The 43581-nt window shown below is 60.5% G+C and carries 41 protein-coding genes and 4 pseudogenes; 32 read left to right on the forward strand and 13 right to left on the reverse strand.

Annotation, left to right across the window (positions count from 1 at the left end; translation table 11 throughout):
• The 9 genes from NKI97_RS30020 to NKI97_RS30060 form a co-directional block, all read left to right on the forward strand.
• Window positions 1-473 (forward strand): ABC transporter substrate-binding protein (locus NKI97_RS30020; RefSeq protein WP_352837998.1); only part of this gene is annotated, 473 nt, incomplete at its 5' end.
• Window positions 474-520: 47 nt separating this feature from the next.
• Complete coding sequence (locus NKI97_RS30025) at window positions 521-1531, forward strand: ABC transporter substrate-binding protein (RefSeq protein ID WP_352838000.1); 1011 nt, start codon at window positions 521-523, stop codon at window positions 1529-1531.
• Between the two features lie 45 nt (window positions 1532-1576).
• Window positions 1577-2584, forward strand: coding sequence for an ABC transporter substrate-binding protein (locus NKI97_RS30030; RefSeq protein WP_352449182.1), 1008 nt, complete (start codon window positions 1577-1579; stop codon window positions 2582-2584).
• Between the two features lie 30 nt (window positions 2585-2614).
• Window positions 2615-3634, forward strand: a complete 1020-nt coding sequence (locus NKI97_RS30035) for an ABC transporter substrate-binding protein (RefSeq protein ID WP_352449183.1) — start codon at window positions 2615-2617, stop codon at window positions 3632-3634.
• A 38-nt stretch (window positions 3635-3672) separates the two neighbouring features.
• Complete coding sequence (locus tag NKI97_RS30040; RefSeq protein ID WP_352449184.1) at window positions 3673-4671, forward strand: ABC transporter substrate-binding protein; 999 nt, start codon at window positions 3673-3675, stop codon at window positions 4669-4671.
• Entirely contained in the window at window positions 4668-5273 is a 606-nt protein-coding gene (locus tag NKI97_RS30045; RefSeq protein ID WP_352449185.1) for an SCO family protein, read from the forward strand. Before NKI97_RS30040 ends, NKI97_RS30045 begins: the two co-directional genes overlap by 4 nt.
• Entirely contained in the window at window positions 5239-7893 is a 2655-nt protein-coding gene (locus tag NKI97_RS30050; RefSeq protein WP_352750644.1) for a GAF domain-containing protein, read from the forward strand. Before NKI97_RS30045 ends, NKI97_RS30050 begins: the two co-directional genes overlap by 35 nt.
• Complete coding sequence (locus tag NKI97_RS30055) at window positions 7890-8255, forward strand: response regulator (RefSeq protein WP_352838002.1); 366 nt, start codon at window positions 7890-7892, stop codon at window positions 8253-8255. The genes NKI97_RS30050 and NKI97_RS30055 overlap by 4 nt, the downstream gene beginning before the upstream one ends.
• A 13-nt stretch (window positions 8256-8268) precedes the next feature.
• Window positions 8269-9417: an adenylate/guanylate cyclase domain-containing protein gene (locus NKI97_RS30060; protein ID WP_352449188.1), complete on the forward strand. Its 1149-nt coding sequence runs from the start codon at window positions 8269-8271 to the stop codon at window positions 9415-9417.
• A 282-nt stretch (window positions 9418-9699) separates the two neighbouring features.
• On the opposite strand, the gene NKI97_RS30065 is transcribed toward NKI97_RS30060, so the two are convergent.
• Together NKI97_RS30065 and NKI97_RS30070 are read right to left on the reverse strand one after the other, a co-directional pair.
• Entirely contained in the window at window positions 9700-10212 is a 513-nt protein-coding gene (locus NKI97_RS30065; RefSeq protein ID WP_352449189.1) for an OmpA family protein, read from the reverse strand.
• Between the two features lie 10 nt (window positions 10213-10222).
• Window positions 10223-10882 carry a L,D-transpeptidase gene (locus tag NKI97_RS30070; RefSeq protein WP_352449190.1) on the reverse strand — a complete coding sequence of 220 codons (660 nt, stop codon included), beginning with the start codon at window positions 10880-10882 and terminating at the stop codon, window positions 10223-10225.
• Window positions 10883-11149: 267 nt separating this feature from the next.
• Between NKI97_RS30070 and NKI97_RS30075 the strand changes: the two genes are divergently transcribed.
• Window positions 11150-12283: an aminopeptidase gene (locus tag NKI97_RS30075; protein WP_352838004.1), complete on the forward strand. Its 1134-nt coding sequence runs from the start codon at window positions 11150-11152 to the stop codon at window positions 12281-12283.
• A gap of 159 nt (window positions 12284-12442) precedes the next feature.
• On the opposite strand, the gene NKI97_RS30080 is transcribed toward NKI97_RS30075, so the two are convergent.
• Window positions 12443-12676, reverse strand: a complete 234-nt coding sequence (locus tag NKI97_RS30080) for a hypothetical protein (RefSeq protein WP_023679240.1) — start codon at window positions 12674-12676, stop codon at window positions 12443-12445.
• Window positions 12677-12996: 320 nt separating this feature from the next.
• On the opposite strand from NKI97_RS30080, the pseudogene NKI97_RS30085 reads away from it, so the two are divergent.
• Window positions 12997-13603, forward strand: a pseudogene (locus NKI97_RS30085) (enolase C-terminal domain-like protein); the annotation flags it as partial.
• 141 nt (window positions 13604-13744) lie between these two features.
• Window positions 13745-13993: pseudogene (locus NKI97_RS30090) on the forward strand (glutathione S-transferase family protein); the annotation flags it as partial.
• Window positions 13994-14155: 162 nt separating this feature from the next.
• On the opposite strand, the gene NKI97_RS30095 reads toward NKI97_RS30090, so the two are convergent.
• A complete protein-coding gene (locus NKI97_RS30095; protein WP_352838006.1) occupies window positions 14156-15706 on the reverse strand; it encodes an FAD-dependent oxidoreductase in 1551 nt (516 codons plus the stop codon).
• A gap of 162 nt (window positions 15707-15868) precedes the next feature.
• Between NKI97_RS30095 and NKI97_RS30100 the strand changes: the two are divergent.
• The 5 genes and pseudogenes from NKI97_RS30100 to NKI97_RS30120 form a co-directional block, all read left to right on the forward strand.
• Window positions 15869-16114, forward strand: a pseudogene (locus tag NKI97_RS30100) (SAM-dependent methyltransferase); the annotation flags it as partial.
• A 74-nt stretch (window positions 16115-16188) separates the two neighbouring features.
• Complete coding sequence (locus NKI97_RS30105) at window positions 16189-16485, forward strand: DUF718 domain-containing protein (RefSeq protein WP_352838008.1); 297 nt, start codon at window positions 16189-16191, stop codon at window positions 16483-16485.
• Between the two features lie 814 nt (window positions 16486-17299).
• Window positions 17300-18655 carry a selenium-binding family protein gene (locus NKI97_RS30110; protein ID WP_352838009.1) on the forward strand — a complete coding sequence of 452 codons (1356 nt, stop codon included), beginning with the start codon at window positions 17300-17302 and terminating at the stop codon, window positions 18653-18655.
• Entirely contained in the window at window positions 18652-19023 is a 372-nt protein-coding gene (locus tag NKI97_RS30115) for a 2Fe-2S iron-sulfur cluster-binding protein (protein ID WP_352449195.1), read from the forward strand. The genes NKI97_RS30110 and NKI97_RS30115 overlap by 4 nt, the downstream gene beginning before the upstream one ends.
• A gap of 5 nt (window positions 19024-19028) precedes the next feature.
• A complete protein-coding gene (locus tag NKI97_RS30120; RefSeq protein WP_031212498.1) occupies window positions 19029-19478 on the forward strand; it encodes a CoA-binding protein in 450 nt (149 codons plus the stop codon).
• A gap of 88 nt (window positions 19479-19566) precedes the next feature.
• On the opposite strand, the gene NKI97_RS30125 is transcribed toward NKI97_RS30120, so the two are convergent.
• Both NKI97_RS30125 and NKI97_RS30130 read right to left on the reverse strand, forming a co-directional pair.
• A complete protein-coding gene (locus NKI97_RS30125) occupies window positions 19567-20781 on the reverse strand; it encodes an NAD(P)-binding domain-containing protein (RefSeq protein ID WP_352838011.1) in 1215 nt (404 codons plus the stop codon).
• Between the two features lie 59 nt (window positions 20782-20840).
• Entirely contained in the window at window positions 20841-21398 is a 558-nt protein-coding gene (locus NKI97_RS30130; protein WP_023679231.1) for an OsmC family protein, read from the reverse strand.
• A 1336-nt stretch (window positions 21399-22734) separates the two neighbouring features.
• Between NKI97_RS30130 and NKI97_RS30135 the strand changes: the two genes are divergently transcribed.
• The 8 genes from NKI97_RS30135 (at window position 22735) to NKI97_RS30170 (ending at window position 29904) form a co-directional block, all read left to right on the forward strand.
• Window positions 22735-23346, forward strand: a complete 612-nt coding sequence (locus NKI97_RS30135; RefSeq protein ID WP_352838012.1) for a cupin domain-containing protein — start codon at window positions 22735-22737, stop codon at window positions 23344-23346.
• A 116-nt stretch (window positions 23347-23462) separates the two neighbouring features.
• Window positions 23463-24401, forward strand: a complete 939-nt coding sequence (locus NKI97_RS30140) for an ABC transporter substrate-binding protein (RefSeq protein WP_352449198.1) — start codon at window positions 23463-23465, stop codon at window positions 24399-24401.
• Between the two features lie 74 nt (window positions 24402-24475).
• Window positions 24476-25273 carry an ATP-binding cassette domain-containing protein gene (locus NKI97_RS30145; RefSeq protein ID WP_352542621.1) on the forward strand — a complete coding sequence of 266 codons (798 nt, stop codon included), beginning with the start codon at window positions 24476-24478 and terminating at the stop codon, window positions 25271-25273.
• Complete coding sequence (locus NKI97_RS30150) at window positions 25270-26274, forward strand: ABC transporter permease (RefSeq protein ID WP_352838014.1); 1005 nt, start codon at window positions 25270-25272, stop codon at window positions 26272-26274. The genes NKI97_RS30145 and NKI97_RS30150 overlap by 4 nt, the downstream gene beginning before the upstream one ends.
• Window positions 26275-26278: 4 nt before the next feature.
• The gene (locus tag NKI97_RS30155) at window positions 26279-27367 is read left to right on the forward strand and encodes a phosphotriesterase family protein (RefSeq protein ID WP_023679226.1); all 1089 of its coding nucleotides are present in this window, start codon (window positions 26279-26281) and stop codon (window positions 27365-27367) included.
• A gap of 27 nt (window positions 27368-27394) precedes the next feature.
• Window positions 27395-28165, forward strand: coding sequence for a glutamine amidotransferase (locus tag NKI97_RS30160; RefSeq protein ID WP_352838015.1), 771 nt, complete (start codon window positions 27395-27397; stop codon window positions 28163-28165).
• Between the two features lie 3 nt (window positions 28166-28168).
• Window positions 28169-29077 (forward strand): ribokinase, encoded by a 909-nt coding sequence (locus NKI97_RS30165; protein ID WP_352838017.1) that lies wholly within the window; start codon window positions 28169-28171, stop codon window positions 29075-29077.
• The gene (locus tag NKI97_RS30170; RefSeq protein WP_352838018.1) at window positions 29074-29904 is read left to right on the forward strand and encodes a BtpA/SgcQ family protein; all 831 of its coding nucleotides are present in this window, start codon (window positions 29074-29076) and stop codon (window positions 29902-29904) included. The genes NKI97_RS30165 and NKI97_RS30170 overlap by 4 nt, the downstream gene beginning before the upstream one ends.
• Window positions 29905-30120: 216 nt before the next feature.
• Here the strand turns inward: NKI97_RS30170 and NKI97_RS30175 are convergent, their stop codons facing one another.
• Window positions 30121-30321, reverse strand: a complete 201-nt coding sequence (locus NKI97_RS30175; protein WP_352838020.1) for a PIN domain-containing protein — start codon at window positions 30319-30321, stop codon at window positions 30121-30123.
• Window positions 30318-30563, reverse strand: a complete 246-nt coding sequence (locus NKI97_RS30180; RefSeq protein ID WP_352838022.1) for a type II toxin-antitoxin system Phd/YefM family antitoxin — start codon at window positions 30561-30563, stop codon at window positions 30318-30320. Before NKI97_RS30180 ends, NKI97_RS30175 begins: the two co-directional genes overlap by 4 nt.
• Before the next feature lie 115 nt (window positions 30564-30678).
• On the opposite strand from NKI97_RS30180, the gene NKI97_RS30185 reads away from it, so the two are divergent.
• Window positions 30679-30990 carry a hypothetical protein gene (locus tag NKI97_RS30185; RefSeq protein WP_352838024.1) on the forward strand — a complete coding sequence of 104 codons (312 nt, stop codon included), beginning with the start codon at window positions 30679-30681 and terminating at the stop codon, window positions 30988-30990.
• A gap of 608 nt (window positions 30991-31598) precedes the next feature.
• Here the strand turns inward: NKI97_RS30185 and NKI97_RS30190 are convergent.
• The gene (locus NKI97_RS30190; protein ID WP_352838025.1) at window positions 31599-31895 is read right to left on the reverse strand and encodes a hypothetical protein; all 297 of its coding nucleotides are present in this window, start codon (window positions 31893-31895) and stop codon (window positions 31599-31601) included.
• A gap of 399 nt (window positions 31896-32294) precedes the next feature.
• Between NKI97_RS30190 and NKI97_RS30195 the strand changes: the two genes are divergently transcribed.
• The gene (locus NKI97_RS30195) at window positions 32295-32687 is read left to right on the forward strand and encodes a hypothetical protein (protein ID WP_031212493.1); all 393 of its coding nucleotides are present in this window, start codon (window positions 32295-32297) and stop codon (window positions 32685-32687) included.
• A gap of 57 nt (window positions 32688-32744) precedes the next feature.
• On the opposite strand, the gene NKI97_RS30200 is transcribed toward NKI97_RS30195, so the two are convergent.
• Window positions 32745-34286: a caspase family protein gene (locus tag NKI97_RS30200; RefSeq protein ID WP_051406215.1), complete on the reverse strand. Its 1542-nt coding sequence runs from the start codon at window positions 34284-34286 to the stop codon at window positions 32745-32747.
• Window positions 34287-34495: 209 nt separating this feature from the next.
• On the opposite strand from NKI97_RS30200, the gene NKI97_RS30205 reads away from it, so the two are divergent.
• From NKI97_RS30205 to NKI97_RS30215, 3 genes are all read left to right on the forward strand, one after another.
• Window positions 34496-36445 (forward strand): adenylate/guanylate cyclase domain-containing protein, encoded by a 1950-nt coding sequence (locus tag NKI97_RS30205; RefSeq protein WP_156937424.1) that lies wholly within the window; start codon window positions 34496-34498, stop codon window positions 36443-36445.
• Window positions 36446-36471: 26 nt separating this feature from the next.
• Window positions 36472-37230, forward strand: a complete 759-nt coding sequence (locus NKI97_RS30210) for a hypothetical protein (RefSeq protein ID WP_352838027.1) — start codon at window positions 36472-36474, stop codon at window positions 37228-37230.
• A 457-nt stretch (window positions 37231-37687) separates the two neighbouring features.
• Window positions 37688-38149, forward strand: a complete 462-nt coding sequence (locus tag NKI97_RS30215; protein WP_352616184.1) for a phasin — start codon at window positions 37688-37690, stop codon at window positions 38147-38149.
• Here the strand turns inward: NKI97_RS30215 and NKI97_RS30220 are convergent.
• A complete protein-coding gene (locus tag NKI97_RS30220; protein WP_023679214.1) occupies window positions 38146-38463 on the reverse strand; it encodes a hypothetical protein in 318 nt (105 codons plus the stop codon). The two genes, NKI97_RS30215 and NKI97_RS30220, sit on opposite strands and share 4 nt — an antisense overlap.
• A gap of 366 nt (window positions 38464-38829) precedes the next feature.
• On the opposite strand from NKI97_RS30220, the gene NKI97_RS30225 reads away from it, so the two are divergent.
• On the forward strand, window positions 38830-39969 hold the full coding sequence (locus tag NKI97_RS30225) for an FIST N-terminal domain-containing protein (protein WP_352838029.1): 1140 nt from the start codon (window positions 38830-38832) through the stop codon (window positions 39967-39969).
• 10 nt (window positions 39970-39979) lie between these two features.
• A complete protein-coding gene (locus tag NKI97_RS30230; protein ID WP_352838031.1) occupies window positions 39980-41320 on the forward strand; it encodes an ATP-binding response regulator in 1341 nt (446 codons plus the stop codon).
• Window positions 41321-42032: 712 nt separating this feature from the next.
• On the opposite strand, the gene NKI97_RS30235 is transcribed toward NKI97_RS30230, so the two are convergent.
• On the reverse strand, window positions 42033-42716 hold the full coding sequence (locus tag NKI97_RS30235) for a response regulator (RefSeq protein ID WP_023679211.1): 684 nt from the start codon (window positions 42714-42716) through the stop codon (window positions 42033-42035).
• A 719-nt stretch (window positions 42717-43435) separates the two neighbouring features.
• Window positions 43436-43581: pseudogene (locus tag NKI97_RS30240) on the reverse strand (S-(hydroxymethyl)glutathione synthase); the annotation flags it as partial.

The raw sequence follows: 43581 nt of genomic DNA on the forward strand, positions 1-43581 counted from the left end.
TCTTCATCCAAGGGAAGATCGACGCATTCCTTGGGACGCCGCCCCAGCCGCAGGAGCTGCGCGCCAAGAAGATCGGCCACACGATCCTCAACAATGCCGTCGACCGCCCATGGTCACAGTATTTCTGCTGCATGATCTCCGCCACCACGGACTACGTGAACAGGTACCCGGTGGCGACCAAGCGGGTCTTGCGATCCATCCTCAAGGCCGCCGACCTCTGCGTGTCGGATCCGCAGTGGGTGGCCCGGCAGATGGTCGATCGCGATTTCGTCCCGTCGCATGACTACGCGCTCCAAACGCTCAAGGATATCCGCTACGACCGCTGGCGGGAATTCGATCCTGAAGACTCCCTGCGGTTCTACACACTGCGCATGCAGGAGACGGGCATGATCAAATCGAGCCCGCAACAGATCATCGCCAACGGAACGGACTGGCACTTCCTCGACGAGTTGAAGCGTGAGCTGAAAACCTGAGCAGCTGGCTGACTCGTTGTGCCTTTTTCCTTGGGAAGGAGAAGCCCATGCAGATCATCCAGAACCGCCGTCATTTCCTAGCCGGCGCTGCGGCCGTCGGCGCCGCAGGAATTATCGGCACCGCAACACAAGCCCGGGCCGAGCCGCCGCTGGAGACCACTTCCGTCCGCCTGCCGCGGTACATCGGCGGCGCCTATTGCTGGGCGGGCCTGTACATTGCCGGAGAAATGCTGCGCGCCGAGGGGTTCACCGATGTCCGGTATGTGCAAGGCGACAAGAAGGTTGATCATTCGGCGTGGATCGCAAACGGCGAGACGGATTTCAGTGTGAACTACGTGCCGATTCATCTGGCGTCGATCGATGCAGGAGTGCCGATCAGGGTACTAAGCGGACTGCACTCCGGGTGCCTCGAACTGATCGCCAACGACAGCGTCAAAGGCATCTCGGACCTGCGGAGAAAGCGGGTTGGGGTCTTTACGCTTGATTCGCCGCAATACGTGTTGGTTTCTCTGATGGCCGCCTATGTTGGGCTCGATCCCGTCAACGACATCGAATGGGTCATCGAAGAACACAATTTTGCGGAAGGCTTCGTCGAAGGAAAATACGATGCAGTCCTCGGCCAACCGCCCCGCACGCAGGAACTTCGCTCCAGGAAAGTAGGCCATACGATCCTCAACTCGACCACCGACCTGCCCTGGTCGCAGCATTTCTGCTGCATGATTTCCGCGACTGCGGATTATGTCGACAGGCATCCGGTGGCGACAAAGCGCGTGCTCAGGGCCATCCTCAAGGGCGCCGACCTCTGCGCGTCGGATCCGCCATTGGTAGCGCAGCAGATGGTCGATCGAGGGTTCGTGCCCAGCTACGACTACGCGCTGCAAACGCTGCACGACATCCGGTACGACAGGTGGCGGGATTACGATGCCGAATCCTCGATGCGCTTCTACGCGCTGCGCATGCACGAAACGGGCATGATCAAGTCGAGCCCGCAAACGATCATCGCCACCGGCACTGACTGGCGTTTCCTTGACGAGTTGAAGCGCGAGTTGAAGACGTGAGGGGCAGCCAGCCTCGTGCCATTTTTCAATGGGAGGGAGAACCCCATGCAGATCATCCAGAACCGCCGCCGCTTCCTGGCCGGTGCTGCGGCAGCAGGCGCTGCAGGTCTCATCGGCGCAACGACTGACGCTTGGGCCGAGGCACCCCCTGAAACGACCTCCGTCCGCTTGCCGCGGTGGATCGATGGTGCCTACTGCTGGGCGGGGATGTACCTGGCCGGAGAGCTCCTCAAAGCGGAGGGCTTCACCGACGTCCGTTACGTGCAGGGCGACGAGAAAGTCGATCAGGCGGTGTGGATTGCACGCGGCGACACGGATTTCAGCATGAACTACGCGCCGGTCCATGTCGCGTCGATCGACGCCGGCGTGCCAATCAGGGTGCTTGGCGGTCTGCACTCCGGGTGCCTCGAGCTGATCGCCAACGACAGCATCCAAGGCATCCCGGACCTCAAGGGCAAGCGGGTGGGCATGCACGACATCGATGCGCCGTCGCGCGTGCTGGTCGCCCTGATGGCCGCCTATATCGGACTGGACCCCGTCAACGACATCGAATGGGTCCAGGAAAGCAAGCCGGTGGAAGCCTTCGCCGACGGGAAGTTCGATGCATATCTCTTCACGCCGCCGGAGACGCAGCAACTGCGCGCCAAGAAAATCGGCCACACGATCCTCAACACGACCCTCGACCGCCCTTGGTCGCAGTACTTCTGCTGCATGACTTCGGCCGCTGCGGACTACGTGAACAGATATCCGGTGGCGACCAAGCGCGTGCTAAGAGCCATCGTCAAGGGCGCCGACCTATGCATTTCGGATCCCGCATGGAGTGCAGCGCAGATGGTCGATCGAGGTTTCGTCCCCAGCTACGAAATCGCGCTGCAAACGCTGAGCGACACGCGGTACGACGTCTGGCGGGACTACGATGCCGAAGCCTCGATGCGCTTCTATGCGCTGCGCATGCACGAAACGGGCATGATCAAGTCGAGCCCACAGCAGATCATCGCCGATGGAACGGACTGGCGCTTCATCGAGGAGCTGAAGCGTGAGTTGAAAACCTGAGCCTGCTTTGTCCCAGGGAGGAAGCGTGACATGCGGATCATTCAGAATCGACGCCGTTTCATGGCCGGCCTGGCAGCCGGCACCGTGGGAATTGTCGCAACCCCGAGATTGGCGTTTGCCGAGCCGGAGCCCGAGACGACCAGTGTCCGGCTGGGCCGGTGGGTCGGAGGCGCCTACTGCTGGGAGTCGCTCTACCTCGCTGGCGAACTGCTCCGCGCCGGCGGTATGACCGATGTCCAGTACGTGCAAGGTAATCAAAAGTACTTCGACAGCAGCGAATGGATTGCAGCGGGTGAGACGGACTTCGACTTCAACATGCCGCCGATGCACATCCGCAGCGTCGAGGCCGGGGTGCCCGTCAAGATCCTGGCCGGCGTGCATTCCGGCTGCTGGGAGTTGCGAGCGAACGATCGCGTCAACAGCGTTGCCGACCTAAAGGGCAAGCGGGTGGGGGTCTGGGCGATGAACGACCACCCGCAGGTGTTTCTCCAACTGCTGATCAACTATGTCGGGCTCGATCCCAACCACGATGTTGAGTGGGTCGTAGGCGTCCAGGAGAACGGCTCGCTCATGCAGAACTTCATCGACGGCAAGGTCGATGCCTTCCTGGTAGACACCAGCCAATACTCCGAGGTTCGGAACAAGAAGGTAGGTCACACGGTCTTCAGCAATCTTATCGACCGTCCTTGGTCGCAGTATTTTTGTTGCATGCTCGCCGGCCGGACCGACTATGTCGATAAGTATCCGGTCGCCACCAAGCGCGTGCTGCGGGCCATCCTCCAGGCTGTCGAATTCTGCGTGTCGAACCCGAAATCGGCCGCCCGCGCGGTGGTTGATCGAGGCTTTCTGCCGAGCTACGACGTTGCGCTGACCACTCTGCAGAACACCGGGCACGACAGGTGGCGGGAATACGATGCTGAAGACTCGGTGCGCTTCTACGCGCTGCGCCTCCTGGAGACGGGCATGATCAAGTCGAGCCCGCAGGAGATCATCGTCAAAGGGACGGATTTCCACTTCTTCGAAGAGATCAAGCGCGAACTGAAGACGTGAAAGGCGCAGCGCGAAGGACCGCTGAAGAGGAGAACGTCATGCACATCATCCAGAACCGACGCCGCTTCATGGCCGGCATCGCGGCGGGTGCCGCGGGATTAGTCGCAGCCCCGAGGCTGGCGCTCACCGAGCCGGCGCCAGAGACGACGAAAGTCCGGTTGCCGGTGTTCGCCAAGGTCTCGGACTGCCAATCGCCGATGTATGCGGCCACCGAGCTTCTGCATGCCGAAGGCTTGGCCGACGTTGAGTTCGTGTCTTCGGGCACCGGCCCGGATTCGTCGGACTGGATCGGCCACGGCGAGATCGACTTCGACTGGAACTACCCGCTCGCGCATGTGCTTAACATCGCAAAAGGCGCGCCGATAAAAGTCTTGACCGGCTTGCATGTCGGCTGCCTTGAGCTGATCGCAAACGATCGGGTCGTTGGCATCCCTGATCTGAAGGGTAAGACGGTCGGAGTGGATGGCAGCACCATCCAGTATCTGTTGCTGAATGTGATGTCTTCCTATGTTGGCCTTGATCCGGCAAAGGATTTCGAAACTCTCGTAACCCCCGATGCGGTTCAAAGCCTCGCGGAGGGTAAGATCGATGCGTTCCTCGGCGGACCGCCCACGCCCCAGCAGGCGCGCGAGCGAAAGCTCGGCCATGTACTTGTCAGCACGGCGATCGACAAACCATGGTCGCAGTATTTTTGTTGCATGCTCGCGAGCACCGCAGATTACGCAGGACGTTACCCGATGGCGACTAAACGAGTCATGCGCTCCCTACTCAAGGCCGTGGACCTCTGCATAACCAATCCGGAAGCGGTTGCGAAAAGTGCGGTCGATATAGGCTACGCCACCGACTACACGCTTCAGGCTATCCGTTCCGACATACGCTACGACAAATGGCGCGAATATGACCCCGAGGATTCCCTGCGTTTCTATGCGCTGCGTATGCAGGAGACAAATGCGGTCACGATGAGGCCACAGGAGGTTCTGGACCGCGGCACCGACTGGCGTTTCCTTAAGGAGCTCAAGCGCGAGATGAAGACGTGAGCCGCTGGCCGACGCGCGCGTTGCTGCTCCTCGCCCTCGTCGCTGAGCCTGCGCACACCTCTGCGCACGAAGCGTCAGCGCACGCTGGGAACAGCGAGCGCCTGCCGATGATGGGCGCTGCACCGGATTTCACGCTGATATCGCAGGACCACAAGCCGGTGTCGCTGCGCGACTTCCGCGGCAAGGTGGTCGCCATCGCCTTCATCTATACGTACTGTACCGACGTCTGCCCCATGCTGACCGCCCATATGGCCAGCGTGCAGGAAAAGTTGGGTAGTGCGTTCGGACCCCAAATCGCCTTTGTTTCGATCACCGTCGACCCGGAGCGCGACACGCCCGATGTTTTGAAGGAATATGCGCAGAATTTTGGCGCCGATCTGAAGGGCTGGTCGTTTCTTACCGGCGATCCGGCGGTCGTCCATGAGGTGGGACGGAAATACGGGGTCATCGCGAAGAAGGCGGCGAACGGAGATGTCGACCATACCTTGTTGACGTCGCTCGTAGACCCCAATGGCATCTTGCGAGTACAGTATCTTGGCGTCCGGTTCGACTTGGAGGAGTTCCGGGATGACCTTGTCAGCCTCTTGGACGAATCCAAATAGCATAACGAACCGGCTCGTTGGCTGGGTTGCCCGGCTGCCGGCGCGCGTCCAGACCAAGCTCTTGATCGCGTTCCTGTCGATCGTCGGCCTGCTGATCGTGCTCGGGGCCGTCGGGTTGCAGGTGCTGAGTGGGGTCAACGATCAGACCAACGAGCTGATCAAGCTGCAGCGCAGGATCGCGGCCTACCGCCAGGTACAGCACGATACGACCAGCCAGCTCTACGGCATCTCCACCGCCCTGTTGCTTCAGGACGACCGGATGCTGGATGCGGCGCTGCGCCAGCTCAATCAGTTCGGCTACGACCTCGACCGCATGGAGTTCGTCGCCAAAGCCGAGGTGGAAGTGCTTGGCCAGGTCAGGCAAGAGTACGAACGGCTGACGGCCGGCGTGACGCACGTGGCAGAACTCGTCCGCGCCGGCCGTACTGAGGAGGCGCGCAAGGTTCAGCTTGATGAAATCATACCGTCGGCTGATCGCCTCGAGCGGCTGACAAACCAGCTGGTCAACATGGCCGAAGCCGACATGGTGGCGGCCATCGAAACGACCGAGGGTGCGTACGGCACGTCCAGACTGATCGTGGTCTCGTTTGCGGTGGGCAGTATCCTGCTGGCGTTGGGGCTCGGCTACATCATCTCCTGGTCGTTGATCGAACCGGTCAAGAAGATCGAGACGCGTCTCAGCCAGATAGCGGCCGGCGACTTCGCCCAACAGGTTGCCGTCGCCAATCGCGACGAACTTGGAGTGCTCGCCGCTAACGTCAACCGGACCTCCGACCAGCTGGGGCGCCTGTATCAGGAGATTGAGACGCGCACCCAGCAGCTCGACGAAGCCCTTCAGCAGCAGACAGCCACTGCAGACGTTCTGAAGGTCATCAGCCGCTCTACCTTCGATCTGCAGGTCGTGCTCGATACGTTGGTGGAATCGGCTGTCAGACTCTGCCGTGCCGACAAGGGTGGTATCGTGCAGTTGCTTGATGGCGTATTCCGCTATGTGTCGACGCATGGCTACCCGCCCAGCTTCCGTGCTTATGTCGACGCCAATCCACTTCCAGAGCTTGCCGCAGGCCGAGGCTCCGCCGTAGGGCGCGTAATCGAAGAACGGCGGATCGTGCAAATCGAAGACGTGACCGCTGATCCGGACTACCGCGTTGTCTTGATCGCTGAGGCAGGCGGATTCCGCACCGTCCTCGCTGCCCCGCTGTTGCGGGAAGGTGATCTCGTTGGCGTATTCGTCATGACGAGGGTTGAGCCGCAACCTTTCAATCCCAAGGAGATCGCGCTCGTCGAGACATTCGCCGACCAGGCCGTGATCGCCATCGAGAATGCGCGGCTCTTCGAGGCGGTGCAGTCACGGACGCGCGAGCTTGCCGCGTCTGTTGGTGAGCTCGAGGCGCTTGGTGAGGTGAGCAAGGCGGTCAATTCGACGCTGGATCTCGACACCGTGCTGAAAACGATCGTCGCCAAGGCGGTCCAGTTGTCGGAGACGGATGCTGGCACCATCTACGTGTTCAGCAGCACGCGGCAGCAATTCCGTCCGCGCGCAAACTTCGGTATGAGCGATGAGCTTATCGCCGCAGTCTCGCACCAGACGATCGGGCTGGCCGACATGGGGATCGGCGACGCGCCCGGGCGCTGCATGCCGGTGCAGTTTCCCGACCTCAGCGAGGAGACCTCATCCTTCCTTGTAAGAAAGACGATCGTCGACGCCGGATATCGCGGTATCCTGATCGTTCCGCTGCTGAGGCCCAACAAGATCGTCGGTGCACTGGTCGTCAGGCGCCACAAGCCAGGTGCCTTCCATGAGCAAGTTGTCCACCTGCTGGAGACCTTCGCTGCCCAATCGGTGCTCGCGATCCAGAATGCCAAGCTGTTCAGCGAGATCGAGGAGAAAGGCCGGGAGCTGGAGGCAGCTAGCCGCCACAAGTCCCAGTTCCTCGCGAATATGAGCCACGAGCTCAGGACACCGCTCAATTCGGTCTTGGGCTTCACAGAACTGCTGGTCGACGGCATCTACGGCGAACTCCCGGACAAGGCAAAGACGACCGTCGCGCGCGTGCAGGCGAACGGCCGTCACCTCCTCGGGCTCATCAATGACGTACTCGACCTTTCCAAGATCGAAGCCGGCCAGCTCACGCTGGCGATCGAGGACTACTCCATCGCGCAGATTGTTCGATCGACCGTTACGGCTGTCGAACCGCTGGCACGAGCGAAGGGTCTTGAGCTTTCAACGACTGTTGCCGAGAACCTTCCATTCGGCCGCGGGGACGAGCGCCGTTTGACGCAGGTCCTGCTCAATCTTGTAGGCAATGCCGTCAAGTTCACCGAAACGGGTGCGGTCGACATTCTTGCCGATGCGGTCGACGGGCACTTCGAGATCACCGTCCGAGACACCGGTCCCGGCATCGCGTCCAAGGACCAGGCTCTCATCTTCGAAGAATTCCAGCAGGTCGACAACAGCAGCACCAGGCAGAAGGGTGGCACAGGTCTTGGCCTGGCGATCTCGAAGCGCATCGTCGAAATGCATGGCGGAACCATAGACGTCGAGTCCGTGATCGGGTCAGGGTCGACATTCCGTCTCAAGGTACCAATCTGGGTGAATGAGGACGTGAGGGCCGCATGACCAAACGAATCCTTATGGTGGAAGACACCGAGGACAACCGCCAGATCATCCGCGATCTCATTGCCACCACCGAATACGAACTGATCGAGGCGGCGGACGGCGCCGCCGGCATCGCTGCAGCGGGAGCGCACAGGCCAGACCTGATCCTTATGGACATTCAGCTCCCGGTGATCGACGGGTATGAAGCGACCCGCCGCATCAAGGCCGACCCGGCGCTGCGGCACATTCCGATTATCGCGGTCACCTCCTACGCGCTGTCGGGCGACGAGGCGAAAGCCCTTGCTGCTGGGTGCGATGGTTACATTGCCAAGCCATTCAGTCCGCGCCAGCTGCTTTCCGAGATTCGCGGGTTCCTTTCTTGAGGGAGGCAGCGCCTTGCACGATCCGCCTCGCATTCTCGCAGTCGACGATACTCCGGAGAACCTCGAGATCCTGCGCATGCGCCTCGAGGCGAATGGCTACGAAGTGGCGACCGCCGCCGATGGTGAAGAGGGGTTTGCAAAAGCTCGCGAACTCACGCCGGATCTGATCCTGCTCGACATCATGATGCCGAAGCTGGACGGTATCAGCGTGGTTCGCCTGCTCAAGCAGGACATCTCCCTGCAGGCGATTCCGGTCATCCTCGTCACCGCGAAGGCCGATACGCGTGATGTTGTCGAGGGGCTGGACGCCGGGGGTGACGACTACCTGACAAAGCCCTTCGAGCACAGGGCGCTGTTGGCGCGGGTGCGCTCGATGCTGCGCCAGAAGGCGCTTCACGACACCGTCGCAAGCCAGGCCCAACAGCTTCAGGATCAGGCCGCGCAGCTTTCCGATTGGAACCGCTCGCTCGAGCAGACCGTGGCGGAGCAGGTGACCGAGATCGAGCGAATGGGCCGGCTCCGACGGTTTCTGCCCGCGCAGGTCGCCGACCTCATCGTTGCGGCGGGAAATGGCGATGCGCTTCTGCAAAGTCACCGTCGCGAGGTGACCGTTGTCTTTTGCGATTTGCGCGGCTTTACGGCCTTCGCAGAGACCGCCGAACCCGAAGAAGTCATGACAGTTCTTGCCGAGTATCATTCCTGTCTTGGTGAACAAATTGTCCGCCACGAGGGGACTCTCGAGCGGTTCGTGGGCGACGGTATCGTCGTGGTTTTCAACGATCCACTGCCGTGCGCCGACCATACCGAGAGGGCCGTGTCTATGGCCGCGGCGATGCGCGATGCGATTGACGGGCATTCAGAGCAATGGCGCAAGCGGGATTACTTGCTCGGCTTCGGAATCGGCATCGCTCGGGGCCATGCAACCATCGGGCGGATCGGTTTCGATCAGCGCGCCGACTATGCGGTAATCGGCACTGTGTCGAACCATGCGGCTCGATTGTGCGAAGAGGCGAAGGCTCGACAGATTCTCGTCAGCCAACGGGTGTTCGGCGCTGTCGAGTCGCTGGTCGAATCCGTTCTTGTTGGCGAACTTACGCTGAAGGGCTTTCGCCGCCCGATGCCTGCCTATGAAATCGTGCGGTGGATCGGTCGGCCAAGCTAGCGTTAGACGCATTCCGGCTTCTTTCGGACGATGCGGCGCGTCGAACCGCCGGCACAAAGCAGCCCCAGCCATCGACCGATCTCCAGTTCGCCGCAACGGGGGAAAGCGGTCGCTCCGCGAGTAACAACCCAATGGCAGCCTACGCAAATAAAGCCTGTTCACTCGGATGTCTGCTTTTGGGATGCGGCTATGGCGTGCTCGATGACCGACATTAGGCGCAAAGCAGCCATGCCGCCGTCGCGTGTGAGACTCTGCTTCGGGCCACAAGCAGAACAGCAGCCCCTACGGCTCGTCCCTCTCATCGCGCAAATTAGACACAACGCGGCGGTTCTGCGACCTGCAGGCGGTGTCGGGGCACTCGCGGACGAGCCTGTCCTTGCCGTAGCCCTTGGCCCACATGCGGTTGCGGTCTATGCCGCCGGCGGCGAGGTAGTCCATCACCGCATCGGCGCGCTGCTGCGACAGCGCCATTTCACTTGCGCCGGGATCGTCTGCGAAACCCTGCAGCTTGAGCAGCCAGCGCGGATGCTTTGCTAGCCAGGCGATCTGGGTGTCGAGGGTGGCCTTGGCGACAGAATCGAGCGCGGCCGAACCTTGCGTGAAATAGGTGCGGCGGCCGACATTGAGGATAAAATCCTCCTCGCTGCCCGGCTGCACATTCTGGAAACCGGCAACCTCGGTGTTGGTGACGTCGGGCGTGGAAGGGGCCAGCGTGTTGCTGGTCGAGCAGGATGCGGTCAGCAGCAGCAGGCCGGCGGCGAGCAGCCGGCGCGTGTTTTCAATGATGCGGTTCATGAGGCGCCAATCATTCGACAGTGGTGGAAGCGGGCGCCTGGTCGGCGATGTGCGGCAGGACCTGCACCCCGGTGCCGATCGGGCAGCGCTGGTAGAGGTCGATGATGTCTTCCGGAAACATGCGGATGCAGCCGCTGGAAGCGTCGGTGCCGATGCTCCATGGCTCCAGCGTGCCATGCAGGCGATAGCCGGTGTCGGCGCCGTCGCGGTGCAGATAGAGCGCGCGCGGCCCGAGCGGATTGTTGGACGCGCCGCCTGCGATCATGGGGGGTAGCTCCGGCCTGCGCTTGCGCATTTCGGGGGGCGGGACCCATTGCGGCCACAGCGCGCGGCGGTCGATCGTCGCGCGGCCGTACCATTTGAAGCCGTCCTTGCCGACGCCGACGCCGTAGCGGATGGCGGTCTTGTTTTCCATGATGACGTAGAGGAAGTGGTGGCGGGTATCGACCACGACGGTGCCGACAGGCTCGCTGCTGAAATACTTGACGATCTGGCGATGCCATCTCTTGTCGATCTTGGCGAAGTTGGTCTTGCGATAGACAAAATTGTTGTCGCTGGCGGTACCGGCGAAAAAGGATTTTGCCGCCGCGGCTTGAGCAATATTGCTGGTTGCACCCACCGCGACCAGCGCCAGGCCGCCGAGCACGACACCCCTGCGTGATAAAACCATCGGCAATATTCCCCCTCATGCCAAAAGCCTGGCGGACCATAGTTGAGAATTACTTCGCCTCAAAGTGGAAAATGCTGCGTTGCTTCAGTCCGCCGTGTCCGGACATTCGGCAATTTGGCGGCGTGTGACCGAATTGTGACAATCTTGCCGAGGACGAACGTCTAGCCTAAACCCCATCCAGGATCTTAACCAAATTGGCGCGACGGTTTCGGACCGGGCGTAGTTGCGACATTTGCCCTATCCGGACGTGTGAGCGATGCTGTGGGCATGATGCATGCTTTTTTTCGTTCGGTTGCTGCGATGATCGTGATGTCCGGCGTGGCAGGTTGCACCAGCATTTCCTACTACGCACAATCCCTGAAGGGTCACCTGGAGATCATGGCGGCGCGGCAGGATGTAGGAAAGCTGATCGACAATCCTTCGACCCCTGGGACATTGCGCGCTCGAATGGCATCGGCGAGCGCCATCCGACAGTTTGCGATAGATGAACTAGCGCTGCCGGACAACAATAGCTACCGCAGCTATGTTGACGTTGGTCGGGACGCGGTGACATGGGCCATCTTCGCAGCCCCGGAATTCTCGCTGACGCCACGAACATGGTGCTTTCCAGTGTTTGGATGCGTTCCGTACCGAGGATACTTCTCCAAAAGGTCTGCGATTGAAACCGCTGTCGAACTTCAGAGACAGGGCCTGGACGTCTATGTGACGGGCATCACTGCATATTCCACACTCGGCTGGTCAAGTGACCCGCTGCTAAGCACCATGCTCAGCCAAGATGAAGCGGGTCTTGCAGGGCTGGTGTTCCATGAGCTGGCCCACCAGCGCGTCTACGTACAGGACGATTCCGGGTTCAACGAGGCGTTCGCTACCGCTGTCGAAACAACCGGTGTAAGAAAATGGCTGCGCGCGAATGGGGATACTGCCGGTTTGCGCCGTTACGAAGCCGACCGGAGGCGCAGAGCTCAATTTCTTGCGCTGGTGTCGCAGACCCGAGACGAGCTAAGGCACGTCTATGACGACAGCGCTACCTCTGAGCAAAAGCGGGCCGCAAAGATAGCCGCGATCGAACGGCTGCGGATGCGCTACCGAGAGATGCGCGACAGTCGCTGGCATGGATACCGGAGGTACGATGTCTGGTTCGATTCTCCGATCAACAACGCGAAGCTCGCCGCGACTTCCGTCTACGGCGATCGGGTGGCGACGTTTCTCCGCTTGTTCGATTTGTGTTCGGGCGACTATCCACGATTTTTCGCGTCGGTTCGATGGATAGGAGCGTTAGACAAATCTGACCGCGCCGAAGCGCTCAAGGCGGCAGATTCATGCGATGGATCCGGTCAAATCCGCAAGCCAGAAGCGGCGAATCGGTCGCTGATGTACTCGGCAGCCGGAGCAGGTGATTGAATTGACCATTTGTCGGCCGATTTCCTAAGTGCTTTGACGTCGGCGGGGCCGGAAGCCGCATGCCGGCCTACAGAAGCCAAAAGCGGACTTGCCTGAACTCCCCGCGGGATCTTGGACCACAATGATTGCCGGCGGGCCGTGGCGCCTTAGCGTGCGCCCCTACGAGGCCGAAAACCTCACGCTCACGCCGCGCTGCCGAAAATAAGCCTGCATTAGCTTGCGGCCCGAACGGTTGTTCTGCGCCAGCCTGGTCGGATCGAACACCGCTTGTTCTATCCCCTCTCGCGCCAGCGCTGCTTTGAGCGCCGCGATATGTGCGTCGATGTCGGCATTGTTCACCCGGAGCGATGCATAGATGCTGTCGGTCGCCTCGGCCACGGTCGGCTCGCTCACGGGTGTACTCCTTTGGCTATTCGGGCGGCGGCTTAGCACAGATCAGCGGCTTCGCCGATACCGATAAGACGGCTAGATCGGCGGCAACAGTGTTCCTTGGGGTCGGCTGTGAATCATGGGTTCCGCCTGAGTCGGAGATCGCAAGCCATGTCGACACGAACGAGTCAGGAGGATTGGACGCACACGTTCGAGTATCCGAGCTTGCCTGCCGCGACGCGGGCGGGGGATGGCTCCGCCCGGGCGTGGCCTGAGGAAGTTCACCTCAAATTGCTCTTCGGAAACAGCACGCGATCGGGTTTTGCATTCATTCGCGCCAGCATTGCCTGGGCGACAGGGTCGGCCTGGCGCTAGACTGCGGCCCGGGCTGGATGCTGCCCGATGCGATCAAGTTCGCTCGCGCGGTCGAGAAGTACAATTTGATGTGGCTCGAGGACATGCTGACCGGCGACTATGTGCCGTGGGTCAATCCGCAGGCCTATCGGGAACTGACCACCTCAACCTCGACGCCAATCCACACCGGCGAGCATATCTACCTGCGGCACAATTTCAAGGAGCTGATCGAAACGCAGGCGGGTGCGCGTCATCGGCCCCGATCCGGCCGATATTGGCGGCATTGCCGAGCTCAAATGGGTCGCCGAGCACGCCTGTATGCACTCGATCCTGATGGCACCGCAGGGCACCGCGAACGGCCTTCTCGGCCTCGGCGCGCTGATCAATGTCTGCGCCACCCTGCCCGCCAACTTCATTGCCTTCGAATACCCGAGCGCCTCCGACCCCTGGTGGGAGGACCTCGTAATCGGCCTGCCGTCGCAGATCGTGAAGGACAGCATGGTGGACTTGCTGCAAGCGCCGGGGCTGGGCCTCGACATCGACGTCGAAGCAGCCAGGAAGTATCTCCGGGAAGAGAATGCGGGCTTCTTCGACTGAACCATCCTTCTTGCGCCACCGTGCACCGCGCGAACCGCTTCACGCAACCTGTCATCCGGAATGACCGTTTCGGGGCCGGAAGCAGACGGTCCGGTTCTCGAACGACCTAGTCAGAAAACTGCCCTTCCGCTGACGACCCGCGACGAGACCTGGCATAAGCAGCGCCTGCCCATGGTCGAGGATCGCATCCGTGGCCGGCTGGGCGAACTTTCCGATCGCCTGGGCAATGCCGACTGCCTCGATGGTGCGTTCAGCGCCGGTGACCTTCTGATGGTGGCGGTGCTGCGCAGGTTGAACGGATCGGCTATACTGGACGAACATCCGAACCTCTCCGCTTATGTAGCCCGCGGCGAAGTGCGGCCAGCCTTCGAGCGTGCTTTCGATGCTTAATTGGCGGTTTTCACGCCGCATCGACCGGCTGATGACATTCTGGTTACTTGACCCTCTAGCTTTGGTTGCGGTCTACTTTCTCTTCATTGGCCAGATACTGGTGGACGAAGGCGATGGCCATGCTGCCCTCGCCGACCGCGGAGGCAACGCGTTTGACCGGGCTCAGGCGTACGTCGCCGCAGGCGCGCTGGTCTCGAGGAGGTAGGGGTCGCGGCCATGCGACCAGAGCCCGGCCTTCTTCACGTCGTCGCCGGTCAGCACATAACCGCGTGCATCGCGCGCTACGTCGGCCGGCAGCCACTCGGTCTCGGCGTTGGCGCCGATGAACACGAACAGCCCGCCGCATTCGTGCCGGCTCACCTCGTTGCCGGTCTTGTCGAGAATGTCGATCGCCGTCAGGTGCGTCTCGCCGTGCACGGCCTGGACTTCGGAGCGAAGCTGGACCTTTACGTTGGATTTCGCCCTGAGCTGCTCGATCAGATAGTGGGACATGCTGTCGGCAAGCGAGGGGCCGCGCACCAGCAGCGTCACGCTGCGCGCATGGCCGGAAAAATGCATCGCCGCCTGGCCGGCCGAATTGCCGGCGCCGATCAGGTAGACATCCTGCCCATGCGTGCTGCTCGCCTCGCTGCGCGCGGCGCCATAATAAACGCCTTTGCCGATCAACCGGTCGAACCCGTCGATGGCAAGACGGCGCCAGGCGACGCCGGTTGCCAGGATGAGGCTGCGGGCGCGCACGACATCGGTGCCGTCGAGCACCACCTCGTGCGTCGTCGGGTCGATGCCGGCGACCGAACGGGTGACCAGGATTTCGGCGCCGAGCCGCTTTGCCTGCTGCAGCGCGCGGCTGGCAAGCTCGTCGCCGGAAATGCCGCTTGGAAAGCCGAGATAGTTCTCGATGCGCGAGGATGTTCCCGCCTGCCCGCCGGGCGCCTCGCGTTCGACGACGATGGTGCGCAGCCCCTCGGAGGCGCCATAGACCGCAGCCGCAAGACCGGCCGGTCCGCCGCCGATGATCGCGACGTCGTACTCGGCGCCGCGCGGGCGCGTCTGCAGCCCGAGGCGAATGGCAAGATCGCGCACGGCGGGTGCTTCGATAATCTCCCCGTCCGCCAGCCGGGCAACGGGACCATCGAGAGCCGGCCTGCCGAGGGCAGACCAGAAAGCCTCGGCATCCGACGTGTCGGGCAAAAGCCAGGTGAACGAAATCTGGTTGCGGGCCAGAAACCGGCGCAGTTCGCCGCACGCCGTGTCCCAGCGATGGCCGACCAATGTGACGCGCGGCCTATGCGGCTCGGCAGTGACGCTTTGCAGCCCGCCCATCCGCTCGCGGGCAAGCGCGCTGACCTTTTGGGCCACGTCCTTTGAAACCGCGGCGATGGAATAATACTGCTGAACCTCGATGCGCATGACGCGGGAAGATTCGGCGGCGCGATAGCCACCGGGAAATCCCGAGCCAAGCGCAATCGGCACCTCGCCGAAGATCGTTCCCGGCAGACGCCAACCCAGCGTTCGCTCGATGCCGTCGAAGGTCTTTAGGACTTCGATCTTGCCGGCGAGAACCGCAAACAGCGCGGCCTCTCCACCCTCGTGAATCGCGAACTCTCCGGGGCTGAGGTGAAGATCGGCCGCTGTCCGCGCCAGCCGCTCCAGCTCTGCCGCCGGCAAACCCGAAAACAACGGGATCGCTCCCACTTCATCACTTGTCAGCATGGCCCCTCCGCGGGAGCCAGTTAGCGTTGTTTTTTTGTCGTGATCAATAAAAAAGCGAGGCGGAGCCGCGTTTTGGCAGAGAGCGCAACCTCCCCGTTGTCGTACCGTTGTTGTGGGGGAGATCGGCAGCCTCGACGCCATGCCACGCATGCTCGTAGCTCGCTCAAGCCGGACGGCACGTGGATGATCGTCGAGCCGTTCGCGCACGATCATCTGGCTGTTAACCCGGTCGGGCGCGCCTATTATGCCGCCTCCGCCTTTGTGTGCACGCCCGCGTCGCTGACGCAGGATGTCGGGCTCCGGGGCTGGCGCCCAGGCCGGAGAGGCAAGGCTGAGGGAGGTCGTCACCAGCGGTGGCTTCACCGCTTCCGCCGCACCGCAGAGACGCCGTCCAACATGGTGCTGGAGGCCCCCCGTAGTAGGATTGCCGCAGGAAGATTGCTGCTCAAAAAAGTTGCTGCTCCAATCGATCGCAGGAAGCTATGACCGCCTACAATGTAGTCCGCTTTCGCACAAAGCCAAGCATAGAAAAGGCCTTCGTCGAAGCGCACAAGACTATCGCGCTCAACGCGACAGGCTTTCGCAAGGGCGCCCTGATCAAGACTGGCGAGCCCACATTCTGCTTTGTCGGCGAGTGGCAGGACATGGACAGCCTCGCCGCCGCGCGGCCGTCGATGATCGGCATTCTCGACACGTTCCGCGATATGCTCGAAGACCTCGGCGGCGACCTCGGCCTTACCGACCCGGTCTCGGGGGCAGTCGTTGCTGAGGTAAGCTGAGGCAGGCTCGAGTTAGCGAAGGCCGGCCGAACTCCCAGCCGATCAACCAAAAAGGCAGAGCAGGTTTTGGCGGATGTAGCCAAGCGACAGAGGTTCGTGCCGGAATTGGTCGGGCGTCTGACGGGCTGTAGCGGCTGAGCCGGAGGCTTGGGTGGCCTCAGCCCGCTGCGTGAGGATTCACCGCGCGCTACGGTTTTTCTCTGCTTCGGATGATCCAAGCGGACAACGGTCCGACGAAGACACTGTCGGCGAGTGCTCGTTCCTCCGCACTCAAAGAACCAGGCATCGTGCACGCAGTGCTGGGTTCGCTCAGCAGCGTCGAGGTAGCGATTGCAAGGAGACTTGCTCTCATTTTGCACACCCGCTCAGACCCCACACGCATTGCGCCGATGGTAGCTCAACCTGATAGGATGACCATGCGCGATTGCGATTGAGGATCAGGTAATGGCCGGAAGCGGTCCGATCGATTGCGGTAAGAACGCGCGAGAATGCAGACATCCAATCCGGGGTTCGAAGTCTCGAACTGACCCAACCCAGACGTTCCCGACCGCTGGAATACTGTCTTGAAACCGTGGAAAGAAGCCGGAGGCTTTCACTTGGGCTTGGTCCAGGCACTGCTCTCCGATCACTCCGCCAACGTTCCCTCGGGATAAGAAGCTGGCGTTGGGTGGTCCCACAGGGCTCTGTCGCCAAGTTGTACGTCACGTGCGCACTTCACAAGCCACCCCGGCCATAGCGCCAATGCCAAGCATGCACTAACATTCCAGCTTGCCCCTTTGGGGCTGGCCAGTGATCTGTTCAAAGGGAAGTACCCATGACCAATCATTGCTGTGGACCGGGCTATGCTTCTCCAGCCGAGGCGATGACGGCACCTCGCGAAAAGCTGCTCTATACGATTGCCATCTACACCGGCACGGGCATTCAGAAGCCGGACTATCTGTGCACCATTGATGTCGACCCGGAGAGTTCGACCTACAGCCAGGTGATTTCGCGTTTGCAAATGCCGGGTATTGGCGATGAGCTTCATCACTCGGGCTGGAACGCCTGTTCGTCGTGCCACGGCGATGCGAGCAAGGAGCGAAAATATCTGATCGTGCCGGGTGTGCGCTCGTCAAATCTGCATATTGTCGATTGCGGTACCGATCCGCGCAGCCCGACACTGTTCAAGGTGATAGACGGCGCTGAAATCAAAGCCAGGACTAACCTGTCGGCGCCACACACGGTGCATTGCCTCGGCTCGGACATCATCGTTTCCATGCTTGGTGACGCCCAGGGCAATGCCCCCGGCGGCTATTTGCAACTCAGCAAGGAGTTCGAGATTGTCGGCCGCTGGGAAAACTCCATGGGCAGGATCAAGTTTGGTTATGATTTCTGGTACCAGCCGCGACACAACGTAATGGTCAGCTCGGAATGGGCCGCGCCCAATACCTTCATGCCTGGCTTTGACCTGGAAGAGGTTGGTCATCTGAAATATGGCCGAGAGATCCATTTCTGGGATTTTGAAAAGAAGGAGCCAAAGCAAACATTCTATCTCGGTGAAGATGGCTTGATCCCACTGGAAGTGCGATTCCATCATAACCCCGACAGCAGTCACGGCTTTGTTGGCGCGGCCCTTTCTGCAAATATCATCCATTGTTGGAAGGACGCGGCGGGTGACTGGCAATGGGAAAAAATTGTCGATGTCGGCAATGAGCCGCATCCCGAATGGCCGATACCAATACCGGGCGTGATCTCGGTCATTCTGCTCAGCATGGACGATCGATACCTCTATATGTGCAACTGGTTGCATGGCGACATTCGTCAGTACGACATCTCGGACCCTCACAACGCCAAGCTTACCGGACAAGTGTGGATGGGCGGACTTCTCGGCCGTGCGCCTGAGGTCAATGGCGTGAAAGTGACTGGCGGGCCTCAGATGATACAGCTCAGCCTCGACGGCAAGCGCCTTTATGTGACGACCTCACTCTTCTCGACGTGGGATAATCAGTTCTATCCCGAAATCCGCACCAATGGCGGATGCATGCTGATGGTCAATTGCGATACGGAAAACGGCGGCATGGAAATCGATCCGCTATTCGTTGTTGATTTTGGTAAGGAACCAAATGGACCAAGCCGCTGCCACGAAACCCGTTATCCCGGGGGTGATTGCACGAGTGACATCTGGGTATGACCTGCTTCACCATCATTCTCGCCAATCAAGGCGGTGCGGCCTTTGACGTCGATCACCGCAAGCCCCTCTTGCAAAGCTTGCGCGAGCAGGGCGTGGATCTGCCGTATGGGTGCAAGTATGGCGGCTGCATAACCTGTGCGGCCAAAATAATCAGCGGCAAAGTCGATCAAAAAGCGCAGCGGGCGCTGAACAACCGCCAGATCAACAATGGCTATATAATCCTCTGCGTCGCCCGCCCTATGAGCGACTGCACGCTGGAGGTCGGCGTTGAGAGCCACGACAAGCTCTATCGCAACCCCTTCCTTGACCCGCTGGCCGCTCATGAATTGAAAGCCGATATTGCGACCCCGTTGGAAGCAAAGAAATGACCCATATGAATCATGATGAGCCCTATTCGGAGGCTTACCTGCAAGACATTCTGAAATCGGTCAAAACCATCGCGATGGTTGGGGCCAGCCCCGATAAAACTAAATTTTCCTATGGGGTACTCAGGGTGCTGCACGAAATCGGCTACGACATGATCCCGGTCAACCCCAGTCCCGGTCTGGATGAGATTCGAGGGCTTAAGGTGTACGCGTCACTAGCGGCCATCGACCGGCCTGTGGATATGGTTGAGGTTTTTCGCCGCTCCGAAGATCTGTTGGAAGTTGCACAGGAGGCCATCGCAATCAATGCCAAGGTTCTGTGGGGTCAGATTGGGGTGCGCGATGACGCTGCCGCCCAGTTGGCGGAGGAAGCCGGCTTGAAAGTGGTGATGAACCGCTGTCCCAAGATTGAGTTGTTCCGCCCCTTCTGGAAGCCAAAGCTGCATTTGGGAATATGACTGCAGGGGCGCAGAATTCGGGGTTGTCGCGGCAACCAACCTGTTCCCTCTGGAGTCTCAGACGTTGATTCTGCTAGCAGATTGAATTTTACCCGAGGTACGATGCCAGATGATCGCTGAGATCACGCGCGTCGTCGCCAGCGCCGTCGATCAGAGCAGACTTGCGGCGGCGCAGAAACTGCGTCCCCATCAGGTACAGGCCCGGATGTTCCGCTACACCGCCGTCGTGACGGACGTGGCCCTTGCGGTCGAGGACCGGCAGTTCCAGCCAGGAGTAGTCCGGCCGGTAGCCGGTGGCCCAGATGATCGTCCTGATCGCGCCTCCGGCAAGATCGAGGCCGAGCGGCGGGTTGTCCTCGACACGGGTCGGCGGCGGGCGATCCGGCGGCCCGACCGTAGCGTCCAGGCCGTTGGCGCGCGCCCATTCGTCGATGACGTCGAGCAGCCGTGCCATCTTGAGATCGGAAAGCGCGCACATGTTGCGCAACGACCCCGCAAACTGGGCCTTGCCGTCTTCGGTGATGCCGGCAAGACGACCGATGAGCCGGACGCCGAGGTCGTCGAGCGCATTGAGGTCGAGGGTGATGCGGTCGGGCGTGCCGGCAAGCTGTAGCGAAGGAACCCGTCGCGCCCGCCTGATGTCGTCCACCTCGTCGTAACGCTCGTCGAGCACGCCGGCGGCGTCCATCCACCATTCCAGGTCCTTGCCGCGATAGACGCGGGGCGCCCGGATGTGCTCGCCCACCGACAGGGTCACTTGACGCCCCGAACGCTGCAGCTCCTGTGCGATCTGGGTGCCGCTCGACGACGCGCCCACCACCATCACGCCACCGTCGGCGACCTGACCCGGATTGCGGTAGGACTGTGCCGTCAGCATGGCGACCGACGGCGGCACGCGGCTGGCGACGTCGGGCAGGCGCGCGATGTTGCACGCGCCCGACGCCAGCACGACGGTCCGACACCGCCACTCGCCGCGGTCCGTGCGCACAAGATATCCCGCCCCGTCGCTGCGAACCGAGGTAACGGTCGAGTGGGTTCTGACCGGAGCCGAGATCGCCTTGGCATAGTTCCCGAGGAAGTCGATCACCTCAGGCATCGTCCGGTAGCCGTCGGGATCGTCGCCGTCATAGCGGAAGCCCGGCAGCCGGCTCTGCCAGTTCGGGGTGAGCAGCCGCAGTGAATCCCATCGCTCGGTGCGCCAGGTATGGGCGATCTCGCCGCGCTCCAGCAGCACATGGTCGATAGAGCGCTCCGCGAGGCAGCGGCTCATCGCGAGCCCCGCGTGCCCCGCGCCGACGATCACTGTGGTGACGGAACTAATCGCACCCTCTCATCAGGAGAGTCTACGGTTCGAAGCGCCTTTCAATTCACCACGACCGTGACGTTCGTCGGATTGGTGACAATGTCATAGACCGCCGACCGCTTCTGCGACTGAGCGACGATAGCCTCGATGTCCTCGCGCTTGGCGTCGGCGTCGATGTTGTATTTCACCGTGATGCCGCTGAAGCCGTTGCGCACGTCGCTGTCGATGCCGAGTATTCCGGCGAGATCCATGTCGCCTTCGATGGTCGCCTTCACCGACTTCAACTGGATGTTGCGGTTCTGGGCAACCGCGGCGATGCCGGCGGTCAGGCAACTCGCCAGTCCGACCAGCACGTATTCGACGGGCGTGGCGCCCTTGTCCTGGGAAGCGAAGACCTCCGGATGGTCTGCGTCGAATGTGAAGGTGGTCTTGCGATGCTGATCCTCGCCGAGACCGTAGAAGCTCTCGACCGACGAGTGGCTGTGGGTGCCATCCTTCCATTCGCAGGCCGCGCGCCACTTGAACTGCGCTGCCTCCGGGGCGTTGGTAAGCGCTTCGCGTGCGCCGAGCAGCGCCTCTACGTTAACGCCGTTGTTTGCCTGTACTTCGGAAGCCATAATTATTATCCTCCCTACCTTGCACTGGCTCAAAAACCCGACCGATCTCACTGACCTCTCGATCAGATTTCACCATGGCGCGGCATGCTATGGGCCGCGAAGCGTTTCTTCAAGTTGTTTCCGCAGCGGAATGTTCGCCCTCGTGTGCCGAGTTGTGCCTTTGCAGGCTCTGGCGCGACCACGACCTTCAGCGTGGTCAATTGCAGTGTCTGCTTCCGGGCGGAGGCAAAGTTCGCCTCTATGGCCGACATCAGGCGCAGAGCAGACGGTCGGGTTTCCAACCCGGAGCGACAAGAGCTGACCTTTGGTCGGCGCAAGTGTCGTCCTGACGTGACCCAATGCGGTCTTCCGTTGCGAGCGTTGCTGAAGCTGCGTTAAGTCCGTCGGAGGCCAATGGTATTTTCAATGGAACGCTAATATACATGGAAACCCCAACGAGCAGCGCCTGCCAGATACTTGAGGAATGCCATGCGAAGGCTCATCTTCACGGCGATGTGTATCGCCGCCGCAACAGCCGCTAACGCCCATGATTGGTACGAAGATAAGATTGACCCACAGACCAAATTCAAGTGCTGCGGCGGTTCAGATTGCCGCGCCATACCTCGGTCTTCGGTGCGGTCCAGGGTAGACGGCGGGTACACTTATTTGCCGCATAATTTCACCATCCCACGGGACCGTGTACAGGAATCCCCGGACGGGCAATACCATATCTGCGAAAATAAATATGTTGTAACCAACCAGCTGTATTGGCGTTGCTTCTTCGCACCTCGTGTCGATGTGTCTATACTTCTAAAGCATTAACCGCGCGTCGCTTCCGCAACTTACATCAGCAAGGTACTATTCCATTTAATTCTGTTGGACTTTTTTTGAAATTGTCGAAGCTCAAGCGGCTGCGCGACTGCCCCAAGGATTTCATTGGATACGTCGCGGCTATCGAGAGCCTGTGCGCCTTGGGCGTAACTCCATGGGGCGCTGCCGCGGGTGACTTCTGGGCGCGCTCCGCAAATTCGGGGACAGTCCAGATTTTATCGTGTCGGCGCGGCCGTGGTTGTGTAGATTGGCTGCGTGGCCCGCCTTGCCCGCATTGTCGTTACAAGTCCACTCGCAACGTGACGCAAACGCGGTAACGGCTGGCGATTTCGACCACGATGGACAGCCAAGCGATAGGGATAACTGGCGCGGGATCATTCAGCAGGTTCATGCGGGAGCGGCATTCGCCGGATGAGGTAGCTGCGGCTGCAGTCTCGAATTTGACGCATCAGCACTTGCAAATCGTCAGCCGAGGTCTTTTGCTCGCGCGATAGTTGCCCTTGACCGTTGAATGGTTGGCGAACAGATGAACAAAATCGATCGACGGCGGCCAGAATCAGAAACGGACGCCACCATAAATGCCGCAAGACTTGGAACTCGGCTGCGCCTCGCCCGCCAGACACGCGGCATGACGCTGAAGACGCTGGCCGCGGCTGCGAATTGCTCGGAAAGCCTGCTGTCCAAGATCGAGAACGGCAAGGCTTCGCCGTCCCTGTCCATGCTTCACCGTCTGGTCGAGGTTCTCGACACCAATATCGGCTGGATGTTCGAGCAAGTCGACGACGACGAGGCGATCGTATTCCGGGCGGGCGCAAGGCCTTTGATCGCGCTCGACGCGCTACGGCGTGGCGAAGGAATTTCGCTCGAACGCATCATCCCGTATTCGCCTGGCCACCTCTTACAATGCAACATCCATCACATCGAGGCAGAGGGCTCGAGCGAAGGTCCGATCCAGCATGCCGGCGAGGAAGTCGGCTACGTGCTCGCCGGGCGGATCGAACTGATCGTCGACGGCAAGAGCCATGCTCTCGCCACCGGTGATGCCTTCGTGTTCAGGTCGGAGCTGCCGCATCATTACCGCAACATCGGCGAGGAACGCGCTAGCATTTTCTGGGTCAACACGCCGGCGACTTTCTGAGCAACGCTCTGCGTTCATTTGGATTGACAAATATTCAAGTCTCTTGAATGCTTGCCTCGTGCCTGTAGCACCAACGGGACCAGCCGAGGTCTGGTCCGCAAGCAAGGGGAACCGAAATGCGTCTGTTCAAACTTCTCGCCGGCTGTGCCGCCGCCATTGCCATGGGCTCGGCAGCCATGGGATCGGCGCTTGCCGATACGTTCGCTCTCGTCAACATCAACCAGCAGGCCCTGTTCTTCAACCAGATCAACGAGGGCGCGCAAAAGGCAGCCGACGCCGCTGGCGCCAAGCTGGTCATTTTCAACGCCAACAATGTGCCGAGCGCGCAGAACGACGCGATCGAGAACTACATCACGCAGAAAGTCGACGGCATCATTCTGGTCGCCATCGACGTCAACGGCGTCAAGCCTGCGATCACTGCAGCCAAGGCGGCCGGCATTCCCGTCATAGCCATCGACGCGCAGATCCCCGACGGCGACAATATTTCGTTCATCGGCGTCGACAACACCAAGGCCGGCGAGGACATCGGCAAATTCTACGCCGACTATGTGAAGACCGATATGGCCGGCAAGGCCAAGATCGGTATCGTCGGCGCACTCAATTCATTCATCCAGAACCAGCGCCTCGACGGCTTCAAGAAGGCGGTGACCGAAAGCGGCCAGGCCGTCACCTTCCTCGACACGGTCGACGGCCAGAATGTTCAGGAGACCGCCTTGAGCGCTTCGGAAAACCTGATGACCGCCAATCCGGACATGAACTCGCTCTATGCGACCGGAGAGCCGGCCTTGCTCGGCGCCGTTTCGGCGGTGACCAGCCAAGGCCGCACCGGCGACGTCAAGGTGTTCGGCTGGGATCTGACCAAGCAGGCCGTTCAGGGCATCGACGACGGCTGGGTGGTGGCGGTCGTGCAGCAGGATCCGGCCGGCGAAGGCAAGGCCGCGGTCGAAGCGCTGGGCAAGATCAAGAAGGGCGAGAAAATCGACCCGATCATCAATATCCCGGTGACGATCGTGACCAAGAAGAATGTCGACCAATATCGCGCGATGTTCAAGTAAACTGCGTCGGCGACCGAGCCGCGGCGCCGCCCGAGGCTGCGCCGCGGATCCCTTGCAATCGCGTGGAATTCCAGATGAGCAGTGGCCAGACCTATCGGGTGCGGATGAGCGGCATCTCAAAGCGCTACAACGCCATCCAGACGCTCGATGACGTGTCGCTGACGCTGAAGCCGGGCGAGGTGCTGGGGCTGGTCGGCGACAATGGCGCCGGCAAGTCGACATTGAGCAAGGTGCTGTCGGGGGCAGTGGTTCCCGACGCCGGCACCATCGAGATCGACGGCAAGCCGGTGATCTTCAGCTCGCCGGCGGACGCTCGTGCGGCGCGCGTCGAGATGGTCTACCAGGACCTGTCGCTCTGCGACACGGTCGATGTCGCCGGCAATCTGTTTCTCGGCCGCGAGCCGCGCCGCCGCATTGCAGGCATTTCCTTTCTCGACAAGAAGCGCATGCATGACGAGACGCGCCAGATGCTCGATCGGCTCGGCATCGTCATTGCCGATACGCGGCTCAAGGTTGAAAACCTCTCAGGCGGGCAGCGCCAGTCGATCGCGATCGGCCGCGCCGCCTCGTTCGAGCCGGCCGTGCTGATCATGGACGAGCCGACGGCAGCGCTTGCCGTGGCCGAAGTCGAGGCGGTGCTCGAACTGATCCGCGCGGTCAGTGCGCGCGGTGTCAGCGTCATTCTGATCACCCACCGGCTGCAGGATCTCTTCCTCGTCTGCGATCGCATTCAGGTCATGTATGAAGGGCGCAATGTCGCCGAGCGGCTGATCGGCGACACTAATATCGAAGACGTGGTCAATCTGATCGTCGGCCGCAAGTTCAGTGCGCGTTCCGCCACCAATGGCTATCGCGGTGGAGCGCCGGCATGAGTGACGCGATCCACACCGCCCAGCCCTCACGAATACGCAGGGGCACCTGGCGCGATGCGCTGCTCGCCAATGGCAGCGTCGTCTCGATCGCGCTGTTCTTTCTGGTCGTCTGCATCATCTTCTCGGTTGCGACCGACGCGTTTCTGACATCGCCCAATCTGTTGAACATCCTGCGGCAGTCGGCGCCGCTGCTGATCGTCGCCGCGGCAATGACTTTCGTCATCACCACTGGCGGCATCGATCTTTCGGTCGGCTCCGTGCTGGCGCTGGTGGCGACGCTGTCGGCGACGCTTTTGCAGTTTGGCCTGCCGTGGCCAGTCGTTATCCTCGCCATGTTGGCGCTCGGCGCCCTGCTTGGGGCGGTACAGGGCTATTTCATTGCCTATGAGGGCATCCCGTCCTTCATCGTCACGCTTGCCGGGCTTTCGGTGATCCGTGGCGTGGCGCTCCTGATCACCGGCGGCTATTCCATCCCGATCGAGCCCGGAAGCGCTTTCACCGTCCTGGGCCGCGCCTGGTTTCTTGGCATGCCGGTGCCGGCGCTGATCGCGCTGGCGATCCTGGCCATCGCCTATCTCGCCTTCAACGAGACGCCATTCGGCCGCTATGTCACCGGCATTGGCGCCAACGCCGAGGCGGTGCGGCGCGCCGGCGTCAACACGCGGCAGACGACGCTCTTCGTCTATGTGATTTCCGCCACCGCGGCAGCCCTTGCCGGGATCATCATTGCCGCCCGGCTTGGATCGGGATCTTCGAATGCCGGCCAGGGTTTCGAGCTGGAAGTCATTGCCGCCGTCGTGCTCGGCGGCACCAGCCTGTTCGGCGGCCGCGGAACGATCATCGGCACGGTGCTCGGCGCGCTGACCGTGGCCGTCATCGGCAACGGCCTGATCCTGGCGCATCTGTCGCCTTTCCTGACGCCGATAGTCACCGGAACGATCATCCTGATCGCCATCTGGCTGAACTTCCGCCTGTTTCGCGGCGCGGTGCGGAGCCGTTGAGCCGATGAGCGATCTGTTCGATGACGCGGTGCCCAGGCGACGGCTGCCAATCGGCGTCGAAACCGGCCATGTGATGACCGTGCTCGGCCCGGTTCCGGTCGAGGAGATGGGCATTACGCTGATGCACGAGCACATCTTGCTCGATGGTGCGCGCAGCTGGAAATGCCCCTGCCATCCCGACGACATGGCGATCGCCGAGCAGCCGGTGAACATCGAGATCATCGGCGAGTTGCGGATGAACCCATACGTCAACCGCGACAACGTCTCGCTCGACGACGCCGACCTGGCGCTGTCTGAGCTGCAGCGCTATCGCGCGCTGGGCGGCCACACCGTCGTCGATGCCACCAATATCGGCATCGGCCGCGCCCCCGAAAAGCTCGCTCGCATCAGCCGCATGTCCGGCCTGAAGATCGTCATGGGCACCGGCTTCTATCTCGAGCACACCCATCCCGAATGGCTGAAGGCAATGGATGTGGACGCCGTGACCGAGTTCATCGTCAACGATGTCGGCGGCGGCGAGACGCAGCCGCCGATCATGGCCGGGCTGATCGGCGAGGTCGGCGTCAGCAAGGATTTCACCGCCGAGGAACGCAAGTCGCTGCGGGCTTCGGCGCGCGCCTCGCGCATAACCGGCGTGCCGCTGTCGATCCATCTGCCTGGCTGGGAGCGGCTGGCGCACGAGGTGCTCGATATCGTCGAGGCCGAAGGCGCCGATCTTCGCCACACCGTGCTCTGCCACATGAACCCGAGCCACGACGATCCCGACTACCAGAAAAGCCTCGCCCGGCGCGGCGCGTTCCTCGAATACGACATGATCGGCATGGACTATTATTATGCCGACCAGGACGCGCAATCGCCCTCCGACGAAGAGAACGCACGCGCCATCGCCGCCCTTGTCGAGGCGGGCTTCGGCGACCGCCTGCTGTTGTCGCAGGATGTGTTCCTCAAGATCATGCTGACGCGCTTCGGCGGCTTCGGCTATGGCTATATCCTGAAGCATTTCATACCGCGCCTGAAACGCCACGGCGTCGAGCAGCCGGCCATCGACCGCATGTTGATCGCCAATCCGAAAAGCGTATTCGCGCGGCTCTAGGCGGCCTGGAATTACACTGGAGTTCAAATGTCCAAGAAGAAGATCCTGCTTGCCGGCGAATCCTGGGTGTCGACCGCGACCCATATCAAGGGTTTCGACCAGTTTCCGACCGTTACCTACCACACGGGCGCAGACGAGTTGCTGGACGCGCTGAAGGCGACCGACTTCGACGTCACGTTCATGCCGGCGCATGAGGCGCAGCGCGGCTTTCCACAGACGATGGAGGCGCTGTCGGCCTATGACGCGGTCGTGCTCTCCGACATCGGCGCCAACACGCTGCTGCTGCATCCCGACACCTGGGTCCACTCCAAGCCGACGCCGAACCGCCTGCGCCTGCTCCGCGATTACGTCAGCCGCGGCGGCGGTCTATTGATGTTCGGCGGTTACTACAGCTTCCAGGGCATCAATGGCGGCGCGCGCTACCGCAAGACGCCGGTCGAGGACGTGCTGCCGGTGAACTGCCTGGCCTACGACGACCGCGTCGAGGTTCCCGAAGGTTTTGCGCCGGTGCCGAAACCAGGGTCGAGGCATCCCATCCTCAGGGGCCTCGGCTCGGACTGGCCGATCCTGCTCGGTTTTAACGAGGTGACGCTGAAGGATGGGGCCGAGGTCCTGGCCAGCGTGTCGTCGGACTATGGCTCGCTGCCGCTGCTTGTCACCGGCCATTACGGCAAGGGCCGCACCGTGGCCTGGACATCCGATGTCGGGCCACATTGGCTGCCGCCGCAATTCATCGCCTGGCCAGGCTACAAGACCCTGTTCGAACAGATGCTGGGCTGGGCGACAGGTGAGAGCTGAGCCATGCATGTCCACGTCGTCGGCAATGCCTGCGTCGATACCGTGTTTCGCGTCGGCCGCTTCCCTGACGTGGGCGAGACTTTGAATGCCGTGAGCTATGCCGACGGGCTCGGCGGCAAGGGCGCCAACCAGGCGGTCGCAGCAGCACGGACTGGTGCAGAGGTGACGTTCTGGACGGCGCTCGGCAAGGACCCCGCTGGCGCGTGGATCAGGAGCCGCCTCGACAGCGAGCTGTCAGACCTTGAGGTGAGCGAATTCGAGCTGCCGAGCGACCGCTCGACCATCGTCGTCGATAAAGGCGGAGAGAATTTCATTGTCAGCGGCGTCGCCTGCAGCGAGGCATTCGATCCGGTGACGCAGACAGCACTTGTCCGCTGGATCGCCCCCGGTGACATCCTCGTCTGCCAGGGAAATTTGCGGACTGCCGTGACCAATGCCTGCCTCAGAGCAGCAAAGGAAAACGGTGCGCGCACCGTTCTCAACGCCAGCCCGATCGACACGGCCTCGCTACCCGATCTCGGCCTGGCGGAGGTTCTGGTGGTCAACCAATCCGAAGCGCAAATCTTGACCGGCCGGGATGACATAACAGCAGCCGCTGGCGCGCTGGTGGCCAAAGGCGCAGGCACCGTCGTCATCACCCTCGGTGCCGCAGGCTGTATCGTGCTTGGCACGGACCGGACGGAACCGCTTCGCTTGCTGGTGCCGCGAGTCGAAGCGCTCGACACCAGCGGCGCGGGCGATGTGTTCTGCGGCTGTCTGGCCGGTGGGCTTGCCCGGGGCATGCCGGTCATCTCGGCGCTGAAGCTGGCGCTCGCCGCCGCCGCAATCGCCGTGACACGGCCGGGCACGCTGGCATCCTGTCCTTCCGCCTCCGAGATGGCGGCGCTCATCGATCAAATGGAGCTCTCATGACCCAGCTCGGCCAATCTGGCGGCGACGCGCTCGTGGACCTTTTCGGCCGCACAAAGGTGGTGATCGGCGTCGTTCATCTGGCGCCGCTGCCCGGCGCGCCGCGCTATGACGGCGAGGCTATCGAGGCGATCTACCAGCGCGGGCTCGACGACGCCAAGGCCTATCTCGACGGCGGCTGCGACGGCGTCATCGTCGAGAACCATGGCGACATCCCCTTCGCCAAGCCTAACGATATCGGCCCGGAGACGGCGGCCTATATGGCGGTCGTTTCCGACCGCATCCGCCGCGAACTCGGCAGGCCGATCGGCATCAATGTGCTGGCCAATGCCGCGATCCCGGCCTTGGCGATCGCCAGCGCAGCCGGCGCCGGCTTCGTCCGCGTCAACCAATGGGCGAACGCCTACGTCGCCAATGAGGGCTTTGTCGAAGGCGAATCGGGCCGCGCGGCACGCTACCGCGCCAGGCTGCGCGCCAACGGCATCCGCATTTTCGCCGATGCCCATGTCAAGCACGGCGCACACGCCATCGTCGCCGACCGCCCGGTGGAGGAACTGGTCAAGGACCTGGTCTTCTTCGACGCCGACGCCATCATCGCCACTGGCCAGCGCACCGGCCACGCCGCGGATTTGGGTTACATAAGTATGATCAAGCAGGCCGCCGGCCTGCCGACGCTGGTCGGCAGCGGTGTCACGCCGGATAACGCCAATGATATCCTTGCCATTGTCGACGGGGTCATCATCGCCAGCGCGCTGAAGCACGACGGCGTCTGGTGGAACCAAGTCGACTCTGCTCGAGTAAAGGCTTTCATGGGTGGTCTGAAGCGATAGCTGACTACCCTACCAAGGGGCTTGCGGTCCAGCTGATCAGAGACGACGGACGGGCGCAGGATACCGCGCGACCCGATCGTCGACGGTCAGCAAAGTAATGCCTTCCACAATTGATTGAGCAATCAGGATCCGATCGAAGGGGGTCCTTGTGGATGGGTGGAAGCCCCTCCACCGCAATGGCGTGCTCGCCGGTGATTGGCTGCTCATGATTGTCGATCAGACCCCGACGGAAAGACGCGCATCGACCTTCAAGTCAAGGCGGCCCAGACCGCGTTTAATGGCAATCTCCCAGGGAGTTGCGGCGCTGAACGTCAAGTGGTTATCGGCATTCTCGATCTCAGCGAGGGCTGCGGGCGGGAGCTTTTCGGGCTCGCCCGCCGCCCAGAGCAGAAGGTGGGTATCGAGAAGAAGTTTCATGCATCGCCGCCAAACAGCTTCTCGATTTCGTCATCGGCCATGCGATCAAAATCGTCCGGAACTGCAAACCGCCCGGCCATAAACCCCACCCGACGCATTTCGCCGGCCGCAGGTGCGTCTATGGCAACGACCTTGACCATCGGCTTGCCGGATTTGGCGATAATGAAGGATTCGCCTTTGGCCGCCCTGTCGACAAGACGAGACAGATGCGTCTTGGCCTCGTGGATATTGACGGTGCGCATTGCGGGCGTCTGACTTAGTCCATGCAACTTAGTCTACACGGCCCGATTTTCGAGCGTGTTTCAGTCAGTGAAGGTGAAGGATGCCGGATGCGGCTGATCCTTTCGGATCGGCCGCATGGCACGACTTCAACAAAGACGCGTAATCGATTGTCTGAACTGCATGTTTGTTGGAACTGCGTCTCACCTGATGTTGGCCGAACCTGTTGGTCCGCCATGCGATGTCGAGTTCACAGGAGCGATTTTTGCCGAGCAAATGCTCTACATTGCGCTAGGGGCCGAAAGTGAAACGTCCGCTTTTAGGGCGCTGCACCACGGCGGCGACGAGCCCGACACTGTACCGAAGGCGATCGACGCGACGAGCGCCAAGGGCCTTACCGGACTCTATGTTCCCTTCACGATTCTCGGTTTAGTCGGTCGGCGGGATTGAGCCGCGCTCTCGAGGGCCAGGGCCAACCGCTTCTCGTCTTCGATGGCGCGATCGACTGCCTCAATTTCCTCTTGGAGCACCTTCAGCTCGGCTCCGTAGCTGGAGCCGTCGCTGTCCCCGATCTGAAAGCCACTTGCCCGCATTGCGTCGCGAGTATGGTGCACGTTACGGACTCCTTCGCGCCGCGTCGCGACCAAGATTTCCCTAAACTCTCCAAGACGTTCAACGTGATTGCGAGCCATTGCGTTCTCCTATTTCGTCTTCATCGTCGCCGACGGCGATTCAGAACGGCTAAAACCTACGGAGATACTCTCGACAAAGCATGAGTGCGGAAGCTCAAATTTGAATGTCTTGCAATAGCGTGAAGCGCGGCAGGCAGAAATTGGCTTCGACCCGATCGATCTCAGACCAAATGCCAGACACTTTCGGCCAAGCGCGTCTGCGGCTCCCCCAACGGGGGGCCATCCGCTCATGTAATCAGTAAAAAGTCGAGTGCGAGAATGGCCCGGGCCATGGACGTCCCGCCATTCTGGAAAGCGCGTTGAGTAATGCTCCTCGACAAACAATCATGCTGGCACACTGGCGTCGAAGGTCCGAGGCGAGGCCGGCTAATTCGTGCCGTGTTCGCTGGAGGTATCACTCCTCTCTGAATCCTGCAGTGAGGCGTGGCGAAATCCGAACTCGCCCCGTAGATGCTTGACGTGGGCTTTCACCCCGGCCTGACCCATGGTCGCCGGCCGCTTTATGCCCTTCGGCGGTGGCCCGGCGTGCTCTTGGACACGCTTCCACAGCCGTTCGCGCATCTCCTGGTTCAAGGTGATGAAGGCCGAACCGGCATATTTTCCGGTACCGGGCTTCGCCAGCAAGGCGAATGCCGCCTTGCTCGGCTCGCGCTCGACGCCCAATAGTTCGTATTCCTGTGAAGCTCTTCGTCTTCAGCCAATTCGTCGTCGGGCCGCTTCGATACGGGCTGTCGGCGCGCTTCGAGACGATGCCCTCAAGGCCCGCTTGGTCGGCAAGATAGGCGGCGGTAAGTGCAATGAGGCTCGCAATCCAAACACCGCGCATCACACGCTCGGGCGGCCTGCGCATTGTAAACACTGAGAACGCGTTGGCTTAAGCGCAAATCCTAGGGAACATGCCAGAATGTGCGGCTTCGCTCAACTTGAGCAAATGTCCCCAACGACATCTAGGACGCGCTGATTTCCGCTTCTTGAAAGCTTGTTATCATGATAATTTTCAGTCTCCTCGCTTAAGAATATATAGACATGTCAGTCAAACCGGCGGGGGATGGGGAGGATAGGATGAAACTGTTATCGCTTGTTGTCGCAGCTACGTTTTCACTTGCTATGTCCGCTTGGGCCGAGGATCTACCAAGTAGCGCGAAAAAAGCATCGATGGAAGAATTTAAGACTTTTGCTAATGGGAAAAAGGTAAATGTAATTATATACGACGCTGGAGCTGCCATAACTGCCACTCTTGTCTGGAACTGGAAGAAAAAACAGATCATTGGCGAAGCTTTGGTGAACAACAAAACTAAGATAAAGGTCAAAGTTCCCTTGACTTTCGACGGTGACAAGGCCTGTTCACAAGACCAAGGTAAACCAGTTTGTCATCTTATCTACATTGACAACGACAAATTTTACGAGGTGCGCGACGACGGCAAAGTCCACGCGACTTCGACGTTGGTTCAATGAGACGGACCACGTCCGAATGGTTTGGTCAGCGTTTGCACGGACCCGCAAATGCCGGCCCTATTCAGTACGCTTGTCAAGTCTTACGACACCTGCACACTCGCCTCCGACTCGAGAAAACTCACCGCTGCCTTTCGCACCTTGAAGCCTGCCGATGATATGGTTTTGCCTTGGCGCACCATCGTCATCGACGAAACTTAAATAGATGTCGAATGCCCCGTCGGCGGTGATTGTTCCGGCCAAAGGCACCATCGCGGAAATTTCCGTTCCATCGATAAAGATTGTCGTTGACTGTTCAGTGTAATCGCAGGCGGAATTACCTGCGCGCCGCGTCAGTGCCCACGCGCCATCAAAAGCCTTTACCTTGACCGGAGCGCAGACACGTTCTGGGATATTCTTGATTGCGCGCAACACCTCTTTCGTCGGCTCCAGGCTGGCAAGCTTCAATCCCCGCTGCTCGGCAAAGGCTTGAAGAGCTTTCCGACTTCCCGGTCCCCATTTGCCGTCTGCCTGTCCGACAAGGCAGCCGACTCGCGTTAGCTCTGTTTGCGTTGCCTTTGTCAACGCGCGCGGATCAGCCAAAGCTTGCGTCACATCTAAATCAGGATGAGCTTCTGCAACCTCCACGCCCTCGATGGAAATCGAGGGGGCTTTGCCACGATCTGTTGCTGCCTGTTCGATCTCGTCGATCTTCAAGCTGGCTAACGCCGCAAAGGCGCCGCTTGGATACTGTCTGAGATAGGCCTCAAAGAAGCGCTTGTCCGTTTTTTCCTTGATGGTCTCCCAATAGGCGACTTCTACGTCCCCTCCTTTCGCACCCGCCGTGACAGCGGTGTTTCCGGACAACGGTTGCAAAATGACGTCGCCCGTCAGCGAGGAGTTGTCCCATGGCACTTGCTTGCCGTCGGTTGCTTCAAGCACATCCCTACGGACGTTGATGAGGTCGCGGGAGATGTCCTGGCCAGGCGTACCAAGATTCTTTAGCAGCGCAGATGTGAACGGCGAGTTCCTTCCCTCGCCGTCCAGCGCAACGTTCCCGGGCTGCGTTGCAAAGGCTATGAGCGATCCAACGCCCGTGCCTAGCTTTGCCAAGCCCCGACCGACCGACCCTGATCGCGTACCCATCGAGCGCCCAAGGTTCTGTGAGAAAGGACTGTCCCGGCAAGCATCCAAAAATACCAGGTTGACCTTCGTGGTTCGCTCCATGGCCGACAAGACGAGGTCCATGGGCACGGCTTCGAAGTCGAGGTCGTTATATGTGGATAGCCGCGCATCAACGGGAGCCATGTAGTTGGTGCCGTTCACCTGGACGCCATGGCCGGCATAGAAGAGAAGCGCCATGTCGGCACCATCCAGCTTGCCGATGAAATCTCGAACCGTGCCGCGCATCCCGCTCAGATCGAGGTCCTCGCCTGCAACCACCTCAAAGCCCAACGCCTGCAGTTTTGCGGTCATATCCACCGCATCATTTTTTGGATTGGAAAGTGGAACCGCGTATCTATAGGCAGAATTACCGATGACCAGCGCGACGCGCCGTTCTGCCCACGCTTGGGCGCTCAGCGAAACTAGAAGAAGCGCAATGGCGAAGCGAAGCGCCATCATGGCTGTATATCCTTAGTCTCAGCTCATGCAGCGGATTCACCAGTCGATGGACAGGATAAAACCGGAGCAGTCTTGCGAGACTGAGCCCGGTGCTTCGCAGTGTCAAGTCCAGCGGATCTAGCGAAGGGCCCACCGCTAGCCCACAGTTCGTCAGCGGTCTATGCTGTGTAGATTCACGCCGATAGACACCGAAACGAATTGCACGCAGCTTGGCCGTCTTCACGCCGATCGGAATGGTTCAAAAAGGGCGCCTTCTCGCGTCGCTCGGATTCTTTTTCATTCTGGGCGCCTGCATTGCCACATTCTCTCCCTCAGGCGAGAAACTGCTGCGCGACGTCTTGATGACGACCATCTCGCCCTTCGTCGCGCCCCCGACAGACATCGTGATCGTAACGATCACAGAGCAGACATTGGAAAGGTTTCCCTATAGATCGCCGCTGGATAGGGGTGCCTTGGCCGACCTTGTGCAGAGAATCGATAAGGCTCATCCGAGAACAATAGGCATTGACTTGCTTTTCGATCAGCCAACCGAGGCAGAAAAGGATCGGCGCCTAGCTGAGGTTATCGAGGCGGCCGAAAGTCCGGTAATTGTCGCATCTGCATCACACGACGACGACCTTACCGACAAGCAACTGTCGTATCTTAGTCGCTTCGCGCCAAGCGCCATCCGCGGACTGGCCGCCCTGTCTCATGATAGGGTCGACGCGGTTGTGCGGGAAGAATTTCCAGGGCGCGTGGTGAATGGCAACTGGCAACCTAGCTTTGCATCAGCGCTCGCGCAGACCGCCGGCATATCGGCATCGCAAGCTGCGGAGAAGATGGTCTACTATCGGGCTACAGGCATTCATCCGGCACGATGGACAATATATCCGGCACACGCCGCCGCTTTCGCGCCCCCGGCCTGGTTCGCCGGGAAGTTCGTTTTGATCGGCGTCGACCTCCCGCTGCAGGATCGTCATGCAACCCCCTTTGCCGTGCTGAACGGCTCTGTTGCCGGAGCGCTGCCGGGTGTGGTTATTCATGCCAATGCGCTGGCGAGATTGATCAAGGGCGACAAAATCATTACGCCAGGGGCGGTGGCGGCGTTTGGGCCCTTCGTTCTCGCGACGGCGCTCTGCATCTGGGTCGCTTGGCTCCGCATATCAGTGCTGGTGAAACCTATGGTCATCATCGGCGCAGTCGTTTCGGTTTTGATCTTAGAAGCAACCGCGTTTGCCAAGGCCGGGATTCTGTTACCAATGGTCGCGCCGTCGATGCTGCTGCTAGGGCTCTCCGGATTCGTCGCAATTCTGGCATGGCACCGGGACTCGAAAGAAAGGCGTTTCGTCCAGAACGCGTTCTCTCAGTATCTCAGCCCGGCAGTCGTGGCAGAGCTAGTCAGCAAGCCGGCGTCACTGCGCCTCGGCGGATCCGAACGCTTGATAACGTGCGTGTTCACCGACCTTGAGGGGTTCACCAGTTTGGGCGAACGGACGGAACCAGAGGTATTTGCTGCGGTTCTGAATGAATACCTCGATGCGGTTTGTGGTCTCTTCATTGAACATGGAGCCACGATAGACAAACTGATAGGCGATGCAGTCATTGGTTTTTTTGGTGCACCGGGTGTGCAGGAGGACCAAGCCGAAAGGGCCCTAAAACTAACGCTCGCTACCGTCGCGATGTCTCGAAGATTTCGGACAGATGTAAAGTCTAGAGGCCACGACGTTGGCGTCACTCGTATCGGCGTCCATCGAGGACCTGCAGTTGTCGGAAATTTTGGGGGCAATCGATTCTTCAACTACACGGCCATGGGCGATACGGTGAACACCGCTGCCAGGCTCGAAGGCGCGAACAAGTTTCTAGGTACCATGAACTGCATCAGCGAGGAGGTGGCGAACTCTTCCGATGACTACCTGCTTCGGCCATCCGGTGTGTTGTGTCTGAAAGGCAAGACTGAGTGGATCTCAGCCTTCGAGTTGCTGGAGGACGGGCGTATGAATCGCGAGATGGTGGAGGCTTACTCGCAAGCTTATTTGCTGATGTCCGCGCGTGACAAGACTGCCGCTGCTGCCTTTGCATCGCTGGCCATTCAATATCCCAACGATGGCCTCGTTGCTTATCACCTTGGAAGACTGAAGCAGGGTGAGGCTGGCGATAGGATCTATCTTGAAGGCAAGTAAAACAAGCGTATGGTTGAACGTGCGTCATGTATCGGCAACCCAAAATCATTTTCCTACTGGCTGCGGCCATCGCAGCAGTTGGTTCTTGCTCGAGCGCTCTTGCGGCCAGCGAGTATGTCGTTGTCGCTGTCGATCCTCCCGCGGACAGCCCTCAGCTCGGCAAACTGTTCAGACTGGGCGACCTCGTGCATATCGAGGGTGGATCGACTGTCACTTTGATGGGTGACGATGGCTCGGTCACTGCGTTGCCGGGACCTGCGGATGTTGTGGTGACTGACGACGCATCGGGTTCTGGAACAACCTCTAACGGGGCGGCGGGCGCTTCTTCGAGTTTGACTGCGATTTCGGATCTATTGGGGAATGCCGCTGGTCAGCTCCAAACCATAGGTGGGTCTCGTGGCGTTTCCGACACGACGGCCGCCACCTTGGAACCTTGGATGGTGCCGGTCGAAAATCGTCTGACAGGCTGCGTTTATGACCTCAAACTGGAGCTTTGGCGCCCACCGGGGCACAGGGCGGATGTTTCGGTTGCCTATAATGAAGAGTCGCTGGCGACAAGCTTGGTCTGGGACAAGGACACCCCAATTTTGGCAATTCCCGGAAACGTGCCACCGGATCTTCGATCCGTTGAGTTGGTGATCGACGATGAGTCGGTTCGAATGCCTATCGTGCATTTGCCCACCGGCCTCAGCCCGTCGGATCATGTGGGACTGTATGCCTGGATGATAGAAAGCGGTTGTCTTCTTCAGGCATCCGCACTGATCCGGAACTTGGCTAACCGATAGACCACCAGGGGTGGTCACTTCACGGCGCACTGGAAGCGGTAGAGGCGCGCCTTCGCGTCAACCACCGCCATATCGAGGCAACTTCTCGATGGCGCGCTAAGGAAAGCGATCACCTTGTGCCCAGCGGGTACGCCGACTGAAAGTTTGCGGCGCACGAATTTAACGCTTTCGTTGACGTAGACTTGGACGGTTGCCGAATAGCGGCTGAAGTAGATACCCAGGTGGCAAAACGTCGTGCTCTGTTGCGAGGCTATGCTGGATCAGGTGGTCCGTCCAGAAGAGTTCTTCCTGCAGAACCGGCGATCTCGAGATGCCACCGACCCTCCGCATGCCCCCTCGGAACGCTGGAAGAGGGATGGTGCGTCGCACAAAAATATTGCAATGCACTATAAATGCCGTAACGTCAGTTTCGTAAGTGAACGAGACGGCTTTTGTGAAAGGCCGTCCACCGGAAAGGATGGAAACTATGGCCAAGACCGCTGACACCGTTGAAAATACCTCATTCCCCACCTTCGACGCGTCGAAGGCTGCCGACCAGGTCCGCGCTGTCGCCGAAAAGGGCGTCGAGCAGTCGAAAGAAGCCTATGCGAAATTTGCGTCAGGCACCGAGACGACCCAGAAGGCTCTGCAGTCGAGCTTCGAAACCGCCAAGACCGTCGGCAACGAGTTGTCGCTGAAGACAATTGCTGCTCTGCGCGCCAATGCCGAAGCCGGCTTCTCGCACCTCGAAGCCCTGGTTGCCGTGAAGTCGCCGTCCGAGTTCATCGAACTCCAGACTGCCTTCTTGCGCACGCAGCTCGAAAAGACCGTCGAGCAGGCCAAGGAATTTCAGGCCGTGACGACCAAGGCTGCCGAAGATGTATCGAGGCCGATCAAGGATGTCGTTGAAAAGGCGATGAAAGATCTCAAAGTCGCCTAATTGAGTCTAAGCGATCGGAAATAACCGCGAAACAACACCTTCTCCAGCCGGTCTTTTTCCTTTTGGCTGGATGCTCTTTGGTGCCTGCGTTGCCATGGCGGTGCGGGCATAGCTCTCTCGGCTGCGATCATCCGCACAATCTGACGGCGGCGAGCGACGAGCCCGGCCAGGGCCTCGGCTTCGGTGCCGCGCAACGGGCACTTGCCGCTTGCTCGACCCAACGAAGGCAGCGTTACAGCAGCATCGGTGGTGTCGGTCCTGGCCCGCTTGCCGAGCGCATTGGCGTAGGCTGTCACCTGCCCCGGATTGACCACGACAACCGCCAGGCTAGACTGGCACCCTGTCCAAAGCGGCAACCGCTAAGCGCGATATCCTGCCCCATTCTTGGCACGTCGAGCCTGCCAGCCGTGATCCGTGGACATTCGCCTGCGGCAAATTCAGCTGGGCCTTCGTTGCACGGATGGCGGTGCGATGCGGCCTTTCGTCTGTGAGTGGCTGCGCGGACGCCGTCAAACGGCAGAAACTTCAAATCCATCATGTTGGCTCATTGCCAAAGCACCGCTTCAAGACAACAATGACCTCGACGCCGGCGCGCCAGACGCGCACAAAAAAAGCGTCGGAGGAAATGGAGGAGGAAGCCGCTGGCCAAGTCACGGACGCGCTATGCATGCGGCCTTTCGGTGCTCACCACCGACGAATCTGACGCGGATGCGTTCGCCCGGGCGGTGGCAGCGGAAGCAGCGGCCATTGACGCCGGGTTTGCCCTCCTGTTTTTCTCGCAGAGCCTCATAGAGGCCGTCGCCCTGTCGGAAGCGCTGAAGAGCCACGCGCCGGCGCTCCACTATGCCGGCTGCTCGACGGCCGGTGAGATAACGCCCAAAGGGCTGGAGGAAGGCCAGATCCTGGCTATGCTGCTTCCCTCCGCATCGTTTTCGGCAGCCAGCACCATGATCGAAAATCTGTCCTCATCGGGCATGGACGGGATTACCGGCGAAGTCGAGGCGCTGAGGCGTTCGTTACACGAGCGCCTCGGGCACGAGCGAGCCGACACCACTTTCGCGCTCTGCTTGATCGACGGCCTGTCCTATGCCGAAGAAGCGGTGACATCCGCCATCCATTGGGGCCTCGACGACATCCCACTGATCGGCGGGTCGGCTGGCGATGATTTGAAATTCGAGACAACGCGGCTGATCTCGAACGGCAAAGTGACCTCCGACAGCGCCATCATCGTGCTGGTCACCACGGAAATTCCTTTCCACGTGTTCAAAACCGACAATTTCGTTCCCACCGACGAGAAGCTGGTGGTGACGGCATCCGATCCCGACCACCGCATCGTGCGCGAATTCAACGCCACCATTGCCGCCGAGGAATATGCCGCCTCGGTCGGCGTCGTCGCGCAGATGCTGACGCCACTGAGTTTTGCCTCACACCCGGTGGTGGTGAAAGTCGGCGGCGAATTTTACTGCCGTTCAATCCAGAAGATGCACGCGGACGGCTCGCTGTCGTTCTTCTGCGCCATCGACGATGGTGTCGTGCTTGCCGTCGCCCAGCCTAAGGACATGGTCGAGGCGACCCGCGCCGCGCTCAGCGACGTCAGCGAAAGGCTTGGCGGCATTGACCTGATCCTCGGTTTCGACTGCGTGCTGCGCCGGCTCGACGCGCGCAATCGGCAGGTCTATCGCGAGATTTCGGAACTCTACAAGGTCAACAACGTCCTCGGCTTCGGCACCTATGGCGAACAGTACCGTTCGATGCATCTGAACCAGACCTTCACCGGCATCGCCTTCGGCGAACGCAAGGCGGCCGAAGCGGCGGAGTAGGAAATCCGGGATGCCGCTCAGGAACATCGACGACCTGGAAAGGCTGAAGAAGATCAACGCCGCGCTGATCAGCCGCGTCGAGCGTTCCATGGACCAGCAAGGCAATGCCTTTTCGCTGTTCCAGACCGCCATTTCGCTTGAGAGCCGGGTGCGCAGCCGCACCGAAGAGCTGCATTCGACCTTGCGCCGGCTGGAGCAGTCGAACATCGACTTGAACGCAGCCAAGGAAAACGCCGAGCTGGCGAACCTGTCCAAGACCAGATTCCTGGCGGCCGCCAGCCATGACGTGCTGCAGCCGCTGAACGCCGCGCATCTGTCGGTCTCGGCGCTTGCCGAAGTACAGACCAGCGAGGAAGGCAGAAAGCTGGTCCGCCAGGTCGAGCGATCGCTGGAGACGATGGAGGACCTGCTCCGCACCTTGCTCGACATTTCCAAGCTCGATGCCGGCGTCGTGCAGCCCGACATCACCGATGTCAGCCTGGAGACGCTGTTTTCGTCTCTGCGCTCGGATTTTCAGCCGGTCGCGGAGATGAAGGGGCTGACGCTGAAGTTCCGGCCGGTCGATGCGCTCGTTCGTTCGGACCGAACCTTGCTGCGCCGCATCCTGCAGAACATCCTGTCCAATGCACTGCGCTATACCCGCTCGGGCGGCGTGTTGGTCGGCACCAGGCATCGCGGCGACACGATCCGCATCGACGTCGCCGATACCGGCTGCGGCATCCCCGACGACCAGCGCGAGGCGGTGTTCGAGGAATTCCATCGCGGCGTGATCCCGACGGATGCCGGGCTTGCCGCCGGCGGGCTGGGGTTGGGGCTGGCCATCGTGCGCCGCATCGCCGCGGCCCTCGGCCATCCCGTCACGTTTTCGTCGAAGGTCGGACATGGCACGATTTTCCATATCGACGTTCCGGTCGGGATCGGCGACACGGCCGATCCAATCGCCAGCACCGTCGACATGGAGCGGCCGCGCGGCTACGGTCTGTTCGGCACAAGGGTGCTGCTGGTCGAGAACGACATCGACGTGCTGCAGGCGATGACCTCCCTGCTCGAGCGCTGGCAATGCCTGGTGCGCCCCGCCACCTCGACCGGTGACGCGCTCGACTTGCTTGGCGATACCGACTGGTTGCCAGATATTGTCATAGCCGACCAGCATCTCGACGGCGGCGACCTCGGCACCACCACAATCGCCGAGGTCCGTGATTATCTCGGTCGCGCCGTGCCGGCGCTCATCGTCACCGCCGACGGCTCGGAAAGTGTCGCCAAGGCCGCCCGCGCCGCCAGCATCGAGCTGATGCGCAAGCCGCTGAAACCAGCGCAACTGAGGGCGTTGCTGGCACATCTGCTGGCTTGAACGGTCGTATCTTCCCAGCACACGGGTAACCGTGTTCCAGCCATTACTTGTGCCTAGGCGGTAATTCATATGAAGCAGATTCACTTCTTCGCGCTAAAGGACGATCTTCTTCCCGTATTGGAGGCAGTAGAACGTGAAATTTCGATAAAATACATCCTCATGGTCATTTTCCCAAGATGGAATTCGACTCTTTTAGCAATAGAATGCAAATTCCAACTCTTGGGCAATCAACCACTGAATCGGCTTCTAGCGGTCGATCATTTCTTGTCACTGGCCACGCTGTGCCCATTGAGGTGAGGCCGATAAAAACACCTTCCGGCATCCGGTATTCGCTAGATCAGCTTAGCAATCCGGACACAGTAACTTTTTCCCCTGGTGGGCGATGTGCTGAAGATGTTGTGATAAATGGCCGCGTGGCAACGGTCTCCGACACGCCGCTCGCTCAGGAGCTAATGAAGACTTTTAATAGAGCATTCAAAGAGCAATTTAGTAAAATTAAAGCATTCTACGTTGGACCCGGGGCCGCCATTTTACTAGACGAGGGAAAGCGGCTAACTGCTGCAGAGCAATCGCCGCGTGAATTTGATCTGACTAGAGAGCCGCGGGTTGCTTAGCTGGTGTCAGGAACGTGAGAGCCGTCGCTAGTCTAGTCCGATTGCGGTGACACGAGTGCGGTCGACTACGGTGACAGTGCGCTTTTTAGCGAGCGCTCTCAAAACCCCGCCGGATCGCGAAACAGCTCGGCATTGTCGAGCTTTGAGACCTCGATCACCGCCTGGGTGCGGCTGTAGACGTTGAGCTTGCGCAGGATTTCGGAGACATGCGCCTTGACGGTGGTCTCGCCGACCTGCAGCTCATAGGCGATCTGCTTGTTGAGCAGGCCCTGGCGCAGCATCTGCAGCACTTTGAGCTGCTGCGGCGTCAGCGTAGCCAGGCGCTGCACCATCTCGGCGCGGTCGGTGCTGTCGGCGTCGCGCGGCCGGCCTTCATAAGTCTCGGGAACATAGATCGCGCCTTCCATCACCGAGCGAATGGCGGCGGCAAGGTCGCTCTTGCGCGCCGATTTCGGGATGAAGCCGGCCGCACCGTAGGACAGCGCCTCGGAAATGATCTTCGGTTCCTCATAGCCGGAGACGATGACCACCGGCAGGCGCGGATAACGCGTCCTGAGCTGCAGCAGCCCGTCAAACCCATGCACGTCGGGCATGCTGAGATCGAGCAGCGCCAGGTCGAACGGCTTGGCATCGGTCAGAAGCTCGAGCGCCTCGGCAATCGAGCGTGCCTCGACCGTGTCGACTTCCGGATAGGCCATCTGCACGGCACTATGCAGCGCCTCGCGAAACAGCGGATGGTCGTCAATGATCAGGAACCTGGCGCGATCGGTCATCAGCTTCATTTCGGTTTGGTCTGGCCTAGAATAGTCCTGCAACCATGGCCAGCTTATTGGCAAATAGTACATTGCCATCTTGGCCGGCTAAAGCAGAATGTGCCCATGATTTCCGCGGCGCCACGCGGCAGATGTGGCTGTTCTGAAATGCAATGCCTTGCCCGGTGGCCCAAATCGGCCGAATGTGCCGGCGACGGATCCATTGAAACAGAGACAGGTCGTGATCGACTTCCGGCTTCGCGTGACAGCCAGTGACCGCCGGCTTTCGCACTGTTGCCGGTCGCCACACGACGCTTCCCCGACGCCCGCCTTGTTCGCAGCCGCACCGATGGTATCGGCTGGTCTGGGGTCGCGCTGGTATACGGGCTGGTTTCCTGGACAAAACGCAGCAAGCTGATGGTGCTGCCGTTCAAGCCCGCTAGGCGCTGGTAAGGAGCACCACCTTGCCGCCATCGCGCTTTGGGCGCGACTTTGCCTGCGATATCCAAGCTAGTCCACGATCTGGGCCGCGCCAAGCCAGAACCAACTGATCGCAGTCGCTGATCTTGAAGCTATACGACCCAGTTGGACCAATTTCAGCGTATTCCCCGTTGAGCCCAACGCCCCCTGAGGCTGACAGCACGTCGGCAATGACTTACGAAGCGTGTCCGTCTACGCGCTCGCCTGCGTTCGTTCCAACGCCTGGGACCGGGCGATTTCGTCCGGCCCCCAAAGTGTCTGATCAGTCGTTAGGCCGGCAACGCGCCGGATCTCTTGGCCGTCCAGGTGGCGATATAGTCCATCAGCCCGGGATTGAGGCAATCATAAGGTTCGAGCCCGATCGACTTCAGCTGTGACCTTATGCCGTCCATGCGGCTCGGATCGACACCGGACT

The sequence above is a fragment of the Mesorhizobium sp. M0296 genome, assembly GCF_040321675.1.
Classification (GTDB): Bacteria; Pseudomonadota; Alphaproteobacteria; order Rhizobiales; family Rhizobiaceae; genus Mesorhizobium.

Bases quoted from the DNA above. Each gene is read 5' to 3' on its own strand.
- NKI97_RS30075 (WP_352838004.1), top strand. From the start codon at position 11,150: ATGATGCATGCTTTTTTTCGTTCGGTTGCTGCGATGATCGTGATGTCC.
- NKI97_RS30235 (WP_023679211.1), bottom strand. From the start codon at position 42,716: ATGAAGCTGATGACCGATCGCGCCAGGTTCCTGATCATTGACGACCAT.
- NKI97_RS30185 (WP_352838024.1), top strand. From the start codon at position 30,679: ATGGCACGACTTCAACAAAGACGCGTAATCGATTGTCTGAACTGCATG.
- NKI97_RS30110 (WP_352838009.1), top strand. From the start codon at position 17,300: ATGACCAATCATTGCTGTGGACCGGGCTATGCTTCTCCAGCCGAGGCG.
- NKI97_RS30170 (WP_352838018.1), top strand. From the start codon at position 29,074: ATGACCCAGCTCGGCCAATCTGGCGGCGACGCGCTCGTGGACCTTTTC.
- NKI97_RS30025 (WP_352838000.1), top strand. From the start codon at position 521: ATGCAGATCATCCAGAACCGCCGTCATTTCCTAGCCGGCGCTGCGGCC.
- NKI97_RS30210 (WP_352838027.1), top strand. From the start codon at position 36,472: ATGTATCGGCAACCCAAAATCATTTTCCTACTGGCTGCGGCCATCGCA.
- NKI97_RS30200 (WP_051406215.1), bottom strand. From the start codon at position 34,286: ATGATGGCGCTTCGCTTCGCCATTGCGCTTCTTCTAGTTTCGCTGAGC.
- NKI97_RS30160 (WP_352838015.1), top strand. From the start codon at position 27,395: ATGTCCAAGAAGAAGATCCTGCTTGCCGGCGAATCCTGGGTGTCGACC.
- NKI97_RS30180 (WP_352838022.1), bottom strand. From the start codon at position 30,563: ATGCGCACCGTCAATATCCACGAGGCCAAGACGCATCTGTCTCGTCTT.
- NKI97_RS30065 (WP_352449189.1), bottom strand. From the start codon at position 10,212: ATGAACCGCATCATTGAAAACACGCGCCGGCTGCTCGCCGCCGGCCTG.
- NKI97_RS30175 (WP_352838020.1), bottom strand. From the start codon at position 30,321: ATGAAACTTCTTCTCGATACCCACCTTCTGCTCTGGGCGGCGGGCGAG.
- NKI97_RS30120 (WP_031212498.1), top strand. From the start codon at position 19,029: ATGAATCATGATGAGCCCTATTCGGAGGCTTACCTGCAAGACATTCTG.
- NKI97_RS30150 (WP_352838014.1), top strand. From the start codon at position 25,270: ATGAGTGACGCGATCCACACCGCCCAGCCCTCACGAATACGCAGGGGC.
- NKI97_RS30135 (WP_352838012.1), top strand. From the start codon at position 22,735: ATGAACAAAATCGATCGACGGCGGCCAGAATCAGAAACGGACGCCACC.
- NKI97_RS30070 (WP_352449190.1), bottom strand. From the start codon at position 10,882: ATGGTTTTATCACGCAGGGGTGTCGTGCTCGGCGGCCTGGCGCTGGTC.
- NKI97_RS30095 (WP_352838006.1), bottom strand. From the start codon at position 15,706: ATGCTGACAAGTGATGAAGTGGGAGCGATCCCGTTGTTTTCGGGTTTG.
- NKI97_RS30115 (WP_352449195.1), top strand. From the start codon at position 18,652: ATGACCTGCTTCACCATCATTCTCGCCAATCAAGGCGGTGCGGCCTTT.
- NKI97_RS30055 (WP_352838002.1), top strand. From the start codon at position 7,890: ATGACCAAACGAATCCTTATGGTGGAAGACACCGAGGACAACCGCCAG.
- NKI97_RS30030 (WP_352449182.1), top strand. From the start codon at position 1,577: ATGCAGATCATCCAGAACCGCCGCCGCTTCCTGGCCGGTGCTGCGGCA.
- NKI97_RS30040 (WP_352449184.1), top strand. From the start codon at position 3,673: ATGCACATCATCCAGAACCGACGCCGCTTCATGGCCGGCATCGCGGCG.
- NKI97_RS30195 (WP_031212493.1), top strand. From the start codon at position 32,295: ATGAAACTGTTATCGCTTGTTGTCGCAGCTACGTTTTCACTTGCTATG.
- NKI97_RS30140 (WP_352449198.1), top strand. From the start codon at position 23,463: ATGCGTCTGTTCAAACTTCTCGCCGGCTGTGCCGCCGCCATTGCCATG.
- NKI97_RS30035 (WP_352449183.1), top strand. From the start codon at position 2,615: ATGCGGATCATTCAGAATCGACGCCGTTTCATGGCCGGCCTGGCAGCC.
- NKI97_RS30215 (WP_352616184.1), top strand. From the start codon at position 37,688: ATGGAAACTATGGCCAAGACCGCTGACACCGTTGAAAATACCTCATTC.
- NKI97_RS30145 (WP_352542621.1), top strand. From the start codon at position 24,476: ATGAGCAGTGGCCAGACCTATCGGGTGCGGATGAGCGGCATCTCAAAG.
- NKI97_RS30130 (WP_023679231.1), bottom strand. From the start codon at position 21,398: ATGGCTTCCGAAGTACAGGCAAACAACGGCGTTAACGTAGAGGCGCTG.
- NKI97_RS30105 (WP_352838008.1), top strand. From the start codon at position 16,189: ATGACCGCCTACAATGTAGTCCGCTTTCGCACAAAGCCAAGCATAGAA.
- NKI97_RS30050 (WP_352750644.1), top strand. From the start codon at position 5,239: ATGACCTTGTCAGCCTCTTGGACGAATCCAAATAGCATAACGAACCGG.
- NKI97_RS30165 (WP_352838017.1), top strand. From the start codon at position 28,169: ATGCATGTCCACGTCGTCGGCAATGCCTGCGTCGATACCGTGTTTCGC.
- NKI97_RS30230 (WP_352838031.1), top strand. From the start codon at position 39,980: ATGCCGCTCAGGAACATCGACGACCTGGAAAGGCTGAAGAAGATCAAC.
- NKI97_RS30155 (WP_023679226.1), top strand. From the start codon at position 26,279: ATGAGCGATCTGTTCGATGACGCGGTGCCCAGGCGACGGCTGCCAATC.